Below are 55864 nucleotides of genomic sequence, written 5' to 3'. Positions count from 1 at the left end.
CACCGTGACCGGTCACCGGCGGTCCGACGCCCACGACGACGTGCTGGCCACGCTCGTCGCCGGTGCCGTCGAGGCCGCCGACACGCTGCTGGCCACCGGCGCGGGACAGGTGCTGGTGCGGCAGGTGGCGGCCCGGCTGACCGCCAACGCCGTCGCGGCCCGTGGACACCTGCCCGCCGGGCTGGACACCGCCGGCGACCCGGACGGCCCGTGCAGCCTGCTGGCCGCGCCGGGCGGGACGGACCAGCCGGCGCAGGCCGCCGCGGTGACGGCGGCGGCGATCACCGTCAGCCAGTGCGACGAGGGTCTGCGCGAATCCCGGGGGCACCCGGGGCTGCACGCGTACGCCGCCGCGCTGGCCACCGCCGAGGCCGACGACCACAGCCTGCGGGTGTTCCTGCGGGCGCTGGCGGTCGGCTGGGAGGTGGGTGCCCGGCTCGGGCTGCTGCTCGGCGCACCCCGCCCCGGGGTGCACCCGCACGGCGGGTGGGGCGGCGGCGCGGCGGCGGCCGCCGCCGGGACCGTCGCCGGGCAGGACGCCGCCGGACTGGCCGCGACGGTGAACCTGGCGCTGACCGTGGCGCTGGCCGGGCCGGAGGCCGACACCCGGCGGGGCAACTCCGCCCACTACCTGCTGCCCGGCCTCGGCAGCGCCAACGGCCTGACCGTCGCCCGGCTCGCCACCGCCGGGTTCCCGGCCACCGGCCCGGCGCTGCCGCACCTCGGCCGGACCGTCCACCAGGGCCTCACCGACCGGCCGGTGGACGCCGCGCTGCTGCCCCGACCGCTGCTGCCCGACGCGTACTTCAAGCCGGTCGGGGTGTGCGCGCACACCCTGACCGCCTGGACGGTGGCCCGCGCGATGGCCCGGGACCTACCCGCCGACGAGGTGGCGGCGGTGACCGTGCACACCTACGCGGGGGCGGCCCTGCTCGCCGAGCGGCGTCCGGCCGGCCGGCTGGCCCGCCAGTTCAGCATCCCGTGGGTGGTGGCCTGCGGGCTGCTCGGCACCGACCCGGGCGCCCCGGACGGGTCGGCGGACGACCGACGGGCCCGCGCCGCCCGGCTCGCCGAGCGGGTGACCGTACGCCACGACCCCGGCCTGGACCAGGGATATCCGGCGGGCCGACCGGCGGTGGTGGAGGTGACCACCCGCAGCGGTGCCCGGCTGACCGGGCGGGCCCGGTTCCACCACGGCGACCGGGAGGACCCGATGACGGCCGACGACCTGGCCGCCGTCGACGCCGCGCTGCTGCGTACCCCGGGGGTGCCGGGCGGGGCGGCCGAGCTGCTGCACGGGCTGGCCCGCGCGCCCGGGGCGACCCGACTGCGAGACCTCACCGCGCTGGTGCGCGGCGGGGCACCGAATCCGAACGGCGGTCCGCCGCCGGTTCCCGCTGGGGCCGGCCCATCCGGCAGAAAGGACACGACGACATGGTGATCAGAGTCGAACCCGGCACCGAGCGGGACTTCATCGGCTACGGCGGGGACCTCCCCCGCGTCGAGTGGCCCGGTGGCGCCCGGGTGGCGGTGAGCCTGTGCCTCAACTACGAGGAGGGCGCCGAACACAGCCTCCTCGACGGCGACAGCGTCAACGAGTGGGTCGGCGAGATCTCGTACACGCCGACCAGCGCCGAGCACCGGGACCTGTCCCAGGAGTCGGTCTACGAGTACGGCAGCCGGGCCGGCGCGTGGCGGCTGCTGCGGCTGTTCGACCGGACGCAGACCCCGGTGACCGTGTACGGCTGTGCCGAGGCGCTGGCCCGTAACCGGCCACTGACCAAGGCGTTCGTCGACGCCGGGCACGAGATCTGCTCGCACGGCCTGCGCTGGCGGGAGCCGTCGGGGATGACCGAGGACGAGGAACGCGCCGAGATCCGGCAGGCGGTGGCGACGATCACCGAGCTGTGCGGGGAGCGCCCGGTCGGCTGGTACTCCCGGTACGCCCCGTCGGACCGCACCCGGCGGCTGCTGGTCGAGGAGGGCGGCTTCCGGTACGACTCCAACGCCTACAACGACGACCTGCCGTACTGGGTGCAGGTGGCAGGGCAGCGGCACCTGGTGGTGCCGTACACCCACACCTACAACGACGGCCGGTTCGCCTTCAGCCCCGGTTACGGCAATCCGACCGACTTCTTCGAGAACTGCCGGCGGGGCATCGAGTACCTGTGGGAGGAGGGCGAGACCTCCCCCAAGATGATCTCGATCGGGCTGCACGCCCGGCTGATCGGCCAGGCCGGGCGGGCCTCCGCGCTGCGTGACCTGATCGCCTGGGCGCAGGACCTGCCCGGCGTCTGGTTCGCCAGGCGGCGCGACATCGCCGACTGGTGGCACCACAACTACTCCGACCTGCCGGCCCACGGAGGACAGTGACCATGCGTATCGAGATCGACAACGTGGCCAAGGGGTATCCCCGGGCCGACGGGAGCCGGCTGTCGGTGGTCGGCAGCCTCAGCACCACGATCGAGGCGCAGGAGTTCATCTGCGTGATCGGTCCGAGCGGATGCGGCAAGTCGACGCTGCTCGGCCTGCTCGGCGGGCTGCGCCGGCCGGACGACGGGGAGATCCGGTTCGTCGGGGAGCGCACCGCCGCCGGCCCGCTCACCTCGATCGTCTGGCAGGACTACGCGCTGATCCCGTGGCGCTCCATCGCCGACAACGTGGCGTTCGGCCTGGAACTGCGCGGGGTGCCCGCCGCCCGGCGGCGGGAGGTGGCCCGGGAGCACCTGACGATGATGGGCATCGAGGCGTTCGCCGACAACAAGCCGCACGAGCTGTCCGGCGGCATGCGCCAGCGGGCCGGGATCGCCCGCGCGCTGGCCAGCGACCCCGAGGTCCTGCTGATGGACGAGCCGTTCGCGGCGGTGGACGCCCAGACCCGGACCCTGTTGCAGGACGAGCTGCTCCAGGTCTGGTCGAGGCACCGCAAGACGGTCCTGTTCATCACGCACAGCATCGAGGAGGCGCTGCTGCTGGCGGACCGGATCATCGTGCTCGGTCCCCGGCCGACCCGGGTGGTCGAGGAGATCCGGGTGCCGTTCCCCCGGCCGCGTACCCGCGACGTCGAGTTGGACCCGCGGTTCACCGAGTTGAAGCGCCACCTGTGGGCGCAGTTGCGGGACGCCACCCTGGCGGCCGAGTGGGCGGAAGCGAAGGGGGACCGATGAGCGAGCAGAGCGCGCCGACCCGGGAGCGGGCGACCGACGAACCCGTGGTCCGCTACGCGGTGGACCCCCGCGCGGAACGCCCGCCGGGTCGCGGGTTCAAGCTGCTCAGCAGCGGGCTGGGCAGCATGGTGCCGGTGGTCGTGGTGCTGGCGCTGTGGCAGGTCGGCAGCATGGCCGGGCTGATCGACAAGACCTTCTTCCCGGCCCCGTCGGAGTGCGTGCAGGCCCTGGTCGACCTGTTCTCCTCCGGGGAGCTGCTGCCGAACATCGGGATCACCGCCCAGCGCATCCTGCTCGGCTTCCTGCTCGGGGTGATCCCGGCGACGCTGCTGGGCATCGCGATGGGACGGTCGCGGTGGGTGCGGGTGCTGATCGATCCGCTGATCGCCATCACGTACCCGATCCCGGTGGTGGCGATCCTGCCGCTGCTGCTGGTCATCTTCGGCACCGGCGGCCGGCCGATCGTGGTGCTCGCCGGCATCATCTCGTTCTTCCCGGCGGTGGTCAACGCGATGTCCGGGGTGCTCCAGGTCGACGAGCGGCTGATCCTGATGGCCCGCAACCTGGGCGCCGGTCGGCAGCAGATCCTCTGGAAGATCGTCCTGCCGGGGGCCCTGCCGTCCATCTTCGCCGGTATCCGGCTGGCCGCGGGGCTGGCCCTGCTGGGCACGATCGCCGGTGAGTTCCTCGCCGCCAGTGACGGCGTCGGGTCGATGACCTGGCGGTACTGGCAGATCTATCAGATCGACAACATGTACGCCACGCTCGCGGTGATCGCGGCGATGGGCTTTTTCCTCACCACGGTGACGCTGCGCGTGCAGCGGCGCTTCTTCAGCTGGACGGAGGGCCAATCATGACAATCAAGAACAAGGGTGTCATCGCCGCGCTGTTGGGGGCGAGCCTGCTGCTCGGCACCGCGGCCTGCGGTGACGACGCGGAGTCGACAGGCTCCGGCGGTACCGACAAGGTGACTGTCAACTCGCTGGAGATCCTCTCGCTGGCCCCGATGATGGTGGCTGACGCGAAGGGCTTCTTCGGCAAGCACCAGGTCGAGGTGGAGTTCAGCAACGCCGACATCTACTCCCGGCTCGCGGTGCAGGGTCAGGGCAAGCTGGACGTGAACATCCCGGGCACCGGTGGCGCGTTGTTCAACGCGGTCAACCAGGGGCTGCGGGTGCGGGCGGTGGCCGACCGGCAGCAGTACCGGTGTGCCTCGGACAACCTCCTGCTGGCCCGGACCCAGGCCTTCGACGGCGGCCTGAAGAGCGTGGCCGACCTCAAGGGCAAGAAGGTCGCCATCCTGGCCAAGGGCTCGACCACCGAGTACTGGCTGGACCGGGCGCTGGGTGAGGTCGGGCTCAAGCAGTCCGACCTGGGGCAGATTGTCACCCTGAGCTACCCGGACACCGCCAACGCGCTCAAGAGCGGTGCGGTGGACGCCGGCTTCGTGGTGCAGCCGCTGGCGTACCAGCTCATCACCGACGGGCAGGCCAAGCGGGTGCTGGCGATGAACGAGGTGGCCCCGAACCAGGAGCAGGGCCTGATCACCATGTCGCAGGACTTCATCAGCAAGCGGCCCGAGGTCGCGGCCCGGTGGATGGCCGGCTGGCTGGAGGGTGTGCGCTACTACCAGGACCCGGCCAACAAGGACGACGTCATCAAGATCGTGGCCGAGCGGACCAAGGTGCCGGCGGAGACGATCACCAAGCTGTACGGCACCGACCAGTGGCCGTACATGGACCCGAACGGCCGGGTGGACACCGCCACGGTGGTCGCCGAGGACGGCAAGTGGCTGCTCGACAACAAGATCATCGAGAAGCTGCCCGAGGTCGGTGAGTGGCACGACGGTTCCGTCGTCGACGCCGCCCTGAAGATCGTCGGCGAGGTGCCGGTCAACCGCGACTGCGGCAGCGTCCAGAAGCTGGAGTCCTGATGTTTCCCCGTCCGAGCCGGCTGGCCGAGGTGCTGCGCGACGGTGGCGTCGCCCTCGGCAGCCTGACCCTGCTCCAGGAACCGGCGATCGGCGAGATCCTCGGCGCGCTCGGCTACGACTTCCTGGTCGTCGACACCGAGCACGCCGCGGCCGACGAGCAGAGCGTGCTGGCGATGGTCCGGGCGGCCGGCTCGGCGGGGACCACCCCGCTGGTCCGGCTGCGCCGGATCGAGGAGAAGGACCTGCTCTGGTCCCTGGACAGCGGTGCCGGCGGCGTGGTGCTGCCGCTGGTGGAGACCGGCGCGCAGGCCGTCGAGGCGGCCCGGCTGACCCACTACCCGCCGGTCGGCGACCGGACGCTGTGCTCGGCGGCGCGGGCCGCCGGGCACGGCACCGCCCGGGGCGACTTCGACCGCTACCTGACCTGGGCCGGGCAGAACACCACGGTCGTCGCCCTGGTCGAGACCCCCACCGGACTGGCCAACCTCGACGACATCCTCGCCGCCGACCTCGACGTGCTGATGCTCGGCCGGGCCGACCTGTCGGTCAAGCTGGGCCTGGGCTACCAGCCCACCCATCCGGAGGTGGAGAAGCACGCGGTCGACTTCGTCGAGCGGGTCGTCGCCGCCGGCCGGGTCGCCGGCATGCTGGCCTACTCCGCCGAGGAGGCCCGCCGCTGGATCGACCGGGGCGTCCGCTTCGTCGTCTACTCCCAGCCGGAGATGCTGCTCTCCGACGCCTACCGGCGGGCCCGCGACGAGATCCTCGGCGGCACGTCGTGAGCCTGCTGGTGACCGGCGGAGCCAGCGGCATCGGCGCGGCGGTGGTCGCCACCGCCCGCGCCCGGGGCGAGACGGTGCACGTGCTGGACGTCTCCACCGGCGTGGACGCCGCGGACCCGGTCGCGGTCGGCGAGTTCGTCGACGCGATCGGCACCCCGACCCGGGTGGCCCACCTGGCCGGGGTGGTCAGCGCCGGTGGCATCGAACAGACCAGCCTCGCCGAGTGGGAACGCACCCTGCGCAACAACCTCACCGCCGCGTTCGTCGTCAGCCAGGCCGTGGTGCCCCGGATGGCGGCGGCCGGCGGCGGGTCGCTGGTGCTGATGAGCAGCCTCAACGCCCGCGACGGCGGCACCCGGCTGTCGGGCACGGCGTACGCGGCGGCGAAGGCCGGGGTGCTGGGCCTGATGCGCCACCTGGCCGTCGACTTCGGACCGCAGGGGGTACGGGTCAACGCCGTCGCGCCCGGCCCGGTGGCCACCCCGATGCACGACCGGCTCACCGCCGAACAGAAGGCGCGGCTGCGGGCCCGGATGCCGCTGGGCCGGGTCTCCTCGGCACAGGAGATCGCCGACATCGTGCTGTTCCTGCTCTCCGATTCCTGCGCCACGGTCACCGGCGTGACCTTCGATGTGAACGGGGGCAGTCATCTCAGCTAGGTTGCCGGGTACGGGTACCGGTCCGGCACGGGAGGCACAGTGAACAAGCGGGTGACCCTGCGCGATGTCGCCGGCCACTGCGGTGTGCACGTCTCCACGGTCTCCCGGGTGCTACGCGGCGACGACGTCCGGGTCGCCCCGGCGACCGCGGCCCGGATCGTCGCCGCCGCCCGGGAACTGGGCTTCCACCCGGACCGTTGGGCGGCCAGCCTGCGCAGCGGCAAGACCGGGGTGATCGGCGTGCTGGTCCCCCGGATCACCGACATCGTGCTGGCCACCGTCTTCGAGGGCATCGACGCCGCCGCTGCCGCCGCCGGCTACCAGGCGGTGGTCAGCAGCAGCTGGGACGACGACGAGGCGCGGGCGGTGCGCATCCAGCGGTTGATCGGGGAACGGGTGGACGGGCTGATCATCGGCGACGCCCGCCGCAACGATCCGATGCTGGCCCGGCTGGCCGCCGACGGGGTTCCGTTCGTGCTGGTCAGTCGGGCCTCCCGGGGTTTCCCCTCGGTGACCGGCCGGGACCGCCTCGGTGGTCGGCTCGCCGCCGAGCACCTGATCGACGTGGGCTGCCGGCGGCTGGCGGTGATCGCCGGTCCCGGGCACGCCAGCACCTCCGCCGACCGGGTCGCCGGCTTCCTCGCCGCGGCGAAGGCCCGGGGCGTGCCGGTCGACCCCCGGTGGGTCGCACCGTCCACCTTCGACGTCGCCGGTGGGGCGTCGGCGATGGCCGGGCTGCTGGACACCGGCCGCCCCGACGGGGTCTTCGCGGTCAACGACTTCGCCGCGATCGGGGCGATGGGCACCCTGCGCGACCACGGCCTGCGGGTCGGTCGGGAGGTGGCGGTGGTCGGCTACAACGACATCGACGTGGACGCCCAACTCCTGGTGCCGCTCACCTCGATCCGTACCCCGCTGCGGGACATGGGCTCGCAGGCCCTGCACGCCCTGCTCACCCTGCTCGGCTCGGGCAGCACCACGTCGGTACGGCTGGACCCGGAACTGATCGTCCGGGCGACCACCGCCGACTTCTCCCCCGGGGCCACGGAGCCGGTGGCGCGTACCGTCGCGCTGCCCGAGGTGCCCCACGGAGAACACCTACGAGGGCACTCCGCAGGCGCGGTGTTCACCCCGGTGAACTGACGCCCGGCCGACCCGGTCCTGCGGCCCCCCGCCGCACGGCCGGTGCCGGCAGGGCGGGCGGGGCGCGGAGGTCGCCACGCCCCGCCGCCCGGCCGGTCAGGCCCGGCGGTGGTGCATCGCCAGGCGCAGCAGCAGGAACCGCAGCGCCGTCGCGGCCAGGTTCGCGACCACCAGCACGGCCAGTTCGACCGGCCGGGACGGGGTGCCGACCGCGTGCAGGGCGGCGAGCGCGCCGCTGGTCAACGCCAGGCCGAGGGCGAAGGCGAGCAACCCCTGCAGGTGGTGCCGGCCGGCGGCCCGCCGGCCGGTGATGCCGAAGGTGAGCCGGCGGTTCGCCGCCGTGTTGCCCACCGCCGTCACCAACAGCGCCAGCAGGTTCGCCGGTTGCGCGCCGAGCATCCCCCGGGTCGCCACGAACAGCACCAGGTACGCCACCGTGCTGACCACGCCGACCAGGGCGAACCGGGCCAGCTGGCCGGGCAGCCCGGCCGGCACCCGCGCCGGTGCGGCGGCCAGCGGTGCCCGGCCCCACTGGGCGCGCAGCGCGGCCAGCGGCAACGCCCCGGTGACCAGGGCCCGCCCCAGCCGGCCGATGCCGCGCAGGTCGGCCAGGGCGGTGGCCACGATGTCGACCCGGCTGTCCGGGTCGTCGACCCAGTCCACCGGCACCTCGTGGATGCGCAGTCCGGCGCGCTGGGCGAGCACCAGCAGCTCGGTGTCGAAGAACCAACCGGTGTCCTGCACCAGCGGCAGCAGCTCCCGGGCCACGTCGGCGCGGATGGCCTTGAAGCCGCACTGCGCGTCGGAGAACCGGGCGGCGAGAGCGCCCCGCAGCAGCAGGTTGTAGGCCCGGGAGATCACCTCCCGTTTGGCGCCCCGCACCACCCGGGAGGTCCGGGCCAGCCGGGTGCCGATGGCGAGGTCCGAGTGGCCGGAGATGAGCGGGGCGACCAGCGGCAACAACGCGGCCAGGTCGGTCGACAGGTCCACGTCCATGTACGCCAGCACCGGGGCGTCCGACGCCGACCAGGCGACCCGCAGGGCCCGGCCGCGTCCCTTGGCGGTCAGGTGCCGTACCTCGACGTGCGGGAGTTCGGCGGCGAGCGCCTCGGCCACGGCGAGGGTGCCGTCGACGCTGGCGTTGTCCGCCACGGTGATCCGGAACGGGTACGGGAAGTGCGCACTGAGGTGCTGGTGCAGCCGACGTACGCAGGGACCGAGGTCGGCCTCCTCGTTGTAGACCGGCACCACCACGTCGAGCACGGCGGTCGGCGTGCCGGTCCGGGTTTCGACGGCGGGCCGGGGGCTGCCGATCGTGGTCATCACTGTGCCTCCTGTCCGGCGCTGGTCAGGTCGTAGACGGTGACTCCGTCGACGGTCTGCGCGGTGAAGTTCTCGGTGACCCAGGTGGTGATCTCCTGGGAGGCGGAGCTGCCGCCGTTGGCCCGGAAGCCACTCCCGCCGATGAAGTAGTGGATCTTCCCGGCCGCCACGTACTCCTGGAACCGGGCCAGGGTGGGCGACGGGTCACTGCCGTTGAAGCCGCCGACCGCCATCACCGGACGGCCGGTGGCGAGCTGGTAGCCGGAAGCGTTGTTGGAGCCGACGGTCGCCGCCATCCAGGTGTAGTCGTCGGCGTCGGCCGTCAACAGCGCCTTCAGCGCGGCGCTCGGCTCCCGGGAGTCGAGCAGGCCGCCCATCCCGCCGGCCATGCGTCCCTGGCCACCCCCGGTACGCCCACCGTCCTGACCGGTACCACTGTTCGGCCCGGTGCCGCCGTCCTGACCGGTGCCGCCGTCCTGACCGGTGCCGCCGTCCTGACCGGTGCCGCCGTCCTGGCCGGTGCCGCCGGGGAGGCCGGGGAACTGGCCGGTGCCGCCGTTGGCGGTACCGCCGGGGAAGCCGGGGGGCTGACCGTTCCGACCGGTGCCGCCGTCCCGGTTGCCGCCCGGGAAGCCACCACCGGGGAACTCCATGCCGTCGCCCATCCGGCCACCGGGCCCGCCACGACCCGGGCCGAAGCCGCCCTGCACGGCCGGGCCGGCGGTCGGGATGGCCCCGGTGTGCGGGGTGCCGGCGGTCTGCGCCGCGTACGCCGCCGGGCCGGCCAGCGCGACCGACGCGCCCAGCACCAGCACCACCGGCACCAGACGCCGGGGCAGCCGCCGGGTGAGCAGGATCAGCACCGCCACGGCGAGCCCGCCGACCAGCACGGCCGGCCGTAGCCAGGGCTGGAAGTCGGCGCTGCGGCCCAGCAGCCGCCACGACCACCAGGCGGTCACCGCCAGGGTGACGGCGAGGGTGACGGTGGCGAACCACCCCCGCCACCGCAGCGACCGGCGACCACCGGTCACCGGTGCGGTCACGGGGGCCGTCGCGGCGTCGACACCCGGGGCGGCGGTCGGCGCGGTGGGCACCGCGGAACCGGTGACCGGGGTGACGGTTCCGGCGGCGGCCCGGCGTTCCCGCCAGAGCAGGACGGTGCCGATGCCGACCAGCGCGCCGACCGCCGGGGCCAGGGCCACGGTGTAGTAGGCGTGGAAGATGCCGGACATGAAGCTGAAGATCAGCCCGGTGACCAGCAGCCAGCCGCCCCACAGCAGCAGCCCGGCGCGACGGCGGTCCGTGCGCGCCGCCCGACCCGCCAGCACCAGGCCGGCGACGAGCAGGATCAGCGCGGCCGGCAGCAGCCAGGAGATCTGGCCGCCGACCTCGGTGTCGAACATCCGCAGCCAGCCGGTCTGTCCGGAGAACGGCCCACCGCCGCCGCCCATCCGGCCACCGCCGACGCTGCCCTCCTCGTCACCGGTGATCCGGCCGAGACCGTTGTAGCCGAGGGTCAGCTCCAGGATGCTGTTGTTCTGCGAACCGCCGATGTACGGGCGGGCGCTGGCCGGGACCAGCTCCACGGTGGCCACCCACCAGCCGGCGGCGACGACCAGGCCCAGGCCGGCCAGCAGCAGCTGCCGGATCCGCCGCCAGAAGCCGGTCGGCGCGGCCAGCAGGTAGACCCCGGCGAAGACCGGGATCACCAGGAACGCCTGGAGCATCTTGGTGAGGAAGCCGAAGCCGACCAGCACCCCGACCAGCACGATCCACCGGGTGCTGGCCGTCTCCACCGCCCGGACCGTGGCGTACGCCCCGAGCACCAGCAACAGGACCAGCAGCGCGTCCGGATTGTTGAACCGGAACATCAGGGTGGCGACCGGGGTGAGCGCCAGGACCGTCCCGGCGATCAGGCCGGCGGCCGGGCCGTACCAGCGGCGGACGGTGGCGTACAGGACGCCGACCGAGGCGACGCCGAGCAGCGCCTGTGGCACCAGGATCGCCCAGCTGTTCAGCCCGAAGATGCGTACCGACAGGGCCATCAGCCACAGCGCGGCCGGCGTTTTGTCGACGGTGATCGAGTTGGCCGCGTCGGAGGAGCCGTAGAAGAACGCCTTCCAGCTCTCGGAGCCGGCCTGCACCGCCGCCGAGTAGAACGAGTTCGCCCAGCCGGACTCCCCCAGGCCCCACAAGTAGAGCAGGCCGGTGCCGAGCAGCAGCACCGCCAGCGCGGGTCTCACCCAGCGCGGGTCACGTCGTGGTGGGGCGTCGTCTGCGCCCGGGTGGACCGACGCCGACCGGGCCGGCGGTACGGTCGCGGCGTCGGGCTGGCCCGACGGCGGTGCGGTCGCGGCGTCCGGCGCGCTGGCCGGCGTCGTCAGCAGGCTCTCGGTTCTGTCCATGCGGCCAGCCTGGCCGGGCCGGTTGGGTCGCTCCCGTGCCCTGGCTATGCGTTGGCTGTGGAATCCGGCGGCCCCGCTGCGCCGGCCTCCGGCAACGCGGGGGCGGCGGAATGACGCGACGAGGGCGCGGCGGAATACGGCGGCGTGGACGGGTCGGCGTCCCGCGGTGCGGGCCCGGTGGAGTCCGGCAACCGCACGGTGAAGACGGTGCGGCCCGGTCGGCTCTCCAGGGCGACGGTGCCGTGGTGGGCCTCCACCACGGCGGCCACGATGGCCAGGCCCAGGCCGGTGCTGCCGTGTTCCCGGGACCGCGAGCTGTCGCCCCGGGCGAACCGTTCGAAGACCTCGTCGCGCAGCTCCGCCGGCACCCCCGGGCCGTCGTCGGTGACGCTGATCTCCACTGCCCCGGGCACCGGGGCGAGCCGGGTGGTGACGGTGCTGCCGGGTGGGGTGTGCACCCGGGCGTTGGCCAGCAGGTTCGCCACCACCTGGTGCAGCCGGACGGCGTCGCCGGGCACCTCCACCGCCTCGTCGGGCAGGTCGAGCTGCCACCGGTGTTCGGGACCGGCCACGTGCGCGTCGCTGACCGCGTCGACCACCAGGGCGGTCAGGTCGACCGGCCCGGTGGCCAGCGGCCGGCCGGAGTCCAGCCGGGCCAGCAGCAGCAGGTCGTCGACGAGGCTGGTCATCCGGGTGCTGGCGGATTCGACCCGGCGCAGCGCGTGGGCCACGTCCGGGGGCACCCGGTCGCGGCCCCGCCGGGCCACCTCGGCGTAGCCCCGGATCGCGGCCAGCGGGGTACGCAGCTCGTGCGAGGCGTCGGCGACGAACTGGCGTACCCGGGTCTCGCTGGCCTGGCGGGCGGCGAGCGCGGCGGCGACGTGACCCAGCATCCGGTTCAGCGCCGCGCCCACCTGGCCCACCTCGGTACGCGGATCGGTGTCGGCGGCGGGCACCCGTACCGACAGGGCCACCTCGCCCCGGTCCAGCGGCAGCTCGGCGACCCGCCCCGCGGTGGCCGCCACCCGGTTCAGCGGGCGCAGCGTGGCCCGGACGATCAACGCGCCCAGGCTGCCGGCGACGAGCAGTCCGGCGGCGGCGACGCCCGCCTGGGCGACGACCATCCACCAGACGGTCTCCTGCACGAGACTCAGCGGGATGGCGAAGACCAGGATGTCGCCGCCGGGAACCTGGCGGGCCACCGCCCGGTAGTCGCCCCGCTCGCCGAGGTCGACGGTGTGCGGCCTGCTGTCGGCGGGCAACCTGGTCAGCGGGGCGACGTCGGCGGCGGTGAGCGCCTCGGTCGTGCCGGAGGCGCTGCGGATGCGGGCCGAGGGCTGCTCCTGCGGGATGATCCGCATCCCGATCGAGCCGACCGGGTAGGTCGGTGGCGGGTCGGGTTGCCCCTGCCGGCCGCTGGCCTGGTCGAGGGGGCGGGGCTGGCCCGGGGTCCGGTCCCAGGGCAGCCGGGTGTCGAATCGGCGGTTGTCCCCGACGAGCTGGGTGTCGACCTGGGTGATCAGGAAGTGCCGCAGCGCGACGGTGGTCAGCCCGCCGATGCCGACGCTGACCAGCGCCAGCAGCGCGACCACGGTGAGCACCAGCCGGCGACGCAGTGACCAGCCCGCCAACCGGTGAGCCAGCCGGCGGCGGAGGCGACCGACCGGGTCACGGCGCGGGCTTGAGGACATAGCCGGCGCCGCGCAGGGTGTGGATCATCGGCGCGCGTCCCACGTCGATCTTCTTGCGCAGGTACGAGATGTACAGCTCGACGACGTTGGCCTGCCCGCCGAAGTCGTAGTTCCACACCCGGTCCAGGATCTGCGCCTTGCTGAGCACCCGACGCGGGTTGCGCATCAGGTAGCGCAGCAGTTCGAACTCGGTGGCGGTCAGGGTGATCAGATCGTCGCCCCGGCGTACCTCGTGGCTGTCCTCGTCGAGGGTGAGGTCGCCGACGGTGAGCACGGCCTCGTCCCGGGCGGTCACCGCGAAGCCGGTACGCCGCAGCAGGGCGCGCAGCCGGGCGATGACCTCCTCCAGGCTGAACGGCTTGGTGACGTAGTCGTCGCCGCCGACGGTAAGCCCGGCGATGCGTTCCTCGACCGCGTCGCGGGCGGTCAGGAAGAGCACCGGCACGGTCGGGGTGTGCTCGCGCAACCGGCGCAGCACCTGGAAGCCGTCCAGGTCGGGGAGCATCACGTCGAGCACCACCGCGTCGGGCTGGAACTGGCGGGCCGCGCTCAGCGCCGCCATCCCGTTGCCCGCGCTGCGCACCTGCCAGCCCTCGTAGCGCAGCGCCATCGACAGCAGGTCGGTCAGGGTGGGTTCGTCGTCGACCACCAGCACCCGGACGGGTTCGCCGTCCGGGCGGCGCAACTCGATCCGGTGCGGTGCGGTCTGCCCCTCGGTCACCATGCCCCCATCGTGGGACCGGTTACTGGCGCTGCCCTGTGCCCATCCTGTGCGCCCGCTGTGCGCGCGGCCCCACTCGACCGTACCCGGCCGGGCGGGGCCGGGGGGCGGTTCCCCGGATCGCACCCGGCCACCGACGGGCCGGTACGGCGGGCGGCTACTGGCTCATACCGGTCGGGTAGGTGTGCACGAAGGACATCGTCCAGTGGTCGTCGCCGGCCGGCTGGTCCCGCTGGTAGAGGTGGTCGGGGCCGCCCCCGCCGGGGGCCGGTGGGGCGTCCGGGTGGCGCAGCACCCAGCGGGCGGGCGGCGTCCCGGCCGGGTCGGCCGGCAGAACACGGACCAGGTCGTGGGCCGGCCCGCCGACGAAGCGTACGGTCACCTCGCCCATCGGGGCCTCCCTCCGGCCGGCGGTCGCGGGCCACTGACGGCAAGCTACCGCACCCGGGGCCCGGCCGGGGTGGCTCGACCGGGTCCACCCGGGTCCGGAGCCCAGCGGGCACGGTTTGCCCAGCGCAGCGGCCGGGTACCGGCTCGACAGCGCCATCGCCACCCCGGCGACGCGGTCGGCATGGACGGGAGCGGGTCGATGAGGACGCTGGCCGGGCGGTACCAGCTCGAACAGCGCATCGGCATGGGTGGGATGTCGGAGGTCTGGCGGGCCCACGACGTCGTGCTGGACCGGCCGGTCGCGGTGAAGCTGATGTCCCCCGCCCACCGGGGTGAGCAGACCTCGGTCGAACGGATCAGGGCCGAGGCCCGGTCCGCCGCCCGGCTGGTGCACCCGAACGTCGCCAGCGTGCACGACTTCGGCACCTCGACGCCCCTGCCCGGCCGGGAGCTGCCGTACATCGTGATGGAGCTGGTGGAGGGCGAGACCCTCGCCGCGCACCTGCGGGCCGGCCCGCTGGACTGGCGGATCGCGGTCCGGGTCTGCGCCGAGGTGGCCGCCGCGCTCGCCGCGGCGCACGCCCACGGGATCGTGCACCGCGACGTCAAGCCCGCCAACGTGATGCTCACCCCGTCGGGGGCGAAGGTGCTCGACTTCGGTATCGCCACCCCGGCCGGAGCGCCCGACCACAGCCCGGACGGCATGCTGGTGGGGACCCCGGCGTACCTGGCGCCGGAGCAGTTCGACAGGCAGCCGGCCACCCCTGCCGCCGACATGTACGCCCTCGGTGTCCTGCTCTACTACTGCCTCACCGGACGACTGCCGTACGCGGCGGGGACCACCGCCACCCAGCTGGTCGGGTCCCGCCGCAAGATCACGCCGGAGCCGCTGCCGCCGGTCGCGGGGCTGCCGCCCGAGGTGGCCGACCTGTGCCGGCGCTGCCTCGCCGACGACCCGCGCGAGCGGCCCACCAGTCTGGTGGCGGCCCTGGAGCTGGCGGAGGTGGTCGACGCCCGGGTCTACGTGCCGATGCTGGCCTCGGTGCCCCGGCCCCGCGCCGCGCCGGTGTCGCCGTGGACCGAACGGGCGGCGGCCGAGGCGACCGAGGCGGTAGCGGTGCCCGACTGGTCCCGGACCGGACAGGTCTGATCCCGGCCGTCGGCGTGTCCCGGGCGTTTCACCCGTTCGTGGCCGGGAACCCGGCCGACGGATGAGGGGGGAACGCGATGCCGGATCCGAGTTCCTGGCTGCACGAGGCCAGCGCGACCGCCACGGGCGGGCACGTACGCACCGACGACGGCGAACTGTCCACCGCGCTGGCGTCGCCGCTCGCACCGCACTGCACCGGGTTGACCCCGGAGCAGCTGCTGGCCGCCGCCTTCGCCTCCTGCCTGCACCACGCGGCGGTCGAGGCGGCCGGGGAGATCACCGACGAGGCGCACACGGTACAGGTGACCGCCGAGGCGAAGCTGGGGCGCGACGACGACGGCCGATACCGGGCCGACGTGCACGCCAGCATCTCCTCGGCCGGGTTGAGCCGGGAGCAGTTGGCCGAGCTGGTCGCGTACGCCGACCGGCTGTGGCCGTTCTCCAGCGACGACAGCAGCCGGCACCGGCTGACGGTGAGCGCGGCCGAGAACGGCAGGCACTGAACCGGCGGATCCCGCCACGTCCGGGTGAGCCGGTCCCATCGGGTCGGCGGAACCGGCTCACCCGTTCGGCGGAGGCCCGTCCGGCGGCACCGCCAGGGCCGCTGCCCGCCCGGTTCCTACGTACTTCGACGGTCAGGACCGACAAGTACCGCCTAACCGTTTCGCGGCTTTGGTAAGGCGATACGGGGAATATCCGGGCGGATTCCGGCTGATTGTGGCGTAGGCCACCCATACCGCCGCCGGTCTGCGGCCGAAACCTCTCTAACCTCGTCGGGTGCACCCCGACGAGACCGCTGCGCGGCAACCGCCCCGGAACCGCCCGACCACCCCTTCGACCCCGGTGGCCTCGGACGAACGGAGGATCGGCCGGCACCGCGCACCGGAGCCGCCCCGCCGGGGTGCCCGTGCCGCGCTCGCCTCGACCCCCGCCCGGATCGCCCTCGTCGGGGGTGTGACCTGCTGCCTGGGGCTCGTCGCGCTGGCCGGGACGCACCGGGTCGACAGGCAGCCCCGGCCGGTGCAGGAGGTGCTGGCCGACCGGGCCACCGACGAGCAGCGGGCCTCCCGGGCCCGGGAGCGCACCGCCCTGCCGTCAGGCACCCCCACCTCCGCCGACCCCGCCCCGTCGGCGAGCCGCACCGCCACACCGAAACCCCAGCGGCCGGCCCGGCCCCGCCCGGTCGCCGGGCTCACCCCGCTACAGATGGCCAACGCCCAGGTGATCGTCGAGGTCGGCGTCGAGCTGGGGGTGCCGCGCCGGGGCCTGGTGGTCGCCGTCGCCACCGCGATGCAGGAGAGCGACCTGCACAACCTCGCCAGCGACGTGCTGCCCGAGTCGTACGAGCACCCGCACCAGGGCAGCGGTTCGGACCACGACTCGGTGGGCCTGTTCCAGCAGCGCCCGAGCAGCGGCTGGGGCACGGTCGCCGAGTTGATGCGCCCCGCCTACGCGGCACGGGCGTTCTACTCCGCGCTGGCCGAGATCCCCGGCTGGCGGCAGCTCAGCATCACCGCCGCCGCGCAGGCCGTGCAGATCTCCGCCTACCCGGGTGCGTACGCGCGGCACGAGGACCGGGCCACCACCGTGGTCGACGCGCTGACCTGACCCGGCCCTGTCGGCACCGCGGGTCGGGCGGCGGCGGGGCCGGGCCACGGCCGGCAGGGTGTCCGGTCAGGCGACCCGGGTGCCCGGCTCCGGCTGGTCGACAGTCACCTCGTCGGTGCCGGTGGCGACCCGGGTGGCCGGCACACCCCCGGCGGCTGCGGTCGGGGTGTCGACCGGCACCGGGTCGACGCTCAGCCCGGTCAGGATCTGGTCGACCCGGGCCGCCCGGTGCCGCCGTTCGTGCAGCGACGCCTCGAACTCGCGGCGGGCCTGCACCGCCTCGACGTACACCCGCTCGCGCAACTGCCGGGCCTCCTCCCGGGCGGCGTCCAGCTCGGCGCGGGCGCGGGCCAGCAGCTCGTCGGCCGCCGGCCGGGCCGCGCCCCGGTCGGCGTCGACCCGCCGCCGGTCGACCAGCGCCAGGAGCAGGGTGGTCTCCTGGCGGATCTGGTCCCAGTCCCGCCCCGCGTCGGCGATCACCTCCGCCCGCGCGGCGAGGCGGGTCAACCGGACTCCGAGCTCGTCCAGGCAGGAATCGACCTGACGCCGGTCGTAGCCGGACTCAACGACGGAGAACCTCATACGTGTCGCCCCCCAGGAAGCTGGTACGTCTGTCCCAGCTCGATCCTCGCGCCAGCCGACGACCCCCGGGGCGGTTCGAGAAAAATGTTCAGCAATTGCGGGGCGGCTCCCGAGACCGTCGTCCGGGGGACGCCCCGGGCTGCTCAGGAACGCTTCGGCAGCACCACGACCCGACCGAAGAACTCGTCGATCCGGCGTACGACGTCGTTGAAGTCGTCCAGGTCGATCGGTTTGGTGACGTAGGCGTTGGCCTGGAGGCTGTAGCTGCCCACGATGTCGGTGTCCGCGTTGGAGGTGGTCAGCACCACGATCGGGATGGTGCGCAGGTCGTCGTCCTGCTTCACCTCGCCGAGGACCTGCCGCCCGTCCATCCGGGGCATGTTCAGGTCGAGCAGGATCACGTCGGGTCGCCGGGCGTCGACGTGCCGCCCCTGCTGCCGCAGGAACTCCATCGCCTCCTGACCGTCACCGACCACGTCGATGACCTTGGCGATGCCGGAGTCCGCCAGGGCTTCCTCGATCATCAGCACGTCACCCGGGTCGTCGTCGACCACCAGGATGCGGACGGGGTTCGTGGCGCCTCGGTCCATGGGTCCAACCTGTCTGTGTCGGCGAGCGGGGGACGACGGTCTCGGTACCCCGTTGGCGGCCCGACCGAACGCGGTCACCCGCGGCGCGGGAACTGCGCGGTCAGCCGCTGGCGGGGAAATTTAACCCATCAACGGGTGGACGGCGACCGCGGGTCGGCGGTGTCGGGCTGAAAGAGCAGCACGTCGGCCAGGCCGGTGATCTGGAGGACCCGGTCCACCCGGCCGGTCGCCCCGCACAGCCGCAGCCAGCCACCCCGGGCGGCAGCGAGATTGTCCCCCCGGACGAAGGCCGCGATGCCTGTGGAATCGCAGAAGGTCAGCTCGGTGAGGTCGAGCAGCAGGTGCCGCTCACCGTCCGCGGCGAGCCGGTCGATCTCGGTGTTGAGTGCCCCGGCCGAGCTGAGGTCCAGCTCGCCGGCGAGCCGCAGACACACGCCGCCGTCGCCCCGCCCGGCATGCGTCACGGTGAAGGTCAACGTCGTCCCTCTCGCTCCCACCACAGGCAGACCCTTGCAGTGCAGCAAGTATACGCAGCGTTCCCCGGGGGGCCCGCGCGGCGCGTCAGTGCCGTACCCCGCCGGACGCCACGGTCGCCGCCGTGCCGAGCGCCAGGAACCGCGCCGCCCGGGGGAAGTCACGCAGGACGCGCCCGTAGTGACCCAGGGTGTCGGCGACCGACCCGGCCGGCACCCCCCGGCTGGTCAGGATCGACACCAGCCACGACACGAAGTCGGTGAACAGCGCCGCGTCGTCGACGTAGACGGCGGCGGCCAGGAAGTCCACGATGTATCCCAGATCGCCCGTCGTGGCGTCCCACTGCGCCGGGGTGTAGTCCACGACCGACGGCACCCGGGCCCGCAGGTCCGCCACCGCCGAGTCGATCAGCTCACCGCGCCGCTTCACCAGGCTGGCGTACTCGTCGTCGGCGAGATGGGCGAGGTCCGCCGGGGGCACCCGGCGCAGGGCCCGCTCGTCGGCGACCAGGTCGGCCGCGCCCGGGGCGTCCGGAGCCCAGGCGACCCCGAGCCGCCGGGCCCACCGGCCGTCCAGGCCGAACCCACGCCCACCGACCACCACGGGTACGTCCGAACGCCGGCACGCCTCGACCATCCGGTGCGCCTGCGGCAACCGCATCGGCAGGGCGCAGGCCAACGCGACCGCGTGCGCGTCGTGCCGGTGCAGGTACGACACCAGGTGGGCGGCCGGCACACTGGCGCCCAGGAAGGTCACCTGCCAGCCGCGCAGCCGCAGCACCTCGGCGACCAGCCGGGGCGGCAGGGCGTGCCACTCACCGTCCATGCAGGCCACCACGATCCGTCCCCGGGTCGGACGTGGAGCGGCGTACCCGGCGACCGCCGCCACCGCCCGTTCGCTGATGTGCGTCGCGGCGTGCTCCTGCGCCACGCTCCACTCGTTGCGGGCCCACCGCTCGCCCACCTCGGACTGGGCCGGGGCGACCAGGTCGAGCAGCACCCGCTCCGCCGGTACGCCGGCGTCGAGCAGCCCGGTGACCACCTCGATCGCGCCGTACTCGTCCGCCTCCTCCAGGCAGGCGAGGAAGTCGCCGAAGGCCCGGTACGGGTCGGCGGGGACGGTCACGGTCGGGACGTCCTCTCCCCGGCCGGGTCCGGCACGGCCGGCACGGAGTGCAGGTGCCGCCGGGAGCGGCCACCCGGTCCGGTGGCCCGCAGCGCGAGCACCGCGATGTCGTCGTGGTCGCCGTGCGCCAGCCAGTCGCAGGTGACCTGCTCGACCCGCTCGGCGAGCGCTGCGGCGGGCATCCGGTGACACCCGGTGACCACGTGGACCAGCCGGTCCTGACCGAACTGCTCGTCGCCGCGCCGACCGCCCCGGGCCTCGGTGACCCCGTCGCTGTAGAGCAGGCAGGTCTCCCCCATCGCCAGCCGGACGGTGACCTCGCCGATGCGGGGGTCGGGCACCACGCCGATCAGCATGCCGCTCAGCGGTACCGTCTCCACCTCGCCGCCGTCGCGCAGCACCAGCGGCGGCAGGTGCCCACCACCGGCCAGGGTCAGCAACAGTCCGCCGTCGCGGTGCGGACGCACCACCCCGAGCACCATGGTGGCGAACCGGCCCTGCCCGTGCGCCTGGGTGGTCTCCAGCAGGGCGTCGTTGAGCAGCTTGAGCAGCCGGCCGGGCCGCGACTCGACCCGGTAGAGCGCCTGCAGACACTGGCGGAGCTGGCCGGTGAAGACCGCCGCCTCCACCCCCTTGCCGGAGACGTCACCGAGGAAGAACACCGCACCGCCGTCGGCCAGCCGGTGCGCGCCGTAGAAGTCGCCGCCGATCCGCAGGCTCGCCTGGGAGGGCCGGTACGCCGTGCCCCACTGCACCCCGGCCACCTCGGCCGGTTCCACCGGCACCAGGCTGGCCTGCAGGGTGTCGGCCACCTCGGCCTGGTTGCGGTAGAGCACCGCGGTGGTGAGCGCCGCGCCGGCCCGGGCGGCGAAGGCCCGCACCAGCTCCACGTCCGCGTCGTCATACCAGCGGGTACGCCGGGCCACCAGCAGCACACCCGCCGGGGCGTCCCGGCCGGGCAGCGGAACCACCCGGGCGGTCACCTCGCGGGCGCTGAGCCCCGGCAGCCAGCCGGCCTCGACCGCCTGGTCGGCCAGCCAGTCCACGGTGTGCGGCTCCACACCGGACAACCCCTCGACGATCGCCGGGGGCAGTGTGGCGGCGGGCAGCATGCCGCTGTCCACCGTGGGCGACTCGTCGTCGGCCCGGGTCGCCCGCCACCAGCGGGCCCGCCCGGAGCGGGGGGCCAGCACCAGCACCGCCACCTCGGCCAGGGTGGGCACCGTGAGCCGGACCACGGCGGCGGCGGCCCGGTCCGGATGCAGCGGGTTGCCCAGTTTCTCGCCGACCACGGCGAGGAAGGCCGACCGGGCCCGCTCGGCGAGCAGCGCGTCGGCCCGGGAGACGATGTCGGTGACGTCCTCGACGTACAGGCAGCTGCGGGAGCCGGACAGCGGCACCCGGCGGATGCGCAGCCGCCGGCCGTGGTGCCCGAACCCGTCGGGCTCGGCGGCGGCTGCGGTCAGCACGGCGAGACCGGCGGCGGACAGCGGACGGCCGGGGGTCACCTCGGGCAGCAGCCGCCCGGCGACCGGGCTGACGTGCCGGACCACCCCGTCGGCGTCGCAGACGACCAGGCCCTCCCGGAAGTGTTCGACGACCTCGGGCCAGGCCGGGTCGACGCGGTCCGGGTCGGCCCGGACGGGGTCGGGGCCGCTCCGGTCGGGGGCCAACGGCGGCAGCCCGACGGACCGCGCCGCGGCCCGACCGGCACTCGGCGTGGAGATCCGTCCGTCGCCCGGCTCGAAGCCCCTGACGTCGGCAGCACTCACCAGCTGAGCCCCACTCCCCCTGTCGCCATCCGGCACATCCCGGATGTAGGTCGTATGTTCCAATCTGTTCCGCTCAGCCTACGCCGGAACGCGGGCACCGCCACCGCACGGCGTCCTGCGCGCACGCGCACCCCTGCGGACCCACCGGCGGGTTGTTACGATCCGGCGTAGTCCGGCCCGACCGTCGGCCCTGCGGAAAGGCGTGCTGTGGTGCCCCCTGGAAGGAAACCCGAGACCGCCCCGTTGACGATGTCGGTGGACCGTTCCGACCCCGCGACGCCGGTCCTGTCGGTCGGCGGTGAGCTGGCCTACGCCACCTCCCGACCGGTGCGGGTGGAGGTGGACCGGCTGCTGGTGGAGCGCCCTGCGGTGGTCGTCTTCGACTTCTCCGGGCTGACCTTCATCGACAGCACCGGCCTGTCGGTCATCGTGCACGCCTGGCGGGAGGGGCAACGGGTCGGGACGCTGGTCCGGCTGCGGGCCGTCCCCCGCTTCCTGACCACCATCCTCGACATGACCGGGGTCACCGGCCTGCTGGCCCGTCAGGTGCCGCCGCAGTCCGCCCCCGCGCCGCAGCACCGGGCCGCGTCCGCCTGAACCGGTCACCGGGCGCAGAAACCGGGGCTGCGCACTCGTGGCGGGCCTGCGGGGGGACCGCGCCGGGCGAACCCCGGCGTTTCCCGATCACCTGATGCTGGGAACATGGGGGCATGCGCCCGCAGCTTCTGACCATCGAGGTGACCCGGCCCGACGCCGGCACCGCCCGGCTGCGGCTGACCGGCGACCTCGACTTTGACACCGCGCCGGAGCTGGTCGAGGCGGCGGCCAGGGTCCGCGCGGACGGTCACCGCGCGCTGGTCATCGATCTCAGCGGGGTCGGCCTGTGCGACTCGTCGGGGCTGAGCGCGTTCGTGGTGCTGCGCCAGGGTGGGGCCGGCCCGGTCCGGCTGACCGGCGTCAACGCCCGGCTCCAGCAACTGCTCGACCGCACCGGCCTGGCCGAGTTGCTGGCGGGGCAGGAGCAGCCGGCGGCCGGCGCCGTCGACGACGTCCCCGAGGTGGGCTGAACCGTCCGGCTGCAGTGGCCCCCGACCCTGGGACCAGGGGCCGGGGGCCGGGAGGAGGGCCCGGGCGGCTCGCCGTCACGCGCTGACGGCGGCCTCCTGCGCCTCGACTGCCGGTTGCCGGCGCGGCCCGGTCGACCGGGGCGCGGCGGACGACGGGGGTTCGACGTCCTCCGGAGGACCGGAATCGGGCAGTTGGAACAGGTACCTGACGAATCCCCCACCCGACTCGTTGTGCTCCGCCCCGGGCCACTGCCCGGCGCAGTCCATCCCCACCACCTCGCGGCCCGAGCCGTCGGCCTCCTCCACCAGCGCCCAGAGGCTCACCGGGTAGCACCGGGTCACCTCGGGGCCGACCTGCCAGCGGGAGTACCAGCCGGGACGGGCCGGGACGATCTCCACGATCCTCTTCATGACGACCTACCCTTCCGCGTTCCTCGGAAGACCTCCGGTCGCCCCGATGGTCCGTCCCGGGCGGGTGAGCACTCCTCACCCCACGGGAGTGAAGCCGGGCCCCGGGCGTACCGGGGCCGTCCGGCCGGCACCGGCTCAGCGGGTGCGCACCGGCACCTCGGGTGAGGAACTCTCCAGCGGCACGGCGTGGGCCGGGACCAGGCCGAGCTGCGTCGCCGGGCGGGGCAGCGCGGCGTCGAGCACCCAGTCGGCGCTCACCCGCGCCCGGTTGCCCGGCATCGCCAGCAGGTGGTAGCCCCGGGTGACCGCCTTGGCGGCCAACCCCGACAGCGACACCTTCAGCGGGTTCGCCGCCGCGTCCTTTCCGCCCAGGTCGACCACCCAGCCCAGGTCGTGGTGCTGGTACGGGCGACGCCTGCCGTGCCCGTAGGAGGCGGCGATGTTGTGTGCCGCGAGCTTGCCCTGCCGCTGGGCGTGCTGGGCGGTCATCGTGCAGAGCTGCCCGGGGCGGGTCAGGTCCGGCACGGCGGCGGCGTCGCCGCAGGCGTACACCTCGGGGAAGCCGGGGACGTTGAGGTACTCGTCGACCACCAGCCGGCCCTTCTCGGTACGCAGGCCCAACTCGGCCACGAACGGGTCGGGGCGGACCCCGACGCACCAGGCCAGCGTGCAGGTCGGGACGTACCCGCCGTCGGTGAGGTGCACCCCGTCGGCGGTGGCCTCGGCGACCGAGGTGCCCATCCGGACGTCGACCCCCCGGCGGCGCAGCACCCGGTCGGCGGTGCGCGACATCCGTTCGTCCAGTTCCGGCAGCACCCGGGGGGCGACGTCCAGCAGCATCCACCGGGGCCGGACGGTCAACCGGGGACGTTGGGCGTGCAACGCGTCGGTGAAGAGCTGCCCGTGCGCGGCGACCTCGGTGCCGGTGTACCCCGCGCCCACCACCACGAAGGTGGCGCGGGCCTGCTGCTCGGCCGGGTCCTGCGCCTGCTCGGCCAGCTCGATCTGGCGGACCACGTGGTCGTGCAGGTAGACCGCCTCGGGCAGGCCCCGGAAACCGTGGGCGTACTCGGTCACACCGGGGATGGGCAGCAGTTTGTTGACGCTGCCGACGCAGAGCACCAGCCGGTCGTAGGCGAGCTGACCCCGCTCCCCCTCCGGGTTGGTGAAACCGACCCAGCGGTGGCGCAGGTCGACCCGGTCGGCCTCGCCGACGACCACCCGGACCCCGGGCAGGGTGCCGGTCAGCGGGACCGAGATCCGGGTGGGCTCGACCACCCCGGCGGCCACCTCGGGCAACAGCGGCAGGTAGAGGAAGTAGTCGGTCGAGTTCAGCAGCACGATCTCGGCCCGCCCGCCGGCCAGCCGACGCAACGTCTTCGCCGCGTGGTAACCGGCGAAACCGGCCCCCACGATCACCACCCGAGGTTTCGTCATGTCCGCTCCCTTCCCGGCGGTCCGCACGACAAACGTGTCGGACGCCCCGGCACCCGCGCGCCGGGGCGGGCGGCGGGCGACCCGGGGGCCACCGTCCGCGCCGCCCACGGCCCCGGTGGACGAGGCCGTCGCGGCCCGTTTGATACCTCAGTGACGGGCTCCCGACTGTAGTCACACCGGGTAGCCGACACCGTTGCTTTCGGGTGCACCCTCCGCTCACGCTGAGTTCCTGTTCGACCACCACCAAGGAGGGACAGATGAGAGTTCGTCGTGTCGTCGCCGTCGTACTGGCCGCCCTGCTGGCGGCCGTGGGGCTCGCGCCGACCGCACCCGCCACGGCGGCCACCGCGGACCGCTGGGGCTTCGCCTACGTCGACAACCCCACCGTCACCAGTTGGACCGTGCTGGACACGAGCCGGCAGTGGGGCACCTGGAAGACCGCCTTCCCGGCCGCCTGGGCCACCGGCATCAAACTCGCCCCGGGCCGGTTCCAGGTGCGTTTCCCGCAGATCGGCGCCGGTGCGCGCGGGGTGCCGCACGTGACCCCGGTGGACCGGGCCGGGCACTACTGCACGGTGGTGCGCTGGTTCCAGTCGGGCACCGACGAGATCGTCGACGTGCAGTGCTTCGCCCCCGGCGGCACCCGCGACGACAGCCGGTTCACCGTGTTGTGGACCGCAAGCTCCGGGGTGCTGCCGGCCGGCACCGCACACGCCTACGTCCAGGGCGGGGTCAGCGGCCTGGTCCAGTCGTACGTGTCGACCGGGGCCCCCGCCGCGCTGGCCCCGGTCGGCGTCGGACAGTGGTCGGTGAAGCTGCCCGGGGTCGGGCTGGCCGGGGTGCTCGCCGGCAACGTGCAGGCCACCGCGATCCAGCCGAACGCCGCGCCGCGCCGGTGCACCGTCGCCAGGTGGGGCGCCTCCGGCTCCGACGTGCTGGTCTACGTGTTCTGCTTCGACCAGGCCGGCGCGCCGGTGAACACCGACTTCACCCTGTCCTACCACCGGGGGCGGTCGGTGGTCGGGTCGTTGGCCCCGCCGACGTTCTTCGGCCACCTGGCCAGCGCGGCGGGCGGCCCCACCAACGACAACTCCCAGCTCGGGGTGGGCGTGAACACCATCGCGCCGCTCGCCCCGGCCGGCCGCTACCTGGTCACCTTCAAGCAGCTCGGGCAGAAGGAGACGCACGCCCAGGTCACCGCGCAGGGCACCGGGCCGAACTACTGCAACCTGACCCAGCCGTGGTCGTACGCGGTGGATGCCCCGGTGGACGTGATCTGCTTCGACAACACCGGCACTCCCGCGCCGTACCAGGTGCTCGTCGCCTTCACCTCGCGGATCTGAACCGGACGGTACTGCCCGCCGGTGGGCCCGGCGGGCGGTGCCGCGTGGGCGGGCCACCGCCCGGCGACCCGCCGGCACCGCCGGGCGACCATCCCGCAAGTGGGCCGCTGGTGATCTCCACGGGTGGATCCGGTCGGCTAGCGTTGTCGGACCGTCGGGCCCGACGGCCGAGCCACGAACGACGCGAAGGTGAAGCGATGGGACCGAAGGCGAGCATCCGGGACGTCGCCGCCGCCGCGGGCGTCTCGGTGACCACCGTGTCCCACGTGCTGAACAACACGTCCGGCACCCGGGTCAGCGCACAGACCCGGGAACGGGTCGAGACGGTGGCCCGCCAGCTCGGTTACGCGGCGAACGGGCTGGCCCGGGGACTGCGGCTGCAACGGTCGTACGCCCTGGGGCTGCTCGGTGACGTCGTCGCGGCCACCGGCCGGGCCGGGCGGCTCGTCCTGGGCGCGCAGGAGACCGCGTCGGCGCGCGGGTGGGTGCTGCTGCTCACCACCGGCCGCGATCCCGAGGTCGAACGGCGGGAGATCAGGGCGCTGGCCCGGCACCGGGTCGACGGGGTGCTCTACGCGACCACGGACCACCGGGTGGTGCGGGTCCCCGACGAGCTGCGCCCGATGCCGGTGGTGCTGCTCAACGCCCGCAGCGCCGACGCCACGATCCCCTCGGTGGTGCCGGACGAGCGCGGCGGTGCGGCGACGGCGGTACGGGAGCTGCTCGCCCACGGGCACCGGCGGATCGGCTTCGTCACCACCGTCGACGACGTCCCCGCCGCTCAGGGCCGGTTGCTCGGCTACCGGGAGGCGCTGTGGGCGGCCGGGGTGCCGTACCGGCCGGAGCTGGTGCGCGCCGACGCCGGTGACCCCGTCGGCGGGCACCGGGCGGCCCGGGCCCTGCTCGCCGCGGCCGACCGCCCGACGGCGCTGTTCTGTTTCACCGACGCGATGGCGATGGGCGTCTACCGGGCGGCGGCCGAACTCGGTCTGCGCGTCCCGCATGAACTCTCGGTGGTCGGCCACGACAACCAGGAGGTCGTCGCCGACGGGCTGTTCCCCGCCCTGACCAGCGTGGCGTTGCCGCACCACGGGATGGGCGCGTGGGCGGTCGAGACCATGGTGGAGCTGCTCGACCGGCCGAAGGGCGCCCGCCGTCGGGTGGCCCGGCACGTGGCCCTGCCGGGTCAGCTGGTGCGCCGGGCGTCGGTCGCCGCCGCGCCGCGCTGATCAGCGCAGGGACGGCGGTGTGGTCGGCGGCACCGGCACCCGGAGGTAGCTGGCGCCGCGCAGGTCCAGCCAGGCCCGGTCGGGGGCCCGGACCAGCCGGAGCATCACCTCGGTGCAGGCCGGGCAGCGCCCCACCAGCCCGGGGGCGTGGGCGTAGACGCGCAGGCCGGCCAGCGGGCCGACCATGCCGCAGGACGCGCACCGTCCGGTCGCCGCGCTCAGGTCCACCGCGAACAGCTCCCGCAGCGGCCCGTCGAGCATGTTGCCGTCCAGGTAGGACATCTCGGTCATCGGTTCTCCTCGCCGGTCAGCCGGTCGGCCCGAACCGTTCGGTGCGGACCCGGCGGGTCGGGTGACCCAGCCCCACCAGCAGGTCCGCGACGGTCTCCACGAAGCCGGTCGGGCCGCAGACGTAGCACAGCGGCTCCAGGTCCGCCGGCCAGCCGTGGGTGTTCACGTCGGCCAGCCCGATCCGGTGCGGCTCGCCCCGCCACCCGTCGGGGGCCTGCCGGGTGTAGACGTAGCTGACGTCCAGGCCGGCGTCGTCGCGGGCCCGGGTACGCAGCTCGTCGGCGTAGATCACGTCAGCCGGGGTGCGGACGGAGTAGATCAGCCGGAACGGCGCGCGGTTGCCGGCGGCCCGGCGGGCCCGCACCATCGCCATCAGCGGCACCACCCCGGAGCCCCCGGCGACCAGGAGCACCGGCGGGGTCTGCTCGGGTCGCCAGACGAACCAGCCGCCGACCGGGCCGCGCACCTCCACCGGGTCGCCCTCGGCCCAGGTGTCGGTCAGGTACGGCGACACCTCGCCGTCGGGCACCCGCTGCACGGTCAGCGCGATCCGGTCGCCGTCGACCGGCCCGGCGAGCGAGTACGACCGGGCCGCCTGGTAGCCGTCGGGGGCGGTGAGCCGGACGTCGACGTGCTGCCCCGGCAGGTGCCCCGGCCAGCCGGGCACCGACAGGACCAGGGTCTGCGCGGTGGGCGTCTCGACGCGGCGCTGCGCCAGCCGGGCCACCCGCCAGCCCAGCGGCGTGGCCGGCCGACCACCCGCCGAGGTCACCTCAGTCGCCCTGGTAGCGCTGCTCGCGCCACGGGTCGCCGTAGTCGTGGTAGCCGGCGGTCTCCCAGAACCCGGGTTCGTCCTCGACGGTCAGCCGCAGGCCGCGTACCCACTTGGCGGACTTCCAGAAGTAGAGGTGCGGCACCAGCAGCCGGGCCGGGCCGCCGTGTTCGGCGGGCAGCGGTTCGCCGTCGTAGCCGTGCACCACCCACGCCTGCCCGTCGCGCAGGTCGTCCAGCGGCAGGTTGGTGGTGTAGCCGCCGTACGAGTGGGCCTGGGCGTAGTCGGCGGCGGTGTCCACGCCGTCGAGCAGCACGTCCAGCGAGACGCCCTGCCAGCTGGTGCCGAACTTCGACCACCGGGTGACGCAGTGGATGTCCACCGTGGGGGTCTCCTGGGGCAGCTCCATCAGCTCCGCCCAGGACCAGCGGACCTCGTCGCCGGTCTCGGTGGTGAGGACGAACTCCCACCGGTCCAAAGGGACCCGGGGGGTCGGCCCGGCGGACAGCACCGGGAAGTCCTCGGTCAGGTACTGCCCCGGCGGCAGGGCCGGGTCGGTCGTCCGACGGCGGCCCTGGAAGCCCGGTGACACGATGCCCACCCGTCAGTCGTACCACCTGGGAGGCGTTGGCGGGAGGGTTCCGGCGGACCGGGCCACGACCGGCGGCGGCCCCGTCGCGGGCCGCCGCCGGTCGCGTACGGTCAGTGCTTGTCGACGACCACCTCGGCGTCGCCGGGCTCCCGGTCACGGGTGGCCCGCAGGCTGGTGAGGGTGACCACGACCAGCACGCCGATGATGACCCCGAGCGAGGCCAGCGTGGGGATCTCCGGCACGCCCGGCCAGATGCCGTGCGCCCAGTGCAGGCCGAGCTTGACGCCGATGAAGGCCAGGATGATCGCCAGGCCGTAGCTGAGGTGTACCAGCCGGCTCAGCGCGGCGTGCAGCACGAAGTAGAGCGCCCGCAGCCCGAGCAGGGCGAAGGCGTTGGTGGCGAAGACCAGGTAGGGGTCCTCGGTGATGCCGTAGACGGCGGGCACCGAGTCGACCGCGAAGACGATGTCGGTGGCGAGCACCGCGACCACCACGAGGGCGAACGGGGTGAGCGCCCGTCGGCCGTGCTGCCGGATCGTCATCCGGGTGCCGTGGTACTCCTCGACCACCGGCATGAACCGGCGCAGCAGCCGCACCGACCGCATCTTGTTGATGTCCACCTCCTGCTCGTGCCCGGTGAGGGCGTCGCGCAGGAGTTTGACCGCGGTGGCGATGAGGATGACGGCGAAGATCAGGAACGCGAAGTCGAGGGTCTGCAAGGCCGCCGCGCCGAGGGCGATGAAGACCGCACGGAGCACCAGCGCGCCGGCGATGCCGTAGAGCAGCACCCGCTGGGCCAGCACGGCGGGCACCGCGAAGGCGGCCAGCAGCAGCATGAACACGAAGAGGTTGTCGACCGACAGCGACTTCTCGACCAGGTAGCCGGTCAGGTATTCGACGCCCTGCTGGGAGCCGAAGCGCCACCAGACCCACCCGCCGAACGCCAACGGCAGCGCGATGTAGAACGCCGACCAGCCCAGCGCCTCCCGGATCGACACCTCGTGCGGGCGTCGGGTGACCAGGAAGTCGAGCACCAGCAGGGCGAGCACGCCGACGATGGTCACCGCCCACAGGGTGGGGGTGCCGACCGACGACAACCCACCGGCGGCAAAGTACGACAGATCGGTCATGGAGCCTCCTCGAACACCGTGCCATGTTCGAGGTCTCCTTCACCCACGTTCGTCGTGGGCAACCACCCGAGGCGCACCCGGAGCGCGCCGTACTGACCGGAATGGTTCGTGGGAAGTACTCCCCTCGTGCCGACCAGGTTAGGCCAGGTCCGGACGACTCGCCAAGCCAGTCCCACCGTGGTTGCCCTGGTCAACCGCTGTGCGCCGCCCACCGACCCGGGCCCGACCGTGGGTCAGGCCCGGCGCGGGGCGCCCATGCCGGGGGCGAGGGCCGGCTCCACCAGGTCGCGGTAGTCGCGGGGCAGCCGGGTCACCAGATCGTCGAACTCACCACCGCTGACCGCCTCGTGCACGACGCCGAAGACCACCCGCACCCCGTCCCGGGCGGCCGGTTCGTCCAGCTCGGCCCGCCGCGCCACCCGGGCCACGAACTCGGCCGCGCCGAACTGCTCGGCCGCCTCCGTGCCGGGGCCCGGCCGCAGTGCCAGCCGCAACGGCGCGGGCAGCTGCGTCGCCAGGTCGAGCACCTCACCCCCGGTCAACCGTTCGGCGAGGGTGGCCAGCGTCGCGTGGACCAGCACCACCGCCCGCTCCGGGTCGGTACGGACCCGCCGGGCCACCTGGTCGACGAAGGTGTCGTAGTTCATGCGGGGCTCCCTTCGACATGAGGCGGCACGGTTACCCGCCGGGACGACCCGGAAACGGCACCGCCCACCGGGGTTTTCCGCCCGTGGGCGCGTGACCTGCCACCGGACGGGTAACCGCCGCCGATCGTGACCGGATCGAGGCGGCGAGGAGGCCCACCGATGGCCAGTCGGACCGAAGTCCTGCGGTACCTGTCCAGCCTGGACTACCCGGCGGCGAAGGACGCCGTGGTGCGTCAGGCCGAACGGGAGGGCGCACCACCTGACGTGCTGCGGGCGTTGCGGGCGCTGCCGCCGGTGGACTACGCCAACGACGCGGAGGTGGCCCGCTCGGCCCGGATCGATCCCGCCCCGGAGGTCGACCCCGGCCGGCGGGCACAGCAGGCGAGGGAGAAGCAGCACCAGCGGGTCGCGCAGCACCTGCGGAGCATCTGACCCCGAACAGGCGGGCGCCCCGGGTCACGAACCGCGACCTGGGGCGCACGCGTGCCTGTTCACCGGCGAACCGCCGGGTGGCCACCCGAACCGGGTGGGCATCGCTGCCACGATCATCATAGGTCACGCCATCACCCGTACGGCTGATTTCGGCGAGACTGTGGGCGAGCACACCACCGGGGCGGATCGGTCAACCGTGCAGGTCACCCCGGCGGTCCCGGGCCTTCAACCGGACGGTCGGCAGTTCCGGGGCGGGCAGCGGCGGGGCCGGGTCGTCGGTGACCCGCCCGAACCGGTCCCGACCGGCCATCCAGTCCGCCCGGGCGGTGGCCACCTCCTCGTGCGAGCGGCCGACGAAGTTCCACCACATGACCAGGGGCTCGTCGAACGGCTCACCGCCGAGCAGCATCAGCCGGCTGCCCGGCTCGGCGGTCAGCTCCAGCCGGTCCCGCCCGGTGCCGAGGTAGAGCAGCGCGCCGGGCTCCAGCGACACGCCGTCCACCCGGGCCCGGCCGGACATCGCCAGCAGGGCGTACTCGAAGCGGGGCCGCAGGCGCGGCGTCGCCGGGGCCGGGCCGTGCGCCGCCAGTTGCACGCCGAGCAGCGGGGTGTGCACCACCGCCGGGGACGCCTCGCCCGCCAGCTCGCCGACGAGCAGGGTGTGCTCCCAGTCGCCGGAGCGCCAGCGGGGCAGATCGGCGTGGTGGGCGAAGCCGGCGGCACCGGCGCGCGCCGGGTCGGGCAGCGCCACCCACAGCTGCACCCCGTGCATCAGCGGCGGATGGCTGACCGGGGACCGCTCGGAGTGGGCGATGCCGTGCCCGGAGGTCATCACGTTGAGCTGGCCGGGACGGATCGGCTGGACGTTGCCGAGGCTGTCGCGGTGCACGATCTCCCCGTCGAGCAGCCAGGTCACCGTCTGCAACCCGGTGTGCGGGTGCGGCGGCACCTCCATGCCGGGCCGCTGCGCCACGTCGTCCGGGCCGAAATGGTCGACGAAGCACCACGCCCCGACCATCCGGCGGGCCCGCTGCGGCAACAGCCGGCGCACGGTGGTGTACCGGCCCAGCGGCACGTCGTGGCCGGGCAGCAGCACGCTGCCCGGGTCCTCGGCGGCGACGCCGGGTGGTCGGGTCTGTGCCGGCAACGATTCGGTACGGTCCACCGCCCGACTCTATGCCGGCCGGCCCGCTACGGCTCCGGTCCCGGCCGGTTCAGTCCTCGACGACGGTGACGGTGTTCGCCCCGGCCACCAGGTCGAGGTAGAGCCGGTCGGGCGACCGGTCCCAGTTCGGCGAGCCGACCGTAGCGCCCCGGGCCAACCCGTCGCGCCGGTCGCCGTACCAGACGACGCTGCCCGCGCCGGAAGCGGCGCGGACCCGGACCGGGGGGCCGTCGGGCACGTGGACGACGAACTGGTTGACGCCGCCGGTCATCCGGACGGTGCGGGTGCCCGTGGTCGGCGGCAGCCGCAGGTCGATGCGGGCCGCGCCGCCGATCAACTCCACCCCGGACAGCCGCGCGCCGGTGAGGTCGAGGACGTGGTCGCTGACCCCGCCGACCAGCCGCAACCGCCAGGTCAGCCGCGCGTTGAGCGTCACGTCGACGACGCCCCGGCCGGGCCGGTCCTTGCGGGTCACCCGCAGCTGCACCCGCTCACCCGCGACCTGGGGCCGGGGGGTGAGTCCGGCGTCGGCCGGGCTGCTGATCCGGTACAGGTCGGCACCGAGGTCGTCGGTGCGCAGCCGGAACGAGGTCACCCCGTCCACCAGCTCGAAGGTGGCCCGGCGCAGCCCGTCGACCGGCGCGGTCAGGGTCCGCCCGTCGGCCTCGGCGGCGCCCGCGCCGCCGGGGTCGGCGCTCACCGACGCCGGGGGTGCGGCGGCGCGGTCCCCGGAGGAGACGATCCCCAGCCGGTCGGGGTTCGCCATGGTCACCACCACCGCGATCGCACCGAGCGCGACCACCAGCACCGCGGCGGCGGCCAGCAGCCGCGCGCTGCGGGGCCAGGGTGAGCGGTAAGCCGGTTCCGCCGTCACCCCGACCGGTTCCCCGGTCACCTCGATCACCGGCTCGAAGACCGGTCGCTGCTCCCCTGTCGTCGGACGGTGCTCCTGCCCCGGCTCCGCCATCGTGCCTCCCCTGTCCCGGTCCCCGCACAGCAGTACGGCCCGGCCGCCGCAACGGATCATTCCGGGCGCGGTCGGTGTGCCCGGTCGCCGCGCCGGTCAGTCGGTGTCGCGGCCCCAGAGTCCGCCCCGGTAGACGGTCCCCCGGTAGGGCGTGCCGTCGGCGACGTCCGGCTGCCCCGCGACGTCACCCCCGGGCGCGGCATCGGCGGCCGGGCGGGCGTTGGCGGACCGGGCGTCGGCGGCCGGGGCGTCGGCGCGCGCGGCCCGCGCCCGGCGGACCCGGGTCACCACGAACCAGCAGGCGGCGGCGACGCAGACCACGATGACGACCTTCTGGAACGACCCGACGTACTCCTCGACGACGTGCCAGTTGTCGCCGAGCAGGAACCCGGCCATCACGAAGGTGGTGTTCCAGATCAGGCTGCCCAGCGTGGTGTAGAGCAGGAACGTCATGATCGGCATCCGCTCCACCCCCGCCGGGATGGAGATCAGGCTGCGGAAGATCGGGATCATCCGGCCGAAGAACACCGCCTTGACCCCGTGCTTGAGGAACCACGCCTCGGTACGGTCCACGTCGCTCAGCTTCACCAGCGGCAGGCGGGCCGCGATCGCCCGCATCCGGTCCCGGCCCAGCGCGGCGCCGATGCCGTAGAGCACCCACGCGCCGACCACCGACCCGAGGGTCGTCCAGAGGATCGCCGACACCAGGCTGATCCGCCCCTGGGCGGCGGCGAAGCCGGCCAGCGGCAGGATCACCTCGCTGGGGATCGGCGGGAAGAGGTTCTCCAGCGCCACCGCCAGCCCCGCGCCGGGCCCGCCGAGCCGCTCCACCAGACCGGTGACGAACCCCACCGGCCCGTCCGAGGGGGGCTCGGCGGCGGAGACGACCGTACGGGGGCTGAGCGCCAGGGAGCGTGGGATCATCCGACAAAGTTACGAGCCGGTCGACGAATCGACCACGCGTACCGACGACACCGCACCGGTACGCTGGGCCGGTGCCGGGACGACTGACCGAACTGTGGCGGTATCCGGTCAAGTCGATGCTGGGGGAAGCAATGTCCGACGCCACGGTGGACGGTCGCGGGGTGGCCGGCGACCGTCGGCTCGCCGTGCTCGACCACGACACCGGGCGGGTGGGCAGCGCGAAGCGGCCCCGACGCTGGTCGGCCCTGCTCGGCGTCCGCGCGACAGGCGACGCCCCCGACCGGGCACGCCTCACCTTCCCCGACGGCACCGTCCTGGACCATCCCGACGCCGGCCTGGACGCCGCCCTGTCCCGGCTGCTCGGCCGGGATGTCACGCTCACCGACGCGGTGCCCGCCGACGCCCTGCTGGACCGGGCCGACCCGGACGCGGTGCTGGCCGAGGGGGTGGACGCGGACGTGCCGGTGACCGGCAACCCGCTCGGTGGCGTCGCCCCGCCGGGCAGCCTGGTCGACTTCGCGCCGGTGCACCTGGTCACCACGGCCAGCCTGGACGCGCTCGACCTGCTCCGGGAGGCGGTGCCGCGCTACCGGCCCAACCTGGTCGTCGCGACCGAAGCCCGGGGGTTCGTGGAGAACGACTGGGTGGGCCGGGAACTGCGGATCGGCCCGGAGGTGGTGCTGCGGGTGCTCGCGCCGACGCCCCGCTGCGCGGTGCCCACCCTGGCCCACGGCCCGCTCCCCCGTGCCCCGCAGGCACTGCGGCAGCCGGCGCGACGCAACCGGGTGGTCCCGCTGCCGGGTCTGGGGCCGCAGCCCTGCGTGGGGGCGTACGCGGTGGTGCTACGGGGCGGCCGGGTGGCCGTCGGGGACCGGGTCGAGCCGGCCTGACCGCACGGACGGGTGCCCGGCCGCACGGACGGCCGGCTTCCGGTCATGGCTTGCGGCCGACCGCGCCGTACACGCTGACCTCCTCGACCGTCGGCCGGGGCTGCGGTTCGTCCTCGGCCCACCACTCGGCCACCGAGACGAGGCCGGGCGCGACCAGGTCGAGGCCGTCGAAGAAGCGGGCGAACTCGTCCCGGCTGCGCAGGTTGATCATCCCGGGCGGGTTGCCGCTCCGGTTGCCCGCCCGGGCCTGCTCGGCCACGGCGGGTGGCAGGTGGTCGTAGGTGGCGTGCGAGGCGGCCAGGTAGCTGCCCGACGGCAGCGCCGCGAGCAACCGGCCGACCACCCCGTACGGGTCCTCGGTCTCGGTCACGAAGTGCAGGATGGCCACCAGCATCAGGGCGACCGGCTGGTCCAGGTCGAGGGTGCGGCGCAGTTCGGGGTGGTGCAGGATCTTCTCGGGCTCGCGCAGGTCGGCGTCGATGTAGGCGGTGGCCCCCTCGGCCGAGCTGGTCAGCAGCGCCCGCGCGTGGGCCAGCACGATCGGGTCGTTGTCGACGTAGACCACCCGGGCCTGCGGAATGATCGCCTGGGCCACGTCGTGGGTGTTGTTGGCCGTGGGGATGCCGGTGCCGATGTCCAGGAACTGCCGTACGCCTGCCTCGCGGGCCAGGTGGGCGACGGCGCGTTGCAGGAACCGGCGGTTCTCCAGGGCGGCGGTACGCACGGTCGGGAAGGCCGCGGCCATCGCGTCGCCGGAGTCCCGGTCGGCCTGGAAGTTGTCCTTGCCACCCAGCCAGTAGTTGTAGCGGCGGGCCGGATGGGCGACCGAGGTGTCGATCCGGTCGCTGGGGTGCTGGGCGGCGCCCGTCGGGGCATCGGCGGTCACAGGGTCCTCCATGACTCCGCGCCATCCGATCGTCGATGGCGTCCGTCCACTGTCTCCGGTCGATCATCGTAGAGGCCGCCCTGACGGGGCCGGCGACCCGGTGCGGCAGTCACTGCGGGTACAGCTCGTCACGCAACCGGGTGAGCACCTCGGGCGTACGTTCCGGCGGGGTCGCCTCGACGCAGAGCCGCTCCATCGCGGCGGCGTAGTAGTCCAGGTCCTCCCGCTTGTCGAGGTAGAGGGCGCTGGTCAACTGCTCGATGTAGACGATGTCGGGCAGGTCGTCGTCGCCGAAGCGCAGGATGGTGAAGGCCCCACCGGCGGCGGCGTGGCCGCCGGCGTCGAACGGGATGATCTGGAGTCGGATGTGCGACGAGCGGGTCGCCTCGATCAGCGCGGTCAACTGCCCGCGCATCACCTCCGGGCCGCCGATCGGTCGGCGCAGGACGGCCTCGTCGACCACCGCCCACAGCTGCGGCGGGTCTGTGCGGTGCAGCACCTGCTGGCGTTGGATACGCAGCTCCACCCGCCGGTCGACCTCGTCGACCGCGGCCCCCCCGGTGGCCGAGCAGGACCACCGAGCGGGCGTACTCCGGGGTCTGGAGCAGGCCGGGGACGAACTGCACCTCGTAGCTGCGGATCAGCGCGGCGGCGGCCTCCAGGCCCAGGTAGGACTGGAACCAGGCGGGCAGGACGTCGCCGTAGCGGTGCCACCAACCGGGGCTGTTGGCGTCGCGGGCCAGCTTGAGCAGTGCCTCGCGTTCCTGCACGGCGGTCACCCCGTAGAAGGTGAGCAGGTCGGCGACGTCGCGTTCCTTGAAGCCGACCCGGCCCAGCTCCATCCGGCTGATCTTCGACTCCGAGGAGCGGATCTCCCAGCCTGCGCCCTCCCGCGTGACACCCTTGGCCTCCCGCAGCCGGCGCAACTGCGCGCCGAGCAGCATCCGCAACACCGTGGGGCCGGTGGCCGGTCCCCCCTCGGCGGCAACCATCGTCACGTGCCCCGCCCCTCCGCGCATGCCCTTACACCCGATCACGGTCCCTGGCCCCCGCCCGACCGACGAGTAAGCATGCCATGAACCGACGGTGAGGTGAACATCCTCCGGACGGATACGGTCCCGTGGGCGGGACCGTCGGGCCTCAGTCGATCAGATGGTCGAAGTCACCGTCGCGGGCGCCGAGGACGAACGCCGTTATCTCGTCCACCGTGTAGATCAGGGCGGGCCCCTCGGGGTGGCGCGAGTTGCGCACGGCGATGCCGGCTCCGCCGGGCAGTTCGGCCAACTCGACGCAGTTGCCGCTGGGGTTGCTGCGCCGGCTCTTCTCCCACCTCAGCGGGGGCAGCTGGGTGGTGGGGACGCCGTTCTCAGGCTGCTGCATGGGTGTCTTTCTGTCGGGGTGCGGAACCACTGTCGCGAGGGGACGTTGCGGTGTCGAAGGGGCGCTGCGACATCAGATCCGGCCGTGCTGCACGTGCATCTGCTATTGCATCTGCTTCGGACAGCGAGCATGATAGCGCACATGGACGGGTACTTATCCGTTCACTTTGGGTTACCAGACTCAGGGCTTCACCTGGGCAAACGACGACCCGGCGGGGCACGACGGCCGCCGCCGCGCGGGTCGTGCGCCGACATGCGAGGGAGGACCCGTGCCGGATCCGTTGACCGTCGCGTCCGGCGTTTCCGCAGCCGGAGCCCTGGTCTCGGTGTGGCAGCTACGCCGCCGGGCCCTACAGGCCGAGGCGGAACTGGAGCACCTGCAGGCCGAGCTGGCCGCGGAACGGCACGCCGCCAGCCACGACCCGCTCACCGGGCTACCCAACCGGCGGGCCTTCTACCGGCTGGCCGCCGCGCTGCTCACCGACGCCGGCGGGCAGCCCCTCATCGCGGTGGTCCTCGACCTCAACGACTTCAAGCAGGTCAACGACAGCTACGGGCACGCCGCCGGCGACCAGGTGCTGATCAGCGTCGCCCAGCGGCTGGCCGCCTTCGCCGGTGACAACCTGGTCGCCCGGCTCGGCGGCGACGAGTTCGCCGGCCTGCTGGCCAGCCCCTCGGTCGACCGGCGCTGGATCGACCACGCCACCCGGCGGCTCTGCGAGGCCATGGCCGCACCCATCCCGCTGGGCCCGTGCAGCGTCCGGGTCACCGCCTCGGTCGGGCTCGCCCCGGTCACCGGCCCCACCCAGCTCGCCGACGCGCTCTGCCAGGCCGACGCCGCGATGTACCGGGCGAAGGGCGTCACCAGCCGGCAGTCACCCCGGCAACTGCTCGACGTCGCCCGCCTCGCCGAGTGCTGAGCCGCCCGGCCGAGGCGGCACCGCGCCACGACGTGACGGCATGACGGGACGGGTCAGCGCCAGCCGTAGCCGGCCCGCAGCGCCTGCCCGACCCGGTCGAAACGCCCCCGGTCCAGCACCGCGCCCTCGCGGCGGATGCCGTCCTCGCGCATGGTGAGCACCCGGTCCAGCCGTACCCAGCTCGGGCGGGCCTCCCGGTCCCACTCCCCCGGGCCCAGCGCCAGCCAGTGCCGCTGGCCGTCCCGCTCGCTCTGGCTGGACAGCATCAACCCGAACAGGGTGCGGCTGGACCGGCCGACCACCAGCACCGGACGGTCCTTGCCCTGCTTCGGGTCGTCCTCGTAGGGCACCCAGGTCCAGACGATCTCCCCCGGGTCGGCCTGTCCGTCCGGCTCCGGGGCGTACGACAGCTCCCGCCGTTGCAGGGCGCTGACCTGACGCCGCCGGGCCAGCTGCGCCGGGATCGGACCTGGGGTGGCGCGCTGCGCGCCGGTCACCCGGCTCAACCGGGACGCCACGTTCCTCAACAGACCTGCCACGGCGGGCAGCCTACCGCCAGCCGGGCCGGATCACCCGTCGAGGCCGTCCGCCCGGCGCAGCAGCACCGCCCGTTCCCGCACGTTGCGGCACAGCCTGGCGGCGAACTCCAACTCGGCCCGCGCCTCGGCGGTCCGGCCGAGCCGGGCGAGCAGCTCACCCCGGACGCCGGGCAGCAGGTGCGACCCGGCGAGACGACCGGTGGCGGCGACCTCGTCCACCACGGCCAGCGCCGGCTGCGGCCCGTCGGCCATCGCCACGGCCACCGCCCGGTTCAGCTCGACCACCGGCGACGGCGCCACCCGGCCCAACGCCTCGTAGAGCAGCACCACCCGGGCCCAGTCGGTGCGCTCCACCGAGGGGGCGGCGGCGTGGCAGGCGGCGATCGACGCCTGCAACCCGTACGGCCCGAGGCCACGCCCCGACGCCACGGCCCGGCGCAGCGCGGCCGTCCCCCGACGGATCGCCGACCGGTCCCACCGCCGCCGGTCCTGGTCCGCCAGCAGCACCGCCTCGCCGTCGGCGTCGACCCGGGCCGGGAACCGGGCGGCGGTCAGCTCACACAGGGCGAGCAGGCCGTGCACCTCCGGCTCGCCGGGCAGCAGCGCGGCCAACATCCGGCACAGCCGGATGGCCTCGTACGCCAGGTCGGGGCGGAGCAGGTCGTCACCGGTCGTCGCCGTCGACCCCTCGGTGAAGATCACGTAGAGCACGCCCAGGACCGCGCCGAGGCGTTCCCGCCGCTGCGGTGGCTCCGGCAGCGCGAACGGCACCCGCGCGGCGGCGATCGCCTTCTTGGCCCGGGTGATCCGCGCCTGCACGGTGGGCACCGGCACCAGCAGCGCCCGCGCGATCTCCTCGCTGGACAGGCCGCCGACCACCCGCAGTGTCAACGCCAGCCGGGCCGGCGGCGCGAGCACCGGATGGCAGGCCACGAACATCAGCGCCAGCACGTCGTCGTCGACCCGGTCCGGGTCCCACGGCAGCTCCCCGGCCCCGGACACCGGACCGGCGAGCTGGCCGGCGAGCACCGCGTACCGGTCGTCGAGCGCGGCCCGACGGCGGAACGCGTCGACCGCACGCCGCCGGGCGGTGGTGAGCAGCCACCCCACCGGGTTCGCCGGCACCCCGTCACGCGCCCAACCGACCAGGGCCTGCGCCACCGCCTCCTGGGCGACGTCCTCTGCGAGCGCGAAGTCGCCGGTGTACCGGGCCAGCGCGCCGACGATCCGGGCCGACTCGATACGCCAGAGCGCCTCGACGGCCCGCCGGGCCGACTCGGCACCCGGCGGGTCGTCGGTGGGCACCGTGCTCAGAGCTGGCCGGTCCGCTCGCGCCACGCCCGCTCCCGGACGATGAACTCGTTGTCCTGCGGGAACTCGTCGATACCGGGGACCCGGCGCACCTCGCACTTGCTGCCGGGCAGCGCCGGCATCCGGCGGGCCCACTCGACGGCCTCGTCCTTGGACGCCACATCGAGCAGGTAGAAGCCGCCGAACAGCTCCTTCGTCTCGCCGTACGGGCCGTCGGTGACGACCGGGGTCTCCCCGCTGTAGTCGACCACCACGCCCTGCGCCGGGTCCTCCAGGCCCTCGGCGGCGACCAGTACGCCCGCGCGGATCAACTCGTCGTTGAACCGCCCCATCGTCTCCAGCATCTCCTCGAAGGGGATCTTCATCATCGCCGCCAGGGAATCGTCGGTGTTCCGCATGATCAGCATGTACTTGGCCATCGTCGCTCCTCGCTACCGGGTCGCCGTTCGACCCTCTCACCCCCAGGTCGAACGGGCACCCGGCCGGATCGACACGACCACCCGACGACTTTTTCTCAGCCGGGCCGGCGGGCCAGCACCAGCGTGGTCCGCAGGTCGAGGGTGACCGTGCCGCCGAAACCGTCGACCGCACCGCCGATCGCCTCGACGACCCGCTCCCGCAACCGCGGTGGCCGGCGCAACTGCGGCGAGAAGGTGCCGACCAGCCGCTGGTACTGCGCCGTGGTCAGTGGCACCGCCCGGCGCAACGCCACCGACCGGACGTCGGTGAACAGCCCGCTGTCGGTGATGTCGGCGTGGAACCAGTCCTCCGGCCGGTCGTGGTGCGGCACCGGGTCCACCGACTCGAACGCTGCCCGGATCGCCGCCGACTGGGCCGGGTCGACGTAGTCGTAGCGGTGGGCGAAGACGGCCAGGGTGCCGCCGGGGGTCAGCGCGTCGTGGGCCCGCCGGTTGCGGGTGCCCGGGTCGAGCCAGTGCCAGGCCAACGCGCAGGCCAGCAGGGGCACCCCGGCCGGGGGCGGCGACCACTGCTCGAACCGGGCGAGGACCACCTCGACGTCGGGGAACCGGGCGGACAGCACCGCCGCCATCCGCGGGTCCGGCTCGACGCAGGTCACCCGCGCCGGGTGGGCCGGTGCGTCCGGGGCGACCAGGTCGCGCAGCAGCGCGGTGGCCAGGCCGGTGCCCGCGCCGACCTCGACCAGCCGGGACGGGGGTTCGCCGTGATAGGCGAGGATGGTCGGGGCGAGGGCGGCCGGATAGCCCGGCCGGATCTCGTCGTAGTCGTCCGCCACCGCACCGAAGAGCTCCACCATGATCGCCATCGTCGCACCGCCGCCGCCCGGCCGGTGCCCCGTCGAGGGAGGCCCATGACCGAACTGCCCCGGGACCTGCCGGTGGTCGAACGCACCGCCGTCCGGCTGGTGGTGCGCGACCGGGACGGCCTGATCCTGCTGTTCCACACCCGTGACCCGGAACATCCCCGGCTGGGCACCTGGTGGGAGCTGCCCGGCGGGGGCGTCGACCCCGGTGAGACGTACCCGCAGACGGCTCTGCGGGAGCTGCGGGAGGAGACCGGCTTCGTGGTCACCGCCGCGCAGCTCGGCCCGCCGACCTGGCGACGGCGGGCCAGCTTCATCCACCGCCGGTTGCGCCACGTCCAGGACGAGGTGGTGCTGACCGTACGCCTCGACGCCGCCGCGCCGGACGTCGACGGCGCGGACCGGCTCGACTACGAGGTGGAGGACTACTTCGGGTTCCGCTGGTGGCCGGTCGAGGAGATCGTGACCAGCACCGCCCGGTTCTACCCGGGTCGACTGCCCGCCCTGCTCACCGCGTTCCTGGCCGGCGAACGGATCGACGAACCGTTCGAACTCTGGTCCTGACCGGGGTGCCACCGGCCCGCCCGGTGGGCACAGTGGGGGCATGACGACGCTCCCGTACGACCCGCTGGCCCGGTACGCCGCCCGGCTGCACGCCGACCTCGGCGACCGGCACCACGTCGCCTCCCCGCTCGGGGCCTGGCTGCTGCTGGCGCTCGCCGCACCGGCCGCCACCGGCGCACAACAGGCCGAACTGACCGAGGTGCTCGGTGTCGACGGGGCGGTCGCCGCGCGGGCCGCCGCCGCGCTGCTGGACCGGCCGCACCCGCTGGTGCCGTCGGCCACCGCCGTCTGGCACCGGCCCGGCACGGACCCCGGCCCGCTGGCCGGCTGGTGGGACGGGCTGCCCCGCAGCACCGCCACCGGCCCGCTGCCCGACCGGGCCGGCCTGGACGCCTGGGCGCGTGAGCACACCCTCGGGCTGGTCGACAGGTTCCCGCTGACCGTCTCCCCCCGGGTGCTACTGGCGCTGGCCGGCGCGCTGGCCACCCGGATCTCCTGGGCCACCCCGTTCGACCTGGTGCCCGGCACGGCACTCGGCCCCGACGACCCGCGCGGCGCGACCCGACCAGACGGCGCACCCGCGCACGGGCCGGGCGCAGGGCACGGGCCGGACCACGGGCGCGGGACGGCCGGGTCGGGCGGCGGCTGGGCGGGGCGGCTGACCCGGGCGTTGCGCAGCCCGGAGCACGGGCACCGGGCCTGGATCGCGGCGACCGGGCCGGCCGGTGACGTCGCCGTGCACGCCGCCGGTGCGGTGGAACGCGACGGGGCCGGCCTGGTGGTGCTCTCGGTGCTCGCCGACCCGGCGGTCCCGCCCGCCGACGTGCTCGCCGCCGGCTACGCGTTGGCCGGCGCGGCGGTCGACGGCGAGCCGGCCCGCCGGTCGCTGTTCGACCTGCCGCTGGGCACGGGTCCCCTCGGCACCCTGCGTGAGGAGCCGGTGCGCACCGCCGCCCGCGACGGCCGGGAGGAACGGCACCGGGCGGTGCTGCCCTGCTGGTCGGCCCGCGACGAGCACGACCTGACCGCCCCCGGGCTGGGGTTCGCGGCGGTGGGGCGGGCGCTGGGTGGGCTGCTCGGCGTCGACGTGGGCGTCGAGGCCCGGCAGGCGGTGGTGGCCGACTACGGCCGGTACGGCTTCGAGGCCGCCGCCGTGACCGGGGCGTTCGCCCTGACCAGCCTCCCGCCGCAGGGCGTACGCCGCAGCGTCGAGTTGCGGTTCGGGCACCCGTACGCGGTGCTGGCGGTGGCCACCGACCGCCGCGACGGCGAACCGGGGCCGTGGCACGGGCTGCCGGTCTTCTCCGCCTGGGTGGCCGAGCCCCGGGAGCCGGCGGACACCGACCTCGCCGACCCGGTCGAGTCCTGGTGACCGGCACCGGGGCGACCTGACCCGACCGGCACCGCCCGGGAGCCGGCACTGTCGAGGGGCCGACGCCACCGGGATCGCGGCGTGCGGGGACCGGCCGCCGCGACCAGGCCCGACCGCGACGTACGCCCCCGGGGCGGCACCGTCCCCGGGGACCGCCGCGGTCGGGGGTCCCGCTGCCGCGCGGGCACGACGGGTGTCGTCGTGCCCGCGCGGCTGGTCAGCCGGCCACCGACGCCGGTTCCGGGCGGGCCTTCGCCCGTTCGGCGAGCCGCCGCTGCCGCTCCTGCGCCCCGATCAGGTCGTCGGGGAGCGAGTCGGGCACCTCGATGTCGAACCGGCGCAGCGTCCGGATCGCGAACCCGCCGAGCGTGATCAGCACCAGGGCCAACCCGAAGCAGACGTACGCGAAGCCGATGCCCCGGCCGGGACCGGTGCCGATCACCGCGCCCACCGAACCGGCGAGCGCCCCGCCGTCGGCGAGCATCGGCTCGAACAGCGCGGTCGCGCCCGGGGCGAGCAGCGCGAAGCCGATCGGCAGGGTCGACCAGGAGATCGTCTGGTTCAGGCTGAACACCCGGCCGTGGAACCGCTGCGGCACCTTCACCTGGACGATCGTGGCGTAGATCGACTGGGCGGTGGTCATCGCCATGGCCAGCCAGAACGCCCCGAAGGCGATCATGACGACGGAGGCGTCCAGGCCGATCAGCACACAGCCGACGGCGGTGCCCAGGTTGCCGATCAGCACCCCGATCATCCGCCGCTGCCGGGGCCCGCCCCACAGCGACATCAGCACCCCGCCGGTCACCGCACCGATCGCCTCGGCCAGCGCCACCTGCGCCACCTGGGTGGCGGTGCCGAACGACAGCACCAGCGGGGTGGTGAGCACCAGCGCCGGGGCCAGGAAGACGTTACCCAGCGCGAAGTAGCCGAGCATCAGCCGGAAGCCCCGGTGCCGCCACGAGTAGCGCAGGCCGTTGGCGATCGCCACCAGCAGCCGTTCCCGGGGCCGCCAGCCGAGCAGGTCGGGGAAGCGGACCACGGCCAGCGTCAGCACCGCCACCAGGTAGCTCGCCACGTCGATCAGCAGGATGCCCTTGAGGCCGATCGCGGCGAGCAGACCGGCCGCGAAGACCGGCATCAGCAGCATCGCGAACCCGCTGGAGAGCTGGGTGATGCCCATGGCGTGCCCCAGGTAGCGCTTCGGCACCAGCTGCGGCACCGCCGACTGGAAGGCGATCCGCTGGAACGACCCGGCCACCTGGCTCAACGCCACCAGCCCGTAGATGTGCCACAGCGCCAGGTTGTCGGTCCAGAGCAGGGCGGCCAACACGAGCTGGATGGAGCCGGACACGCAACTCGCGATCATCATGATCCGTCGCCGGCTGACCCGGTCGGTGAGCGCGCCGGCCACCGGCAGCATCAGCACCCCGCAGATCAGCGCCAACGCCCACAGCAGGCCCAGGTCGGCCACCGACCCGGTCCGGGTGAACAGCCAGATCGGCAGCGCGAACGCGGTCAACGCCGAGCCGGTGGTGGAGACCAGCTGCCCGGCGGTGACCGCGACGAACCGGGCCATGCTCGGCTTCACCACCGCCGGGGCCGGCCGGTCGGTGTCGCCGACGCGCTGATGGTCGGTGACCACCCAGCCGGCGTCCTCACCCCGGGCCGCCGGGCCCAACGCCGTCACGTCCCCGGCCCGCACGGCCGGGTGCACCTGGGTGACGATCTCGGCCAGCTCGTCGGCCCGGTACTTGAGGAAGAAGTGCCCGGCCTGGTCGAGCACCACCAGGCCCAGGGTGTCGCTGAGGAACTGCCACTCCGCGTACCGCTCGGAGTGGTAGTCGGTCACCGGGTCCTCCGAGCCGACCACCGAGACGATCGGCGCCCGCAGCTTCTCCGCGCCCCGGTCGAGCAGCCCGGTGAAGTACTCCTCCGACGCGCGGGAGTCGGCCCGCATGTTGCTGATGATCCGGTCGGCCTGCTCCGGCTCCAGCTCGTCGGTGTCCACCCCCATGCTCTTGAGCCAGCTCGCGTAGTGCCGGTTGCTGCTCAACTGCTCCAGCCGGTTACGCAACGCCGCGAACGCACCCTTCGGGCGGGCGAACGGGAACATCGCCCCGATGTAGACGACCTCCAGCTCCCGCCCGGCGGCCTCCACCTTGCGGGCCACCTCGGCGATGATCGCGCTGCCCACCCCGCAGTGGCCGTAGAGGGCCAGCGGGCCCTCGATCCGCTCCACGATCTCGGCGGCCACCCGGCTGGTCAGCTCGTCGAACGGCAGGGCGTCCTCGGTCAGCCCGACGTCGTGGCCGGGGATCGCCAGCGACCACAGCGCGTGCCCGGCGGGCAGCGCGTCGGCCAGCGGCTGGTAGACGATGGCGCTGCCGCCGCCGTACGGGACGCAGACGTAGCTGAGCACCCGCCTGCCGGCCGGGATCGGCTTGGTCAGCTCGTAGAGCAGCCGACGCGGGCCGGCCGCCTCGGCGTCACCGGTCATGAACGCGGCCAGCTCGCGGATGGTGCGCTGCTGGAACAGGTCCATCACGCCGACCGCCCGGCCGCCGTGCTCGGCCCGGCGGATCTTCGCCACCACCTGCGTGGCGAGCATCGAGTGCCCGCCCAGATCGAAGAAGTCGTCGTCGATGCCGAGCGTCGGCACGCCCAGCACCTCCGACCAGATCCCGGCGAGCAGCCGCTCGGTGTCGTCGCGCGGCTCCACCAGGGCCACCGACGCCTCGCGGGTGACCACCGGCGCGGGCAGCGCCGTGCGGTCGAGCTTGCCGTTCGGGGTCAGCGGCAACGCGTCCAGGGTGACGAACGCGGCCGGCACCATGTACTCCGGCAGGGTCTCCTTCAGCGCCGTCTTCAGCGCGGCATGCTCGGCCGCACCCACCAGGTAGGCGGTGAGCCGCTTGTCGCCGGGGCTGTCCTCGCGGACGATCACCGCCGCCTCGGCCACCCCGGGCTGCTCGCGCAGGGCGCTCTCGATCTCGCCCAGCTCGATGCGCAGGCCACGCAGCTTGACCTGGTGGTCGATCCGGCCCAGGAACTCGATCACCCCGGCCGGGTCGGCCCCGGTCGTCGGCCCCGCCGGGTCGGGCACCCAGCGGGCCAGGTCACCGGTGCGGTACAGCCGGGCGCCCGGCTCGCCGGAGAACGGGTCCGGCACGAACCGTTCGGCGGTCAGCGCCGGCCGCAGGTGGTAGCCGCGGGCCAGGCCCACCCCGCCGATGTGCAGCTCACCGGCCACCCCGACCGGGCACTCCCGGCCGGCCGGGTCGAGCACGTGCAGCCGCAGGTTGGCGATCGGCCCACCGATCGGCACACCGGTCAACCCGGCCAGCAGCGCCGGGTCGCAGTGCCAGGCGCTGACGTCGATCGCCGCCTCGGTCGGGCCGTACAGGTTGTGCAGGGCGCAGTGCGGCAGCCGGGCGGTGAAGTCGACCGCCGAGGCCAGCGGCAGCTCCTCACCGGAACAGATCACCCGGCGCAGCGCGGTGGCCGCCTCCACCCCCTCCTCGGCCAGGAACACCGTGAGCATCGACGGGACGAAGTGGGCGGTGGTGACCCGCTCGGCCACCAGCACGTCACGCAGGTAGCCGGCGTCCTTGTGCCCGCCGGGCTTGGCCAGCACCAGCCGGGCCCCGGTACGCAGCGGCCAGAAGAACTCCCACACCGACACGTCGAAGCTGGCCGGGGTCTTCTGCAACACCGCGTCGTCGGCGTCGAGCCGGTAGGTCTTCTGCATCCAGTCGAGCCGGTTGACGATGCCCCGGTGGGTGTTCGGCACGCCCTTCGGGCGACCCGTCGACCCCGACGTGTAGATCACGTACGCCAGGTGTTCCGGGCCGGCCAGCGGGGTCGGGTCGGTCGACGGCTGGTCCGCCCAGAGGGTCGGGTCGTCCAGCGCCAGCACCGTCGCGTCGACGGTGGGCAGCACGTCACGCAACTGCTCCTGCACCAGCACCACCGGCGCTGCCGCGTCGGTCAGCATGAACGCCAACCGGTCGGCCGGGTACTCCGGATCCAACGGCAGGTACGCCCCACCGGCCTTGAGCACCCCGAGCAGCCCGGCGACCAGCTCCACGGAGCGCTCCGCGCAGACCCCGACCAGGGTCTCCGGGCCGACGCCGGCCGCCCGCAGCCGATGCGCCACCCGGTTCGCGGCGGCGTTGAGCTGCGCGTACGTCGTCGAGACGCCCTCGATCGTGACGGCCACCGCGTCCGGGGTGGCCGCCGCGGCCGCCTCGATCGGGCCGTGCAGCGTCTCGGCGGTCGGAAAGTCGGCGGTGGTGTCGTTCCAGGACGCCAGCAGCGCCCGCTCGTCGGCGGGGAGCAGATCCACCGCCGAGACCGGCACGTCCGGGGTGGCCGCGACCGCCCGCAGCAGGGTGCACCAGCGGTCGGCCATCCGGGTCACCGTGTCCCGGTCGAACAGGTCGGTGTTGAAGACCAGCTTGCCCCAGAGCCCGTCGACGGTCTCCACGGCGTGCAGCTCGAAGTCGAACCGGGTGGCCCGCAGCTCCATCGGGGTCCAGTCGAACGTCACGTCGGTGGCGTCGGAGACCCCGGTGAACCGGCCCATCTCGTAGTTCTGCAACACGAACATCGCCTGGAACACCGGCGAGCGGCTGACGTCACGGGGCAGGCCCAGCTCGTGGACCACCTTCGCGAACGGCACCTCGGCGTGCTCGAAGCCGTCCAGCACGCTGCGCCTGGTGCGTTCCAGCAGCTCGGTGAAGGTCGGGTCACCGCCCAGCTCGGCCCGCAGCGGCAGCATGTTGATGAACATGCCGACGACGTTCTCCAGCTCCGGGGCCGACCGGCCGGCCACCGACGCGCCGACCGCGAAGTCCTCCTGCCCGGCGTGCCGGGCCAGGAACACCTGGTACGCGGCGAGCAGGGTCATGAACAGGGTGCCACCGGACTCCCGGGTCAGCGCCGTCAGCCGTCCCGTCTGCGCCGGGTCGAGCCGGAACTCGACGAAGTCGCCCCGGTAGGTCTGGGTGGCCGGGCGGGGACGGTCCAGCGGCAGCTCCAGCGGGGTGATCCCGGCCAGCCGGGACTTCCACCAGTCCAGATGCGACCGGGCCGCCGGGCCGCCCAGCTCCTGCGCCTCCCAGACCGCGAAGTCGCCGTACTGCACGGGCAGGGTGGGCAGCTCACCCCCCTGGTAGGCGGTGATCAGATCGCGCAGCAGCACGTCGACCGACCAGCCGTCGCCGACGATGTGGTGCTTGCTGAGGAACAGCACGTGGTCGTCGGCGGCCAGCCGGATCAGCAGGGCCCGCAGCAGCGGCCCGGCCGCCAGGTCGAACGGCGCGAGCGAGGCCGCCGCCACCAGCTCCTGCGCCGCCCGCTCGTCCGGGGCGTCGACCACGGTCAACGGCACCTCGACCGCGTCGGCGACCACCACGGTCGGCTTGCCGTCGGCGTCGGCGGGGAACCGGCTGCGCAGCGACTCGTGCCGGGCGGTCAGCGCGGCCAGGGCGGCGCGCAGCGCCGTGACGTCGAGCGGGCCACGCACCCGCAACGGCACCGCGATGTGGTACGCCGCCTCACCCGGGGCGAGCTGGTCCATGAACCAGACCCGCTCCTGGGCGTACGACAGCGGCACCTCGACACCCTCGGGCCTGGGCGTGATGCGGGCGGCGGGCGTGGCCTGCCGTCGGCGTAACCGTTGGGCGATCAACGCCGCCCGGGCGGCCTCCCGGGAATCCTTCAGGTCCGTCATGTGGGGGTGTCCTTCTCCGCCGCCAGCAACGCGGCGACCTCGGTCTCGGAAAGCTCGTCCAGTTCGGCGGCGATCTGCGCCTCGATCCGGGCGGCCAGGTCGGCCACCACGGGGCTGCCGAACAGCGCCCGCATCGGCAGGTCGACGTCCACCTCGGCCCGGATCCGGGCCATCGCCCGCATGCCGCGCAGCGAGTTGCCGCCGAGGGCGAAGAAGTCGTCGAGCGCGCCGACCTTCTCCACCTGGAGGATGTCGGCGTACACCTCGGCGACCAGGGTCTCGGCGTCGGTGCGCGGGGGGACGTAGCCGTCCCCGGCGACGGACTCCGGCGGGGCGGGCAGCGCGGCCCGGTCCAGCTTGCCGTTCGGGGTCAACGGCAACGCGTCGAGCCTGACGAACGCCGCCGGCACCAGGTGCGCCGGCAGCTCCCGGGCCAGCTCGGCGGCGAGGTGCGTCTCCTCGGCGGTGCCGACGTGATAGCCGACCAGGGTCGGCTCACCCGAGTCGGTGCGGACGGCCACCGCCGCCTGGTGCACCTCCGGGTGCTCCCGCATCGCCGCCTCGATCTCGCCCAGCTCGATGCGCATCCCCCGCACCTTGACCTGGTCGTCGCGGCGGCCCAGGTAGTCCAGGGTGCCGTCGGCCCGCCACCGGGCCAGGTCACCGGTGCGGTACATCCGCTGCCCCGGCGGGCCGTACGGGCAGGGCAGGAACCGCTCGGCGGTCAGGCCGGGCCGGCCCAGGTAGCCCCGGGCGAGCTGGTCACCGGCGATGTACAGCTCACCGACCACCCCCGGTGGGACCGGCTGCCCCGCCGCGTCGAGCAGGTACACCCGGCTGGTGGCGGTGGGCCGGCCGATCGACACCGGGCCGGCGGGCACCGGCTGCCCGGGGGCGATCCGGGCGGCGACGCAGCCGACGGTGGCCTCGGTCGGGCCGTACTCGTTGACCACCGCCACGTCCGGGTGCGCGGCCCGCCAGTCGGCGAGCTGCTCACCGGTGAGCGCCTCGCCGCCGATCACCAGGTCGGTGGTGGGCGACAGGGCCTCCTCCAGCAGCGGCAGGTGACTCGGGGTGACCTTGAGGAAGGTCGGCCGGCCACCCACCCGCGCCGCCGGGGAGTCGATCCCGGCCAGCCGCACGGTGCCCCCGGCGGTGAGCGGACCGAGCAGCCCGGTGACCGTCAGGTCGAACGAGACCGGCGAGTGCAGCAGGGCGGTGCCGGCCAGTCCCGGGTAGGTGTCCCGGGCCCAGGCCAGGTACGCGGCGATCGCCCGGTGCTCCACCACCACACCCTTGGGACGGCCGGTCGAGCCGGAGGTGTAGAGCACGTAGCCGGGGTGCTCCGGGCGCAACGGGGCGACCCGGTCGGCGTCGGTGAGGTCCGCCCCGTCGGCGGCGGCACCACTGTCGGCGTGCGGGCCGGCGACCCCGTCGACCAGCAGCGCGTCGGCCGGCACCAGGGCGGCGGTCTCCGTCACGGCCAGCACCAGCGCCGGCGCGGCGTCGGTGAGCAGGTAGCCGATCCGGCCCGCCGGGTAGCCGGTGTCCACCGGCACGTACGCGCCGCCCGCCTTGAGCACGGCGAGGATCGCCACCAGCAGCTCCGGGCCGCGCGGCAGGGCCAACGCCACCCGGGACTCCGGGCCGACACCCCGGCCCACCAGCACCCGGGCCAGCCGGTTCGCGGCGGTGTTGAGCTGCGCGTAGGTGAGGCTGACATCGTCGCAGACCAGCGCGGTGGCCGCCGGCGTGGCCGCCGCCTGCCGCTGCACCTCGTCGACGACCGTGGCCGACGGTCCGGCCGTGGCCGTCCCGGCCCAGCCGCCGAGCACCAGGTCCCGTTCGGCGTCGGCGAGCAGCGGCAGCGCGGAGACCGGCTGGCGCGGGTCGGCCACCGCCGCGTCGAGCAGCCGGACGTAGCGGGCCACCACCGCCTCGGCGGTGGCCCGGTCGAACAGCGCAGTCCGGTAGACCAGCCGGCTCTCGCCGGTGGTGATGTCGAACGCCAGGTCGTCCTTGGTGGTGCCCAGCTCCACCGGGTCCAGCCCGGAGTCGGGGATGAAGTTCAGCGCGGTCTGGAAGATCGGCTGCACCGACGGGTCCCGCTCCGGGGCGACCGCCTCGACGATCGCCTGGAACGGGGTCTGCCCGTGCTCCAGGGCGTCGACCAGCCCGTCGCGGACCCGGCCGAGCAGGTCGGTGAAGCGCGGGTCGCCGCCGACGTCGCAGCGCAACGCCACCGGGTTGACGAACATGCCGATCAGCGGGGTCAGCTCGGCGGTCTCCCGGCCGGCGGTGGAGACCCCGACCACCACGTCGGTGTCGCCGGAGATCCGCGACAGCAGCGCCGCGAAAGCGGCCAGCAGCACCATGTACGGCGTCGCCGCCGACCCGGCCGCCAGCCGGGTGACCCGGTCCAGCAGGCCGGCGGGCAGGTCGAAGCGCACCTCGTCACCGGCGAAGCCGAGCTGCGCCGGGCGGGGCCGGTCCAGCGGCAGGCCGGTTACCTTCGGGGCACCGGCCAGGTGCCCGGTCCAGAACGCGAGCTGCCGGTCCCGTTCCACGCCGGCGAGCTGGTCGCGCTGCCACACCGCGAAGTCGGCGTACTGGATGGGCAGCTCCGGCACGGCGGCCGGCACACCGGTCGACGCGGTCCGCGCGAACGCGGCGACCTCGGCACCGAACAGCACCGCCGAGTGGCTGTCGAAGACGGCGTGGTGCACCACCAGCAGCAGCGTCCACCCGTCGTCGAAGCGGATCAGCCGGGCCCGCCACAGCGGCGGCGCGTCCAGTGGGATCGGGGTCCGGGCCAGCTCGGCGCGCAGCGCGTTGGACCGCCGCAGCCGCTCCGGCTCGGTCAGCCCGCGCAGGTCGTCGACGGGCAGCCGGGGCGGCTCGTGCTCCCGGACCACCTGCACCAGGGTGCCGTCGTCGACCCGCAGGTGGGTACGCAGCGCCTCGTGCCGGGCGACCACCTGACCGAACACCTCGGTCGCCGCCTCGGCGTCCAGGTCGGCGGGCAGCCGGCACGGCACCGACACGTTGTAGACCGGCGAGGCCGGGTCGAGCTGGTTGGCGATCCAGACCCGTTCCTGGGCGAACGAGGCGGGGAAGGTCCACTCGCGGGTCATGCCGTCTGCTCCCGTACCGAACGCGGGCGCATGTCGGTCCAGACCTCGTCGACGTGGGCCAGGCACTCCTCGCGGCTGCCGGTGAAGCCCGCGTCGAGCCAGCCGGCGGGCAGGTCACGGTCGGCCGCCCAGATCGAGTACTGCTCCTCGTCGTTGCGCACGACCAGGAATCGGGTGTCGGCCATCAGTTCGCTCCAGCGGTGTCGGGGGTGTGCGGTTCGGCCATCGCGACGGCGATCTTGCGGGGGCCGGTGAACGGCTCCCGCCCGTGCGCGGCGGTCATGTTGTCGACCACCAGCACGTCGTCGCGCCGGTAGTCGAAGCGGACGCTGGCCGCCCGGTACGCGGCCCGCAGGTGGTCCAGCACGTCGGCGGGAATCTCGCCGCCGTCGCCGTAGTAGGTGTTCGCCGGCAGCCCCTCGGGGCCGAACATCGCCAGCAGCCCCTCCTGGTAGTCCTTCGGCAGGGTGCTCAGGTGGAAGAAGGTGGCGTGGTTGAACCAGCGCGGGGTGTCCGAGCCGGGCCGGTGGTGCACCACGTCGCGCACCGCCCGGGTCCGCAGCCCGTCCTTGCCCACCCACTCCAGTTCGATCCGGTTCGCCGTGGCGTACGCCTGCACCTGCGCGCGGTCGTCGGTGCCGAAGACGTCCTGCCAGCGGGTGCCGAAGTCGGCGTGGAAGTTGCGCACCAGCAGCCAGCGCCGCCTGACGAACTCCTCGCGGACCGCCGGGTCGATCTCGGCGTACACCCGGCGCACGTCGGCCAGCGGGGTCGCGCCGAGGGTCTGCGGCGCGGTGAGGCAGTAGAAGAACAGCGTCAGCGGCCAGCGCGCCTGGTACGAGTTCTCGTTGTGCAGGAAGATCTCCTCGTCCGGCGGGTAGTCGGTCGAGGTGTAGACCTTCCCCTTGATGGCGTGCCGGGGCGAGGACCGCTCGGTGTAGGTCAGCGGTTCGCCGGAGAACGCCCGTACCACCGCGTCGAAGCCGTCCACCCCGCCCACGTCGAAGCCGCGGAACAGCAGCCCGCCGTGCGCGACGAGGGTGGCGCGCAGCTCGGCCCGGCGGTGGTCGATCAGCTCGGTCAGGGCGGTGCCGTCGTTCTCGACGACGACCGGCAGCGTGGCGATCGTGTCGCTCATTGCGTGGTCTCCTGTTTTCTCGACGTCAGGCGCGGGGTAGCCGCGGAATGGCGGGGATGGTGGCCGGCGCGGCCGGCTCGTCGGCGGCGGCCCGCAGCTGGGTGATGCGCTCGGCCAGACCGGCCACGGTCGGGGTCTCGAAGAGGCTGCGCATCGGCAGCCGGACCCCGGTCGCCTTGCGCATCGCCGCGATCAGCTGCACCGCGACCAGCGAGTTGCCGCCGAGGGCGAAGAAGTCGTCGTCCACCCCCACCTCGGCCGCCCCCAGCCCGTCCCGCCACACCCCGGCGATGGTGACCTCCAGCTCGGTCCGCGGGGCCGCCGAGCCGCCGCCGGTCGCCGTCGCGGCGGCGGTCGACGGCTCCGGGTCCTGCTCCAGGGAGTCGGTGGTGACCCGGGCGGCCCGCCGCCGGATGTCCGCCACCGTCCGGGTGGCGATCACCACCTGCGGGCCCAGGCCGGCGGTGAGGCTGCGCCGGAACGCCTCCGCGCCGTCGACCGGGCGGATGTCCTCGGTGGCCGCCCCGGCTGCCGGGTCGGCCGGTGCCGCGTCGGAGGCACCTGTCAACCCGCCGGTGACCGCGCCCTGGTCGACCCGGCGCAGCACGAAGTCGCCGATCGCGACGATCTCCCGCCCCTGCGGGTCGGTCAGCGACAGGTCGGCGGCGACCACCTCGTCGGTGGCGCTGGCCCGGTGCCGCAGGTGGCTGTGGAACACCGCCGGCAGCGGCCCGCGCACCACGATCCGCCCGTACGACAGCGGCAGGTAGGTGCCGTCGCCCTGGCCCCGGCCGAACGCGGTGGCCACGTCCAGCAGCGCCGGGTGCAGGCCCCACGCGGGCAGGTCGGCCCGGACCGGCTCCGGGGCCTCGATGCGGGCGAGTTCCTCGCCGTCGCCGAGCCGGTGCTCGGCCAGCGACGCCCAGCGCGGGCCGAAGGTCAGCATGCTGGTGCGGCCCCGGCCGAACGAGGCGTCGTCGTCGACCCGCCGGCCGTCGACCACCGGCACCCGGGCCGGCGGGGCGGCCTCCACGGTCCAGCCGGCCGAGCCGCGCACGTGGGTGCGGAGCTGGCCGGCGGCCAGGCTGCGGACGGCGAAGTCGACGCCGTCCTCGGCCGGGGTCAGCTCGACCCGGTACTGGGCGACGGTGCCCTCGGGCACCGCGAACGGCTCCAGGAACACCACGTCGCGCAGCTCCACCACGGCCTGCGGGGCGGGGGCGGGCAGCCCGGCGGCCACCGCAGCCCGCACCGACTCCAGGTGGGCGGTGCCGGGCACCACCGGCACCCCGCCGATGCGGTGCTCGTCGAGCAGCCAGTGGGTGTCGGCGGAGACCAGCCCGTGCAGCACCGTCGACTCCGGTCCGACCACCTTCGTGGTGAGCACCGGGTGCTCCACCGGCGTGGTGACGGTGTCCCGGCCGGCGGCCCGGAACGCGGCTGGCGCGGCGGTCTCCACCGCCATGCCGACCTCCGCCCAGCCACCCCAGTTCTGCGCCAGCACCGGGGCCCGGAAACCCGCGCCGGAGCGGGCGAAGGCGTCGAGGAAGGCGTTCGCCGCGCAGTAGTCGACCTGACCGAAGCCGCCGATCACCGACGTGATCGACGAGCACAGCGCCACGAAGTCCAGCGGCAGGTCACCGAAGACCTCGGCCAGGGCGAGGGTGCCGGTGAGCTTCGGGGCGAGCACCCGTTCGGCCTCGGCCCGCTCCTTCACCTCGGCCATCCCGCCGCCGGGCAGGCCGGCGGCGTGCACGATGCCGTCCAGCCCGCCGAACTCGGCCTCCACGGTGGCCCGGACCCGGCGCAGGTCGGCCGGGTCGGTGACGTCGGCGGCGAGCACCAGCACCGTCGCACCGGCCGCCTCCATCCGGCGGATCGCCGCGATGGCCCGGCCGGCCCGGTCCGCGCCACCGTGCACCGCCAGGTGGTCGTCCCACCGCTCGCGCGGCGGCAGCCCGGAACGGGCCAGCAGCGCCAGCTTCGCTCCGGCCCGCCGGGCGAAGTCCTCGGCGAGGGTGACGCCGATGCCGCCCAGGCCACCGGTCACCAGGTACCGGCCGCCGTCGCGCAGCGCCCCCGACCCGGTCTCGGCGGCGACGGTGACCTGCTCGTAGCCGGTCACCCAGCGGCGGGTGCCGCGCAGCGTCACCTCCGCCCGCTGCGGGTCGACCGGGCGGCGCAGTTCGGCGGCGAGCGCGTCGACCCCGTCGCCGGCCGGGTCGGCGTCGACCAGCCGGACGGCCAGGCCGGGCAGTTCGGCCGGCAGCACCCGGGCCAGGCCGGCGAGGGTGGCGTGCTCGGGGCGGACCAGGTCGGTGCCGGTGACGTCGCCGACGCCCGCGGTGACCAGGTCGAGGGTGAGCGGCCGCTCCCCGGCGGCCGCCCCCGCACCGGCGAGCGCCTGCACCAGGTGCAGGGCGTCGAAGAAGCCGCGCTGCTGGGCGTCCCAGGCGGCGGTCGCGTCGAGGCCGGCCGGCGTGCCGTCCAGGGCGAAGGCGTGCACCAGCCGGGTCGGCACCCCGCCCGCATTCAACGCCGCGACCAGCGCGTCGTGGTCCTCCCGGTGGCCGGGGCGCAGCCGGTACCCGTCGTCGGTCGCCGCGAACGCCGCGCCGGGGCGTACCACGACCGGGTCGTCACCGGCGGCCCGCAGCGCGTCGAGGAGCGCCTCGGCGCGCGGACCGGCGGCGAACACCAGGCAGCGGCCGCCGGGCACGGTCGCCGGGTCGGCGGCGGCCTGCCGCCACACCGGCACCGCGAACCACCGCTCCAGCGGCTGCGGACCGGCGT

General features: G+C 74.4%; 52 protein-coding genes and 1 pseudogene (2 of these 53 cut by a window edge). 21 read left to right on the top strand and 32 right to left on the bottom strand.

Going from position 1 to position 55864, the window contains the following annotated elements:
* The 9 genes in view from JQN84_RS25740 to JQN84_RS25700 are tightly spaced (at most 39 nt apart) and all read left to right on the top strand, a layout consistent with a single transcriptional unit that may run on beyond the window.
* Positions 1-8, top strand: the final stretch of a protein-coding gene (locus JQN84_RS25740; protein ID WP_204961125.1) for a zinc-binding dehydrogenase. Its footprint begins 1024 nt before the window's first position; only the last 8 of its 1032 coding nucleotides appear in the window; its start codon lies beyond the left edge, outside the window; its stop codon occupies positions 6-8.
* Complete coding sequence (locus JQN84_RS25735) at positions 5-1441, top strand: MmgE/PrpD family protein (protein ID WP_204961124.1); 1437 nt, start codon at positions 5-7, stop codon at positions 1439-1441. The genes JQN84_RS25740 and JQN84_RS25735 overlap by 4 nt, the downstream gene beginning before the upstream one ends.
* On the top strand, positions 1435-2373 hold the full coding sequence (locus JQN84_RS25730) for a polysaccharide deacetylase family protein (protein ID WP_194823596.1): 939 nt from the start codon (positions 1435-1437) through the stop codon (positions 2371-2373). Before JQN84_RS25735 ends, JQN84_RS25730 begins: the two co-directional genes overlap by 7 nt.
* A 2-nt stretch (positions 2374-2375) precedes the next feature.
* Positions 2376-3167 carry an ABC transporter ATP-binding protein gene (locus tag JQN84_RS25725; RefSeq protein WP_228544614.1) on the top strand — a complete coding sequence of 264 codons (792 nt, stop codon included), beginning with the start codon at positions 2376-2378 and terminating at the stop codon, positions 3165-3167.
* Complete coding sequence (locus tag JQN84_RS25720) at positions 3164-4024, top strand: ABC transporter permease (protein WP_088645265.1); 861 nt, start codon at positions 3164-3166, stop codon at positions 4022-4024. Before JQN84_RS25725 ends, JQN84_RS25720 begins: the two co-directional genes overlap by 4 nt.
* Positions 4021-5100, top strand: a complete 1080-nt coding sequence (locus tag JQN84_RS25715; protein ID WP_204961123.1) for an ABC transporter substrate-binding protein — start codon at positions 4021-4023, stop codon at positions 5098-5100. The genes JQN84_RS25720 and JQN84_RS25715 overlap by 4 nt, the downstream gene beginning before the upstream one ends.
* Positions 5100-5882 (top strand): HpcH/HpaI aldolase family protein, encoded by a 783-nt coding sequence (locus JQN84_RS25710; RefSeq protein WP_204961122.1) that lies wholly within the window; start codon positions 5100-5102, stop codon positions 5880-5882. The genes JQN84_RS25715 and JQN84_RS25710 overlap by 1 nt, the downstream gene beginning before the upstream one ends.
* Positions 5879-6541 carry an SDR family NAD(P)-dependent oxidoreductase gene (locus tag JQN84_RS25705; RefSeq protein WP_204961121.1) on the top strand — a complete coding sequence of 221 codons (663 nt, stop codon included), beginning with the start codon at positions 5879-5881 and terminating at the stop codon, positions 6539-6541. Before JQN84_RS25710 ends, JQN84_RS25705 begins: the two co-directional genes overlap by 4 nt.
* 39 nt (positions 6542-6580) lie before the next feature.
* Positions 6581-7684: a LacI family DNA-binding transcriptional regulator gene (locus JQN84_RS25700; protein ID WP_204961120.1), complete on the top strand. Its 1104-nt coding sequence runs from the start codon at positions 6581-6583 to the stop codon at positions 7682-7684.
* Between the two features lie 96 nt (positions 7685-7780).
* Here JQN84_RS25700 and JQN84_RS25695 read toward each other — a convergent pair whose 3' ends face one another.
* From JQN84_RS25695 to JQN84_RS25675, 5 genes are all read right to left on the bottom strand, one after another.
* A complete protein-coding gene (locus tag JQN84_RS25695; RefSeq protein WP_204961119.1) occupies positions 7781-9007 on the bottom strand; it encodes a bifunctional glycosyltransferase family 2/GtrA family protein in 1227 nt (408 codons plus the stop codon).
* Positions 9007-11412, bottom strand: coding sequence for a glycosyltransferase family 39 protein (locus JQN84_RS25690; RefSeq protein WP_204961118.1), 2406 nt, complete (start codon positions 11410-11412; stop codon positions 9007-9009). Before JQN84_RS25690 ends, JQN84_RS25695 begins: the two co-directional genes overlap by 1 nt.
* A 44-nt stretch (positions 11413-11456) precedes the next feature.
* Positions 11457-13043: a sensor histidine kinase gene (locus JQN84_RS25685; RefSeq protein WP_421488567.1), complete on the bottom strand. Its 1587-nt coding sequence runs from the start codon at positions 13041-13043 to the stop codon at positions 11457-11459.
* A 37-nt stretch (positions 13044-13080) separates the two neighbouring features.
* On the bottom strand, positions 13081-13827 hold the full coding sequence (locus JQN84_RS25680) for a response regulator transcription factor (RefSeq protein ID WP_204961116.1): 747 nt from the start codon (positions 13825-13827) through the stop codon (positions 13081-13083).
* 154 nt (positions 13828-13981) lie between these two features.
* A complete protein-coding gene (locus JQN84_RS25675) occupies positions 13982-14215 on the bottom strand; it encodes a DUF8847 domain-containing protein (RefSeq protein WP_204961115.1) in 234 nt (77 codons plus the stop codon).
* Between the two features lie 198 nt (positions 14216-14413).
* Between JQN84_RS25675 and JQN84_RS25670 the strand changes: the two genes are divergently transcribed.
* The 3 genes from JQN84_RS25670 (at position 14414) to JQN84_RS25660 (ending at position 16972) form a co-directional block, all read left to right on the top strand.
* Positions 14414-15364 (top strand): serine/threonine-protein kinase, encoded by a 951-nt coding sequence (locus JQN84_RS25670; protein ID WP_204961114.1) that lies wholly within the window; start codon positions 14414-14416, stop codon positions 15362-15364.
* A gap of 77 nt (positions 15365-15441) precedes the next feature.
* Entirely contained in the window at positions 15442-15867 is a 426-nt protein-coding gene (locus JQN84_RS25665) for an OsmC family protein (protein WP_088645274.1), read from the top strand.
* Positions 15868-16141: 274 nt separating this feature from the next.
* Positions 16142-16972, top strand: a complete 831-nt coding sequence (locus JQN84_RS25660; RefSeq protein ID WP_204961113.1) for a hypothetical protein — start codon at positions 16142-16144, stop codon at positions 16970-16972.
* Between the two features lie 66 nt (positions 16973-17038).
* Here JQN84_RS25660 and JQN84_RS25655 read toward each other — a convergent pair whose 3' ends face one another.
* The 5 genes from JQN84_RS25655 to JQN84_RS25635 all read right to left on the bottom strand — a co-directional run bounded on the left by JQN84_RS25655 (position 17039) and on the right by JQN84_RS25635 (position 21515).
* Positions 17039-17554: an ATPase gene (locus JQN84_RS25655; RefSeq protein WP_204961112.1), complete on the bottom strand. Its 516-nt coding sequence runs from the start codon at positions 17552-17554 to the stop codon at positions 17039-17041.
* 143 nt (positions 17555-17697) lie between these two features.
* Positions 17698-18144 carry a response regulator gene (locus tag JQN84_RS25650; RefSeq protein ID WP_204961111.1) on the bottom strand — a complete coding sequence of 149 codons (447 nt, stop codon included), beginning with the start codon at positions 18142-18144 and terminating at the stop codon, positions 17698-17700.
* Positions 18145-18272: 128 nt separating this feature from the next.
* The gene (locus JQN84_RS25645) at positions 18273-18620 is read right to left on the bottom strand and encodes an STAS domain-containing protein (protein WP_204961110.1); all 348 of its coding nucleotides are present in this window, start codon (positions 18618-18620) and stop codon (positions 18273-18275) included.
* Positions 18621-18705: 85 nt separating this feature from the next.
* The gene (locus tag JQN84_RS25640) at positions 18706-19743 is read right to left on the bottom strand and encodes a cobalamin B12-binding domain-containing protein (RefSeq protein ID WP_204961109.1); all 1038 of its coding nucleotides are present in this window, start codon (positions 19741-19743) and stop codon (positions 18706-18708) included.
* Positions 19740-21515: a PP2C family protein-serine/threonine phosphatase gene (locus JQN84_RS25635; protein ID WP_204961108.1), complete on the bottom strand. Its 1776-nt coding sequence runs from the start codon at positions 21513-21515 to the stop codon at positions 19740-19742. The genes JQN84_RS25640 and JQN84_RS25635 overlap by 4 nt, the downstream gene beginning before the upstream one ends.
* A 249-nt stretch (positions 21516-21764) precedes the next feature.
* On the opposite strand from JQN84_RS25635, the gene JQN84_RS25630 reads away from it, so the two are divergent.
* Both JQN84_RS25630 and JQN84_RS25625 read left to right on the top strand, forming a co-directional pair.
* Positions 21765-22112, top strand: a complete 348-nt coding sequence (locus JQN84_RS25630; protein ID WP_204961157.1) for an STAS domain-containing protein — start codon at positions 21765-21767, stop codon at positions 22110-22112.
* A gap of 113 nt (positions 22113-22225) precedes the next feature.
* The gene (locus JQN84_RS25625; RefSeq protein WP_204961107.1) at positions 22226-22582 is read left to right on the top strand and encodes an STAS domain-containing protein; all 357 of its coding nucleotides are present in this window, start codon (positions 22226-22228) and stop codon (positions 22580-22582) included.
* A gap of 75 nt (positions 22583-22657) precedes the next feature.
* On the opposite strand, the gene JQN84_RS25620 is transcribed toward JQN84_RS25625, so the two are convergent.
* Both JQN84_RS25620 and JQN84_RS25615 read right to left on the bottom strand, forming a co-directional pair.
* Positions 22658-22993 carry a hypothetical protein gene (locus JQN84_RS25620; RefSeq protein WP_239486105.1) on the bottom strand — a complete coding sequence of 112 codons (336 nt, stop codon included), beginning with the start codon at positions 22991-22993 and terminating at the stop codon, positions 22658-22660.
* A 135-nt stretch (positions 22994-23128) separates the two neighbouring features.
* Positions 23129-24430, bottom strand: coding sequence for an NAD(P)/FAD-dependent oxidoreductase (locus JQN84_RS25615; protein ID WP_204961106.1), 1302 nt, complete (start codon positions 24428-24430; stop codon positions 23129-23131).
* A gap of 257 nt (positions 24431-24687) precedes the next feature.
* Here JQN84_RS25615 and JQN84_RS25610 point away from each other — a divergent pair, with 257 nt between their 5' ends.
* Entirely contained in the window at positions 24688-25773 is a 1086-nt protein-coding gene (locus tag JQN84_RS25610; RefSeq protein ID WP_204961105.1) for a hypothetical protein, read from the top strand.
* 197 nt (positions 25774-25970) lie between these two features.
* Positions 25971-27002, top strand: coding sequence for a LacI family DNA-binding transcriptional regulator (locus JQN84_RS25605; protein WP_204961104.1), 1032 nt, complete (start codon positions 25971-25973; stop codon positions 27000-27002).
* Here the strand turns inward: JQN84_RS25605 and JQN84_RS25600 are convergent, their stop codons facing one another.
* The 5 genes from JQN84_RS25600 to JQN84_RS25580 all read right to left on the bottom strand — a co-directional run bounded on the left by JQN84_RS25600 (position 27003) and on the right by JQN84_RS25580 (position 30434).
* Complete coding sequence (locus JQN84_RS25600; protein ID WP_204961103.1) at positions 27003-27293, bottom strand: DUF6510 family protein; 291 nt, start codon at positions 27291-27293, stop codon at positions 27003-27005.
* 16 nt (positions 27294-27309) lie between these two features.
* Positions 27310-28065, bottom strand: a complete 756-nt coding sequence (locus tag JQN84_RS25595; protein WP_204961102.1) for a ferredoxin reductase — start codon at positions 28063-28065, stop codon at positions 27310-27312.
* Position 28066: 1 nt separating this feature from the next.
* Positions 28067-28657 carry a sulfite oxidase-like oxidoreductase gene (locus JQN84_RS25590; RefSeq protein WP_204961156.1) on the bottom strand — a complete coding sequence of 197 codons (591 nt, stop codon included), beginning with the start codon at positions 28655-28657 and terminating at the stop codon, positions 28067-28069.
* A 110-nt stretch (positions 28658-28767) separates the two neighbouring features.
* Positions 28768-29787, bottom strand: a complete 1020-nt coding sequence (locus JQN84_RS25585) for a TerC/Alx family metal homeostasis membrane protein (protein ID WP_204961101.1) — start codon at positions 29785-29787, stop codon at positions 28768-28770.
* A 233-nt stretch (positions 29788-30020) separates the two neighbouring features.
* On the bottom strand, positions 30021-30434 hold the full coding sequence (locus JQN84_RS25580) for a DUF2267 domain-containing protein (protein ID WP_204961100.1): 414 nt from the start codon (positions 30432-30434) through the stop codon (positions 30021-30023).
* A gap of 159 nt (positions 30435-30593) precedes the next feature.
* Between JQN84_RS25580 and JQN84_RS25575 the strand changes: the two genes are divergently transcribed.
* Positions 30594-30866: a DUF2795 domain-containing protein gene (locus JQN84_RS25575; protein ID WP_204961099.1), complete on the top strand. Its 273-nt coding sequence runs from the start codon at positions 30594-30596 to the stop codon at positions 30864-30866.
* A 190-nt stretch (positions 30867-31056) separates the two neighbouring features.
* Here JQN84_RS25575 and JQN84_RS25570 read toward each other — a convergent pair whose 3' ends face one another.
* The 3 genes from JQN84_RS25570 to JQN84_RS25560 form a co-directional block, all read right to left on the bottom strand.
* Positions 31057-32031: a pirin family protein gene (locus JQN84_RS25570; protein WP_204961098.1), complete on the bottom strand. Its 975-nt coding sequence runs from the start codon at positions 32029-32031 to the stop codon at positions 31057-31059.
* A 49-nt stretch (positions 32032-32080) separates the two neighbouring features.
* Positions 32081-32998, bottom strand: coding sequence for a cell wall-active antibiotics response protein (locus tag JQN84_RS25565; protein WP_239486104.1), 918 nt, complete (start codon positions 32996-32998; stop codon positions 32081-32083).
* Positions 32999-33094: 96 nt separating this feature from the next.
* Positions 33095-33922, bottom strand: a complete 828-nt coding sequence (locus JQN84_RS25560; RefSeq protein ID WP_204961097.1) for a DedA family protein — start codon at positions 33920-33922, stop codon at positions 33095-33097.
* 71 nt (positions 33923-33993) lie between these two features.
* Between JQN84_RS25560 and JQN84_RS25555 the strand changes: the two genes are divergently transcribed.
* Positions 33994-34812: an MOSC domain-containing protein gene (locus tag JQN84_RS25555; RefSeq protein WP_307821430.1), complete on the top strand. Its 819-nt coding sequence runs from the start codon at positions 33994-33996 to the stop codon at positions 34810-34812.
* Between the two features lie 43 nt (positions 34813-34855).
* Here JQN84_RS25555 and JQN84_RS25550 read toward each other — a convergent pair whose 3' ends face one another.
* From JQN84_RS25550 to JQN84_RS25540, 3 genes and pseudogenes are all read right to left on the bottom strand, one after another.
* Positions 34856-35710, bottom strand: coding sequence for an SAM-dependent methyltransferase (locus tag JQN84_RS25550; RefSeq protein WP_204961096.1), 855 nt, complete (start codon positions 35708-35710; stop codon positions 34856-34858).
* A 97-nt stretch (positions 35711-35807) separates the two neighbouring features.
* Positions 35808-36642: pseudogene (locus JQN84_RS25545) on the bottom strand (Sco1979 family transcriptional regulator).
* Between the two features lie 196 nt (positions 36643-36838).
* Positions 36839-37078 carry a DUF397 domain-containing protein gene (locus tag JQN84_RS25540; protein ID WP_204961095.1) on the bottom strand — a complete coding sequence of 80 codons (240 nt, stop codon included), beginning with the start codon at positions 37076-37078 and terminating at the stop codon, positions 36839-36841.
* 268 nt (positions 37079-37346) lie between these two features.
* Here JQN84_RS25540 and JQN84_RS25535 point away from each other — a divergent pair, with 268 nt between their 5' ends.
* A complete protein-coding gene (locus tag JQN84_RS25535; RefSeq protein WP_204961094.1) occupies positions 37347-37997 on the top strand; it encodes a GGDEF domain-containing protein in 651 nt (216 codons plus the stop codon).
* A gap of 53 nt (positions 37998-38050) precedes the next feature.
* On the opposite strand, the gene JQN84_RS25530 is transcribed toward JQN84_RS25535, so the two are convergent.
* The 4 genes from JQN84_RS25530 to JQN84_RS25515 form a co-directional block, all read right to left on the bottom strand.
* Positions 38051-38536, bottom strand: coding sequence for a type II toxin-antitoxin system PemK/MazF family toxin (locus tag JQN84_RS25530; RefSeq protein WP_204961093.1), 486 nt, complete (start codon positions 38534-38536; stop codon positions 38051-38053).
* A 30-nt stretch (positions 38537-38566) separates the two neighbouring features.
* Positions 38567-39841, bottom strand: a complete 1275-nt coding sequence (locus tag JQN84_RS25525) for an RNA polymerase sigma factor (protein WP_204961153.1) — start codon at positions 39839-39841, stop codon at positions 38567-38569.
* A gap of 5 nt (positions 39842-39846) precedes the next feature.
* Positions 39847-40266 (bottom strand): YciI family protein, encoded by a 420-nt coding sequence (locus JQN84_RS25520; protein ID WP_204961092.1) that lies wholly within the window; start codon positions 40264-40266, stop codon positions 39847-39849.
* A gap of 95 nt (positions 40267-40361) precedes the next feature.
* Positions 40362-41123 carry a class I SAM-dependent methyltransferase gene (locus JQN84_RS25515; RefSeq protein WP_204961091.1) on the bottom strand — a complete coding sequence of 254 codons (762 nt, stop codon included), beginning with the start codon at positions 41121-41123 and terminating at the stop codon, positions 40362-40364.
* Positions 41124-41177: 54 nt separating this feature from the next.
* Between JQN84_RS25515 and JQN84_RS25510 the strand changes: the two genes are divergently transcribed.
* On the top strand, positions 41178-41693 hold the full coding sequence (locus JQN84_RS25510) for an NUDIX hydrolase (protein ID WP_204961090.1): 516 nt from the start codon (positions 41178-41180) through the stop codon (positions 41691-41693).
* 40 nt (positions 41694-41733) lie between these two features.
* Positions 41734-43065 carry a hypothetical protein gene (locus JQN84_RS25505; protein ID WP_204961089.1) on the top strand — a complete coding sequence of 444 codons (1332 nt, stop codon included), beginning with the start codon at positions 41734-41736 and terminating at the stop codon, positions 43063-43065.
* 217 nt (positions 43066-43282) lie between these two features.
* On the opposite strand, the gene JQN84_RS25500 is transcribed toward JQN84_RS25505, so the two are convergent.
* The 5 genes in view from JQN84_RS25500 to JQN84_RS25480 are tightly spaced (at most 25 nt apart) and all read right to left on the bottom strand, a layout consistent with a single transcriptional unit that may run on beyond the window.
* On the bottom strand, positions 43283-48799 hold the full coding sequence (locus tag JQN84_RS25500; RefSeq protein WP_204961088.1) for a non-ribosomal peptide synthetase/MFS transporter: 5517 nt from the start codon (positions 48797-48799) through the stop codon (positions 43283-43285).
* The gene (locus JQN84_RS25495) at positions 48796-51933 is read right to left on the bottom strand and encodes a non-ribosomal peptide synthetase (protein WP_204961087.1); all 3138 of its coding nucleotides are present in this window, start codon (positions 51931-51933) and stop codon (positions 48796-48798) included. Before JQN84_RS25495 ends, JQN84_RS25500 begins: the two co-directional genes overlap by 4 nt.
* On the bottom strand, positions 51930-52118 hold the full coding sequence (locus JQN84_RS25490) for an MbtH family protein (protein ID WP_204961086.1): 189 nt from the start codon (positions 52116-52118) through the stop codon (positions 51930-51932). The genes JQN84_RS25495 and JQN84_RS25490 overlap by 4 nt, the downstream gene beginning before the upstream one ends.
* The gene (locus tag JQN84_RS25485) at positions 52118-53071 is read right to left on the bottom strand and encodes a TauD/TfdA family dioxygenase (RefSeq protein ID WP_204961085.1); all 954 of its coding nucleotides are present in this window, start codon (positions 53069-53071) and stop codon (positions 52118-52120) included. Before JQN84_RS25485 ends, JQN84_RS25490 begins: the two co-directional genes overlap by 1 nt.
* Before the next feature lie 25 nt (positions 53072-53096).
* Positions 53097-55864: the 3' portion of a type I polyketide synthase gene (locus tag JQN84_RS25480; protein ID WP_204961084.1), read on the bottom strand. It continues 2704 nt past the right edge of the window; the window shows 2768 of its 5472 coding nt (coding positions 2705-5472); its start codon lies off the right edge, out of view; its stop codon occupies positions 53097-53099.

This window comes from Micromonospora humidisoli, from assembly GCF_016900955.1.
GTDB lineage: Bacteria > Actinomycetota > Actinomycetes > Mycobacteriales > Micromonosporaceae > Micromonospora > Micromonospora wenchangensis.
Note: the sequence above shows the minus strand (reverse complement) of the source record. Positions and strands in the feature narration are given on the sequence as shown.

What these genes read in the sequence shown, in the direction of transcription:
- JQN84_RS25575 (WP_204961099.1), top strand. Translation starts at nt 30,594, where the DNA reads ATGGCCAGTCGGACCGAAGTCCTGCGGTACCTGTCCAGCCTGGACTAC.
- JQN84_RS25605 (WP_204961104.1), top strand. Translation starts at nt 25,971, where the DNA reads ATGGGACCGAAGGCGAGCATCCGGGACGTCGCCGCCGCCGCGGGCGTC.
- JQN84_RS25580 (WP_204961100.1), bottom strand. Translation starts at nt 30,434, where the DNA reads ATGAACTACGACACCTTCGTCGACCAGGTGGCCCGGCGGGTCCGTACC.
- JQN84_RS25540 (WP_204961095.1), bottom strand. Translation starts at nt 37,078, where the DNA reads ATGCAGCAGCCTGAGAACGGCGTCCCCACCACCCAGCTGCCCCCGCTG.
- JQN84_RS25670 (WP_204961114.1), top strand. Translation starts at nt 14,414, where the DNA reads ATGAGGACGCTGGCCGGGCGGTACCAGCTCGAACAGCGCATCGGCATG.
- JQN84_RS25680 (WP_204961116.1), bottom strand. Translation starts at nt 13,827, where the DNA reads ATGGTGACCGAGGGGCAGACCGCACCGCACCGGATCGAGTTGCGCCGC.
- JQN84_RS25655 (WP_204961112.1), bottom strand. Translation starts at nt 17,554, where the DNA reads ATGAGGTTCTCCGTCGTTGAGTCCGGCTACGACCGGCGTCAGGTCGAT.
- JQN84_RS25500 (WP_204961088.1), bottom strand. Translation starts at nt 48,799, where the DNA reads ATGACGGACCTGAAGGATTCCCGGGAGGCCGCCCGGGCGGCGTTGATC.
- JQN84_RS25650 (WP_204961111.1), bottom strand. Translation starts at nt 18,144, where the DNA reads ATGGACCGAGGCGCCACGAACCCCGTCCGCATCCTGGTGGTCGACGAC.
- JQN84_RS25720 (WP_088645265.1), top strand. Translation starts at nt 3,164, where the DNA reads ATGAGCGAGCAGAGCGCGCCGACCCGGGAGCGGGCGACCGACGAACCC.
- JQN84_RS25610 (WP_204961105.1), top strand. Translation starts at nt 24,688, where the DNA reads ATGAGAGTTCGTCGTGTCGTCGCCGTCGTACTGGCCGCCCTGCTGGCG.
- JQN84_RS25615 (WP_204961106.1), bottom strand. Translation starts at nt 24,430, where the DNA reads ATGACGAAACCTCGGGTGGTGATCGTGGGGGCCGGTTTCGCCGGTTAC.
- JQN84_RS25515 (WP_204961091.1), bottom strand. Translation starts at nt 41,123, where the DNA reads ATGGTGGAGCTCTTCGGTGCGGTGGCGGACGACTACGACGAGATCCGG.
- JQN84_RS25695 (WP_204961119.1), bottom strand. Translation starts at nt 9,007, where the DNA reads ATGACCACGATCGGCAGCCCCCGGCCCGCCGTCGAAACCCGGACCGGC.
- JQN84_RS25715 (WP_204961123.1), top strand. Translation starts at nt 4,021, where the DNA reads ATGACAATCAAGAACAAGGGTGTCATCGCCGCGCTGTTGGGGGCGAGC.
- JQN84_RS25710 (WP_204961122.1), top strand. Translation starts at nt 5,100, where the DNA reads ATGTTTCCCCGTCCGAGCCGGCTGGCCGAGGTGCTGCGCGACGGTGGC.
- JQN84_RS25630 (WP_204961157.1), top strand. Translation starts at nt 21,765, where the DNA reads ATGTCGGTGGACCGTTCCGACCCCGCGACGCCGGTCCTGTCGGTCGGC.
- JQN84_RS25600 (WP_204961103.1), bottom strand. Translation starts at nt 27,293, where the DNA reads ATGACCGAGATGTCCTACCTGGACGGCAACATGCTCGACGGGCCGCTG.
- JQN84_RS25730 (WP_194823596.1), top strand. Translation starts at nt 1,435, where the DNA reads ATGGTGATCAGAGTCGAACCCGGCACCGAGCGGGACTTCATCGGCTAC.
- JQN84_RS25690 (WP_204961118.1), bottom strand. Translation starts at nt 11,412, where the DNA reads ATGGACAGAACCGAGAGCCTGCTGACGACGCCGGCCAGCGCGCCGGAC.
- JQN84_RS25485 (WP_204961085.1), bottom strand. Translation starts at nt 53,071, where the DNA reads ATGAGCGACACGATCGCCACGCTGCCGGTCGTCGTCGAGAACGACGGC.
- JQN84_RS25490 (WP_204961086.1), bottom strand. Translation starts at nt 52,118, where the DNA reads ATGGCCGACACCCGATTCCTGGTCGTGCGCAACGACGAGGAGCAGTAC.
- JQN84_RS25620 (WP_239486105.1), bottom strand. Translation starts at nt 22,993, where the DNA reads ATGAAGAGGATCGTGGAGATCGTCCCGGCCCGTCCCGGCTGGTACTCC.
- JQN84_RS25585 (WP_204961101.1), bottom strand. Translation starts at nt 29,787, where the DNA reads ATGACCGATCTGTCGTACTTTGCCGCCGGTGGGTTGTCGTCGGTCGGC.
- JQN84_RS25565 (WP_239486104.1), bottom strand. Translation starts at nt 32,998, where the DNA reads ATGGCGGAGCCGGGGCAGGAGCACCGTCCGACGACAGGGGAGCAGCGA.
- JQN84_RS25495 (WP_204961087.1), bottom strand. Translation starts at nt 51,933, where the DNA reads ATGACCCGCGAGTGGACCTTCCCCGCCTCGTTCGCCCAGGAACGGGTC.
- JQN84_RS25550 (WP_204961096.1), bottom strand. Translation starts at nt 35,710, where the DNA reads ATGGAGGACCCTGTGACCGCCGATGCCCCGACGGGCGCCGCCCAGCAC.
- JQN84_RS25560 (WP_204961097.1), bottom strand. Translation starts at nt 33,922, where the DNA reads ATGATCCCACGCTCCCTGGCGCTCAGCCCCCGTACGGTCGTCTCCGCC.
- JQN84_RS25505 (WP_204961089.1), top strand. Translation starts at nt 41,734, where the DNA reads ATGACGACGCTCCCGTACGACCCGCTGGCCCGGTACGCCGCCCGGCTG.
- JQN84_RS25520 (WP_204961092.1), bottom strand. Translation starts at nt 40,266, where the DNA reads ATGGCCAAGTACATGCTGATCATGCGGAACACCGACGATTCCCTGGCG.
- JQN84_RS25625 (WP_204961107.1), top strand. Translation starts at nt 22,226, where the DNA reads ATGCGCCCGCAGCTTCTGACCATCGAGGTGACCCGGCCCGACGCCGGC.
- JQN84_RS25510 (WP_204961090.1), top strand. Translation starts at nt 41,178, where the DNA reads ATGACCGAACTGCCCCGGGACCTGCCGGTGGTCGAACGCACCGCCGTC.
- JQN84_RS25665 (WP_088645274.1), top strand. Translation starts at nt 15,442, where the DNA reads ATGCCGGATCCGAGTTCCTGGCTGCACGAGGCCAGCGCGACCGCCACG.
- JQN84_RS25675 (WP_204961115.1), bottom strand. Translation starts at nt 14,215, where the DNA reads ATGGGCGAGGTGACCGTACGCTTCGTCGGCGGGCCGGCCCACGACCTG.
- JQN84_RS25725 (WP_228544614.1), top strand. Translation starts at nt 2,376, where the DNA reads ATGCGTATCGAGATCGACAACGTGGCCAAGGGGTATCCCCGGGCCGAC.